The sequence below is a fragment of the Saccharothrix sp. NRRL B-16348 genome (assembly GCF_001280085.1).
Classification (GTDB): domain Bacteria; phylum Actinomycetota; class Actinomycetes; order Mycobacteriales; family Pseudonocardiaceae; genus Actinosynnema.
In genome coordinates, this window is record NZ_LGED01000220.1 from 115,343 (window position 1) to 172,052 (window position 56,710).

Consider the following 56,710-nt stretch of genomic DNA (forward strand, 5'->3'; position numbering starts at 1 on the left):
TTGCCGATGGTGCGGCGCACCGCGTCGGGCGAGCTGATGCTCACCTCGACGCACTGGCCGTGGATCGGCGAGCGCACCCGCGCGCTGGACGGCATGCACGTCGCGCTGCTGGCGAAGGTGGTCAACCCGGTGGCGTGCAAGGTCGGGCCGAAGGCGACGCCCGCGGAGGTGACCGCGCTGTGCGCGCGGCTCGACCCCGACCGCGAGCCCGGCCGGCTGACGCTGATCGCGCGGATGGGCGCGCAGGCCGTGGACGAGCGGTTGCCCGCGCTGGTGCGGGCGGTGCGCGCGGCGGGGCACCCGGTGATCTGGCTGTGCGACCCGATGCACGGCAACACCGTGCAGACGCCCTCGGGGCTCAAGACCCGGGCGGTGGACACCATCATCCGGGAAGTGCGGGCGGCGCAGCGCGCGATCACCGAGGCCGGGGGCGTCGCGGGCGGTCTGCACCTGGAGACCGCGACCGACGACGTCACCGAGTGCGCGTCCACCACGGGCGACTACGACCACGTCGGCGACAAGTACACGACTTTCTGCGACCCGCGGCTCAACCTCGGGCAGGCCGTCACGGTCGTCTCGGCGTGGGTCGGCTGAGCGATCGGGAGGCGTGATGCGCGACAAGATCGCACTGGTGACCGGCGCCGCCGGCGGTATCGGCGCGGCCGTGGTGGGCGCGCTCGCCGGACGCGGCGCGACCGTGGCGGCCGTGGACCGCGACCCCGGGCGGCTCGCCGAGTCGGTCGACGGGTTCACCGCCCGCGGGTGGTCGGTGACCGGGCACACCGCCGACGTGGCCGACCCGGCCGAGGTGGAAGCCCTGGTCGACCGGGTCGAGCGCGAGTCCGGCCCGCTGGACTTCCTGGTCAACGCGGCGGGAGTGCTGCGCCTGGGCGCCGTGCTCGACCTGTCCGAGGAGGACTGGGCCACGACGCTGGCGGTCAACTGCGGCGGCGTCTTCCACGTCTCCCGCGCGGTGGTGCGGCGGATGGTGCCGCGCCGCCGGGGCGCCGTGGTCACGGTCACCTCCAACGCCGCGGGGACCGCGCGGGCGGACATGGGCGCGTACGCCGCGTCGAAGGCGGCGGCGTCGATGCTCACCAAGTGCCTCGGCCTGGAAGTGGCCGAGCACGGCATCCGCTGCAACCTCGTGGCGCCCGGCTCGACCGACACCCCGATGCTGACCTCGATGTGGCGCGACCCCGAGGGCCGGGCCACCACCATCAAGGGCAATCCCGGCGCGTACCGGGTCGGGATACCCCTGGGCCGGATCGCGAGCCCGGACGACATCGCCGAGGCGGTCGCGTTCCTGCTGTCCGACCAGGCCCGGCACATCACCATGCACGACCTGACCGTCGACGGCGGCGCCACGCTCGGCGTCTAGGCGACACCTCTGGAGGAGCCCATGACAGGCATCCCACCCATCGAACCCTATGCGATGCCGACGCCCGACTCGTTGCCCGGCAACGAGGTCGACTGGGTGGTCGCACCCGGCCGCGCGGTGCTGCTCGTGCACGACATGCAGCGCTTCTTCCTGCGCCCGTTCGACGTGGTGCCGGAGTTCCGCGACGAGCTGGTGGACAACATCGCCGCCTTGCTGCGGTGGAGCCGGTCGCACGGCATCCCGGTGGCCTACACCGCCCAGCCGGGCGACATGACCAGCGAGCAGCGCGGTCTGCTGCGCGACTTCTGGGGCCCCGGCATGAAAGTGGACCCGGCGGACCGCACGATCGTGCCGCTGCTGGAACCGCGGCCGGGCGACTGGCAGCTCACCAAGTGGCGCTACAGCGCCTTCTTCCGCTCGGACCTGGTGCGGCGCCTGCGCGAGGCCGATCGCGACCAGCTGATCCTGTGCGGCGTGTACGCGCACGTCGGCGTGCAGGCCACCGCGGTGGACGCGTTCAGCCACGACGTGGCGCCGTTCGTGGTCGCGGACGCGGTCGGCGACTTCTCCGAGCGCGACCACCGCGATGCGCTGGAGTACATGGCGAAGCGGTGCGCCGCGGTCGTGCCGACGGGGTCGTTGTTCGGCACGCCCGTCGAGGCGCGGTTGGGCGTGCGATGAGCGCCACGCCGTTCGACGCCGTGCTCGACGCGTCACCGCCGCCGTTCGCCCTGTTGCACCGGCCGCACGTGGCCGCGGACGCGCTGGAGGTGCTGGTGGGCTCGGTGTCGGAGCCGACGCGGCTCGCCGACGTGGAGGTGCCCGACCAGGGGCGGACCCCGGCCGAGACGTTGCTGCTGCTGCCGTTCCGCCAGATCGTCGAACGCGGGTACGCCGCGGTGGACGACGGCGAGCCGCTGATCGCCCTGTCGGTGACCGGGCGCGAGTCCCTGCCGCTGGCCGACGCCCTGGACCGCATCCCCGACCTGCCGATCCGGCTGTCCGGCGAGCACTTCGACGTCGACGACGACGCGTACGCCGACCTGGTGCGCCGGATCATCGCCGACGAGATCGGCCGCGGCGAGGGCGCGAACTTCGTCATCCAGCGCTCGTTCGTGGCGGTGGTCGAGGACTACTCCCCCGCCGCCGCGCTGGCGTTCTTCCGCCGCCTGGTGCGCCGCGAGACGGGGACGTACTGGACGTTCATCGTGCACACCGGCGACCGCACGTTCGTCGGCGCGAGCCCTGAACGGCACGTCAGCCTCGCGGACGGCGTGGCGGTGATGAACCCCATCAGCGGCACCAACCGCTACCCGCCCGCGGGACCGTCGCTGCCCGAGGTGATGCGGTTCCTGGCCGACCGCAAGGAGTCCGACGAGCTGTACATGGTGGTGGACGAGGAGCTCAAGATGATGACCCGGGTGTGCGACGGCGGCGCCCGGGTCACCGGGCCGCGGCTGAAGGAGATGGCCCGGCTGGCGCACACCGAGTACTTCATCGAGGGTCGCAGTTCGCTGGACCCGCGGCGGATCCTGCGCGAGACCCTGCTGGCGCCGACGGTGACCGGCAGCCCGCTGGAGAGCGCGTGCCGGGTCATCGCCCGGCACGAGCCGGTCGGCCGCGGCTACTACAGCGGGGTGATCGCCCTGCTCGGCCACGACGAGGCGGGCGGGCACGCGCTCGACTCGGCGATCCTCATCCGGACGGCCGACATCGCCCACGACGGCCGGTTGCGCATCGGCGTCGGCGCGACCCTGGTGCGCCACTCCGACCCGCTGGGCGAGGTCGCGGAGACCAGGGCCAAGGCGGCGGGACTGCTGGCCGCGCTTGGCGCCGCGGACACGACCCGGTTCGGCGACCACCCCAGCGTGCGGGAGGCGTTGCGCGACCGCAACGCCCCGATCGCCGACTTCTGGCTCGCCGACGCACGGACGCGGGCACGGGCGGTACCCGCGCTGAGCGGTCTGCGGGTCCTGGTGGTCGACGCGGAGGACACGTTCACCTCGATGCTCGCGCACATCCTGCGATCGCTGGGCCTGGTCGTGACCGTGCGGCGGTTCGACGAGGAGTACTCGTTCGACGGGCACGACGTCGTGGTGCTCGGCCCCGGGCCCGGCGATCCGCGCGACGACGACCACCCCAAGATCGCCCACCTGGGCGCGGCGGTCGACGCGTTGCTGGAGCACCGGCGGCCGTTCGTCGCGGTGTGCCTGAGCCACCAGGTGCTCAGCCGCAGGCTGGGGTTCGAGGTCGCCCGGCGGGACGTGCCGAACCAGGGCGTGCAGAAGGCCATCGAGCTGTTCGGCCGGACGGAGCACGTCGGCTTCTACAACACGTTCTCCGCGCGCAGCGCGCAGGACAAGGCCGACTGCCCCGGTGTAGGAGTGGTCGAGGTGAGCCGGGACGGTGTGGAGGGCACGCCGGGTGAGGTGCACGCGTTGCGCGGGCCGCACTTCACCTCGGTGCAGTTCCACGCCGAGTCCGTGCTGACCAGGGACGGCGAGCGGATCATCGGCGACCTGCTGGTCGAGGCGATGAACCTGTGAGGAGTGCGTGATGACGAGGGTTCTCATCGCCGGCGGCGGCATCGGCGGGCTGGCCACGGCCTTGAGCGCGGCGGCGCGCGGGCACCGGGTGACGGTGCTGGAGCGGCGCGGCGAGTTCACCGAGCTGGGCGCGGGCATCCAACTGGCGCCCAACGCCTTCCACGCCCTGGACGTGCTGGGCGTGGGGCAGGCGGTCCGGGACCGCGCGGTGTTCGTGGACGAGCTGAGGTTCATGGACGGGACCACGGACCGGACGGTGGCCGCGATGGCGCTGACCGACGACTACCGCCACCGCTTCGGCAACCCGTACGCGGTGGTGCACCGCACGGACCTCTACCAACCGCTGTTGGCGGCGTGCCGCCGCGCGCCCGGCGTCGACCTGCGGGTGGACAGCCCGGTGGTGCGGTACGAGCAGGACGACGACGAGGTCGTCGCGGTGCTCGGCTCCGGGGCGCGGGTCGCCGGTGACGTCCTGGTCGGCGCGGACGGCATCCGCTCGACCGTGCGGGAGCGGATGCTGGGCGACGGCGAGCCGCGGGTGTCCGGGCACACCATCTACCGGTCGGTCATCCCGATGGAACGGGTCCCCGAGGACCTGAGGTGGAACGTGGTGACGCTGTGGGCGGGCCCGAAGTGGCACTTCGTGCACTACCCCATCGGCGGCGGGCGGCACCTGAACCTGGCGGCCACCCGTGACGACGGCGCGGCCCGGGTCGTGGTGGGCGCTCCCGCGGAGACCGCGCACGTCCACGGTCAGTTCGCGGACATGGGGCCCCGCGCCCGGCGGCTGCTGGAACTGGGCGAGGACTGGAAGACCTGGGTGCTGTGCGACCGCGACCCGGCCGACGAGTGGGTGGACGGACGGGTCGTGCTGCTCGGCGACGCCGCCCACCCGATGCTCCAGTACGCGGCCCAGGGCGCGTGCATGGCGTTGGAGGACGCGGTGGTGCTGGGCGAGCTGCTCGACTGCGGTCCGGCCGACGTGCCGGGCCGGTTGGCCAGGTTCCGCGACGAGCGGCGCGACCGGACCGCCGACGCGCAGCTGGTGTCCCGGTTCATGGGCGAAAAGCTGTACCACCCGGCGGGCGCCGAGGCGGTGGCGCGCAACGCCATGCTGTCGGCGATGTCGCAGGAGGAGCTGCGGGAGGCCGTCGCCTGGCTGCACGGCGCGCGGAGGTTCGAGAGCACGTCGCCGCGCGTGAGGTGACGCGTGGGACGCCGAACGCTCGGCCGGTGCGCGCCGGCCGAGCGTTCCGCCCGTGCGCGGCAGGTCTAACCACGCAGGACCGTCTTGCTGCGCATGAGGAACTCGCCCAGGAAACCGTCGTGCGGCACGCCGGGCTCCAGCCAGTACGTCGGGTGGTCGCCGTGGTAGACGTTGCTGATGGTCGGCTCGTCCAGCAGCCGGTCCACCAGCTCGTCGTCCCGCGTCATCACCGTGAGCACCAGTGACCCGCGCAGCGGTGCGACACCGTCTTCGGGCGACCACGGGGCCACCCACACGCACGGGAACGGCAGCTCCACGCCGAGGCGCCGGTCGTCGGCCGAGTCGAGCTGGTGCACGGCGGGCCGCAGCACGGTGCTGCCGTCACCCAGCTCCTCCAGGATGCCCTCGCCACCCAGCCACGCCTTGCTCTCCCGCGCCTGCGCCCGCAGGTACCGCTCGACGGTCCGGGCCGACTCGGCGCCCTGCACCGGCAGCACCGCCCGGTCGTCGTCGGGCGGCAGGCTCGGCAGCGCGGCCAAGCGCTCCGCGATCGCGGCGGCGAGCGGGCCGGGGTCGCCCTCGACCAGCACCGCCGTGGTGTTCAGGCACGCCACGCCACCGTGGAAGCTGATCGAGTCGACGATGGTGTCCAGCCGCTCGCGCCAGTCGGTGTCCGCGGTGATCAGGATCTTCGACCGGCCCGGTCCCTGCACCAGCACCCGGGCGTCGCCCGCGTACTTGCGCACCACGTCGTCACCGCCGTAGACCAGCCCGAGGTCCGCGCCGGCCAGGATCGCGTCGGCGCCGTCGTGGTCGGTCGGCAGCAGCGCCACCCGCTCCGGGCCGAACCCGGCCGCGCGCAACGCGGCGACCAACCGGTGCGGGGTGAACGGCTCGCGCCGGGACGGGCGCACCGCCACGTGGTAGCCCAGCGCCAACGCCTCCAGCCACAACGCGTGCGGTGCGGGGTGGTTGCCCGCCGCGTGCACCGCGAACACGTCGCCGCGCCGGGTCCACACGCCGCTCCCGTCCCGGGTCGCCGGGTCGCGCCAGTCGGTCACCGCGCCGCACGGCCGGGCGCCGTAGGCGCTGCGGTGCGCCTGCTCGGCCGCCTCGGCGATCTCGGCGGCGGCCCGGCGCACGATGGAGATCGGCACCCCCGACACCCGGCTGACCGACCGTTCGTAGGTCTCGAAGGACAGGCCTTCGACGGTGTCGGCGAGGAAGATGCGCGCCGCGTCGGCGAGTGCGGCGGTCCGTTCGGCCACCGGGAGCACCGGCGCACGGCGCAGCGCGGCGAGCGCGCGGTCGACGTAGAGCCGCGGCACCATGCTCAGCTCGGCCACGGCCGTCCCGCTGACGTCCGGCACGACCCGCCGGTTGCGTGCCCGGTACGGGCCCGACGGCCCGAGGGCGTCCAACGCCACCGGTTCCATCAGTACACCCCCTCGATGACCACTTCGTCGTCGAAGACCTTCACCGGCGCGATGTCGGCCACCGAGTCGCCCACCTGACCCTCCGGGCCGGCGATGCGCGTGCCGTAGTCGCGTTCGAGGTTGTTCGGCAGGAACAATCCCTTGCTGACGTGGTGCATCACGAGCCTGCCGCGCTCGCCGTGCGGGACCGGCTCGCCGGTGTCCTCGTCGACCACGTTGAGGGACATGTACGGCGAGAACGGGTCGTAGACGCACGGGTCGTCCGCGGTCAGCCCCGGCCGCTCGCAGGTGTGGCCCAGCAGCATGGTGTTGCCGAAGCCGCTCACCAGGATCGTGTCCGGGAAAACCTCGGTGCGGTAGAGGTCGCGGGTGTCGGCGTCCATCTGGGTGCCGACCCACATGATCGCCTTGACCTTCTTGCGCACCAGCGCGACCAGCTCGTCGCGGCGGGCCAGGCGTTCCAGCACCGGCGGCGTCAGCAGCAGCACGCCGATGTCCTGCGATTCCAGCGGATGCGCCAGCTGGTCCACCAGGTGCTCGGTGTACGCGCCCGCCTCGGCCGACCGCCCCTCCGCGATGAGCTTCTTCACCCACCGCGGGTCGATGTCGACGGTGAACGGCCACCCGCCGCGCGCCACGGTCTGGCGCGAGAACGTCTCGCCCACCATGTGCGGGCCGGTGGGCACGACCTGCAGCCAGTCCACGTCGCGCGGCACGCCGTGCCGGTCGAGCTGCGCGCTGCTCCACGCCAGCATCCGGTCGGTCCACTCGCGCAGCAGCACCACCCGCTTGGGCGCGCCGGTGGTGCCGCCGCTGTCGTAGACGCCCACGATCTCCGGGTCGGGCCCGTACCCGCGGGGCACGAGGTCGCGCGCCGGGACGTCACGCAGGTCGTTGGCCAGGTTGGGGAACCGGGAGAGGTCCGCGAAGCCGCGGATGTCCTCGACCGGGTCGAAGTCGAACGAGCGGGCCCGCTCGACCCAGAACGGCGCGCCCGTCTCGGGCGAGAAGTGCCAGCGCAGCGCGGCCCGGAGGAACTCCTCCGGATCGGGTCGGACGTCGAAGGGCAGGTCGAGGACCGGGTCTTCGAGGGTCGTCGCCATCAGCTCACTTCCTGTCGGGATCGGCCGGAGTCGCGGTGGAGGTCGAGGTCGCGGAGGTCCTGGTCGGTGAGCCGGATCGTCGCCGCGCGCGTGTTCTCCTCCAGGTGCCCGAGCGACGACGTGCCGGGGATGACCGCGATCGCGGGCGAGCGGGCGAGCAGCCACGCCAACGAGACCTGGTGGACGGTGGCGTCGTGCCGACGCGCCACGGCGGCCAGGGCCTCGTCGCGGACCGGGGTGGCCAGCGGCACCTTCGCGTCCGCGCCCGGCTCCCGGTCGTGCTGCAACGTGAAGGTGGCCAACGGGAAGAACGGCATGTACGCGATGCCGGCCTCGGCGCACGTGTCGACCAGCGCGTCGTCACGGCGGCGCAGCACGTTGTACTCGTTCTGCACGCAGGCGATCGGGACGATCGACCGGGCCTCCTCGAACTGCGCGGTGCTGACGTTGCTCACCCCGACGTGCCGGACCAGTCCCTGCTCGCGCAGCTCCGCCAGCGTCTGGACCTGCGGCTCGATCGAGTCGGTCGGCGTCAGACCGCCGGCCTCCTCCACGATGCGCAGGTTGACCGCGTCGAGCCGGTCGAGCCGCAGCCGGCGGAGGTTGTCGTGCACGGCCTGGCGCAGCTCGGCGGGCGAGAGCGCCGACGGCCACGCCCGGTCGGGCGTGCGGCGGGCGCCGACCTTGGTCACGATCACCAGGTCGTCCGGGTACGGGTGCAACGCCTCGACGATCAGCTCGTTGACCACGTGCGGGCCGTAGTAGTCGCTGGTGTCGATGTGGTTGACGCCCAGCTCCACGGCCCGGCGCAGCACCGAGACGGCCTCGGCCCGGTCCGCCGGCGGTCCCCAGACGCCCTCGCCCGCCAGCTGCATGGCGCCGTACCCCATCCGGCGGATGCGCAGGTCGCCGCCGAGGGTCAGTTCACCCGCCGATGCGGCGGGCAGTGCGGTGTCGGGGATATTCATGGTGCCCCTTTCCTGCGGTCGCGGGTCGGTTCAATCACCGCCTTCGAGCCAATCGCGTCCGCACCGCGCGCGCAATCCGACGGCCGCGAATGTGTCACGTGCCGCGAAACTACGCGCGGTCGACCGGAAACCACTCCCCGGACGACCTGACATATTATCCCGGACAATCCTTGGCACCTTCCGGACGCCGTGATACCACAAGGTTGACCGGAAAACGTCTCCTATCCGGAGGGCGCGCATGAGTTTTCTCGGCCAGAACGACGACCGGGTGGTCTACGTGGGGCCGGGCGAGGGCCCGGGCAGGTGGGCGTTCGGCGACCGGTACACGATCAAGTCCGGCGAGCACAACACGGGCAAGATGCTCTACGTCATGGAAGCCCTGGTGCCGCCCGGCGGTGGTCCTCCGCCGCACGTGCACCACTGGGAGGAAGAGGCGTTCTACGTCCTCGACGGCGTGGTCGAGATCCGCGACAAGGGCGGTGAGCGCGAAGTGCCGGCGGGCGGTTTCATCTACGTGCCGCGGGGCACCCTGCACAGTTTCACCAATGTCGGCGACACGCCGGCGAAAATGCTCATCCTGCTCACCCCGGGCGGCAAGGACCGGTTCTTCAACCAGGCCGGTGTGCCGGCCGTCGACGGTTCAGGTCCGCCACCGGAGAGTCAGCGGCTGGCCGACGTCGAACTCGGCCTGCGGATCGGCCCGCAGTTCGGCGACGAATACATCGTCTGAATCCGATGAGCGTTCCACCCGAGCAGAGAGGCGCGCAGCGCGAGATGACCCACGGAAGCGGCCGAATCAGCAGGCGACGATTACTGGCGAGCAGCGGCGCGATCGGGGTGACCATGGCGGCGTCCACGTCCGGTTCGGCCGGTGCGGCGCCCACCGGGGCGGCGGAGGGCTTCGACCCGGTGACCGTCGGCCCGGACGACCCCCGCTACCCCGACCTGGTGGTCGGGCTCGAACGGCGCTGGGTGGCGCACCCGGAGTCGGTGCGCGTCGTGTCGTCGCCCAGGCAGTCCTTGCAGGTGGTGCAGGAGGCGGTGACCGCGCGCAAACGCCTGACCGTGCGCGGCGGCGGGCACTGCTACGAGGACTTCGTGTTCAACCCCGACGTCGACATCGTGCTCGACCAGTCGGAGATGACGTCGGTCTACTACGACGCCGAGCACAACGCGTTCGCGGTCGAAGCCGGCGCGACGCTCCTGGACGTCTACGAGTTGCTGTACAAGACCTGGGGCGTGACCATCCCGGCCGGCCAGTGCTACTCCGTCGGGGTCGGCGGGCACGTGGCGGGCGGCGGCTGGGGCCTGTTGTGCCGCAAGGAAGGGCTGGTGGTCGACCACCTGCACGCGGTGGAGGTGGTCGTGGTCGACGCGGCGGGCGAGGCCAGGCTGGTCGTGGCCACGCGGAACCCGGACGACCCGAACCGGGACCTGTGGTGGGCGCACACCGGCGGTGGCGGCGGCACGTTCGGCGTCGTCACCCGCTACCTGTTCCGCTCGCCGTCCGCCCGGACGACCAACCCCGCCGACATCCTGCCCAAGCCGCCCGGGGAGGTGCTGCTCAGCGCGATCGCGTGGTCGTGGGACGGGCTGACCGAGCAGGCGTTCGCGACGCTGGTCCGCAACTTCGCCGACTGGCACGCGGCCAACGCCGCGCCCGGCGGCCCGTACGCGGGCCTGTGCTCCTTCCTCAACCTCAACCACCGGGCCACCGGCGAGATCAGCCTGTTCACGCACATGGACGGCAGCGACCCGGACGGCGAGCGGTTGCTGGCCCGGTTCGTCGCCGACGTCACGCGCGGGGTCGACCTGCCCCACGGCGCGGTGAACCGCCCCTCGGGCGAACACGGTCCGCTGCCCCAGTTCGTCGAGCCGAAGCGGTGGAGCTGGCTGACCGCCACCCGGTACCTGGGCACGATCCACCCGCGCCTGGTCGACCCGACGCTGCGGGGCGACCACAAGTCCGCCTACCACCGCAAGGGCTTCACCGACGCCCAGATCTCCGTCCTGTACCGCCACTTGTCGGGCGGGGACGGGTTCTCCAACCCGTTCGCGCAAGCGGTGCTGAGCTCGTACGGCGGGCAGGTGAACGCGGTCGGGCGCACCGACACCGCGCTGGTGCACCGGGACAGCGCGTTCAAGGTCCTGTACCAGTCGGGGTGGACCGAGCCGGCCGACGACGAGCCGAACGTGGCGTGGCTGCGCCGGTTCTACGAAGAGGTGTACGCGGGCACCGGCAAGGTGCCGGTGTCGAACGAGCAGACGTCCGGCTGTTTCGTGAACTACTGCGACGCCGACCTCAACGAGCCGGCGCACAACGGCTCCGGCGTCCCGTGGCACACGTTGTACTGGGGCGAGAACTACCCGCGGCTGCAACGGGTGAAGGCGCGGTACGACCCGTCGGACTTCTTCCGGCACCGCCAGTCCGTCCGCCTGCCCTGACCTGTGAACCCGGCGGGGGCGCCGGTCGGCTCCCCCGCCGGGCTCACTTCCCCGGTTCCCCGAACCACTTCCGCAACGCCACGGTCAGCGTGTGGTGGTCGGAGTCGAGCCCGCTGCCGGTCCAGGCGATGTAGCCGTCCGGCCGGATCAGCAGGGTGGGCGCGGCGAAGGTGTCGTCGCAGCTCGCCGTGACCACGTCGACCCGGTCGAGCCACGGGTCCGCGACCGCGCGCAACCGGGCGCGGTCGGCCAGGTCGAGCAGCACCGGGCGGCCCGCGTGCAGCAGCCCGGCGAGGCTGCCGACGGTGGCGCCGACCTTGAGCCGCAGGTCCGGCGCGAACAGCCCGCCCAACGGGTCGGCCGGGTGCGCGGTGCCGTACCGCACGTCCACGCCCGTGATCATGCCCGCGAGGAAGTCGTTGACCTGCGGCAGTTCCATCAGCTCCACGAACAGCTCCCGCAGCGCGTCGACCCTCGGGTCGGGCAGCATCAGCCCCACCTGCGCCCGCACGTTGTAGAGCACCCGTGCGGCCACGGGACGCCGTTCGGCGTCGTAGGTGTCGAGCAGGTCGGCCGGCGCCCAGCCGCGGACCTGCGCGGCGAGCTTCCAACCGAGGTTGACCGCGTCCTGCAGGCCGAGGTTGACGCCTTGCCCGCCGGCCGGGAAGTGCACGTGCGCGGCGTCGCCCGCCACGAACACCCGCCCGCTGCGGTAGGTCCGGGCCTGGAGCGCGGCGTCGGTGAACCTGGTCAGCCAGCGCGGCTGGTCCATCGGCACCCGGTAGCCCGCGATGCGCTCGACCTCCGCGCTCAGCTCCTCCAGCGTGACCGGCGCCGACCGGTCCGGGTGCGGCGCGCGGAAGTCGTAGGTGCACACCCTGCTGTGGCCGAACGGGTTGGTCCAGAACAACGTCCAGCCCCGGTGGTTGCGCTGCCACCCCGTCGGCGCGCCCAACGGGTCGAGCAGCCGGACGTCGCCCATCAACGCCGACACCGTGCCCGGCGTGCCGACGAACGCGATGTCGGCGAGCTTGCGCACGGTGCTGCGCGCGCCGTCGCAGCCGACCACCCACCGCGCGCTGACCTGTCGGGCGTCGCCGCGCTCCGAGCGCACGTCCAGCACCACGTGGTCGCCGCGGTCTGCCAACCCGACGACCTCGCTGTCCCGTTCGATCCGCGCGCCCAACCCGGCGGCGCGGTCGGCGAACACCTGCTCGGCGTAGGCCTGCGGGCTGCCCACGAGCGCCGGCCCCTCGTCCACCACGCGGGAGATGTCGAGGTTGAACAGGCCGGCGAAGTGGAAGGTGACCGGGCCGCCCCGCGGTGACGCCGCGGGCTTGGGCTGCACGGCCTCCAGGAGACCGCGGCGGTGCAAGGTCTCGGCGGTGCGGGCGTGCAGCGTGCCCGCCTTGGACTCGCCGGTGGGCCGGGGCAGCTTCTCCAGCACGACGGTGCGCACGCCGTGCAGCGCGAGTTCCGCCGCGAGCAGCATCCCCACCGGCCCGCCGCCCGCGATGGCCACGTCGTAGTCGGTCATGGCCGCCCGCCGGCGTCCGGTTGGGTGGTCATCGTCGTCCTCCCGAGCTCACCGCCGGCGTCGGGCGGGCGGCTGCCGCGCCCGACGCCGGCGTGTCACCGACCGCTCTCACTGCTGCCGCGAGGGCACCGCGTCCGAGGGGACGGGTGTTTCGGCTCCCGCGCGCAGCTTCGGCAACGTCATCGCGACGACGGCGCCGATCAGCGCGGCGGCGCCGGTGAGGTAGAACGCGAGCCGGATCCCGTCGGACTCGGCCAGCCGCAGGGCATCGCCGGTCAACCCGCGCGTGCCCGCGTTGGCGATCGCCACGAAGATGGCGAGGCCGACCGCGTAGCCGGTCTGCTGGGTCGTCGAGGCCATGCCGGAGGCGATGCCCTGCTCGTCCGCCGCGACACCGGACGCCGCCGCGATCCACATGGCCGTCCACGCGATGCCCTGCCCCACGCCCATCACGACCAGGCCGGGCACCAGGCCCCAGTACGAGCCGTCGGCGATCACGCCCACGGCGAGGACCGCGGTGCCCACGCCGCCCACCACGAAGCCGGTGATCAGGCTGGGTCGGGTGCCCGCACGGCTGGTCATCCGCTCGCCGAGCTGGGTGCCCGCGGCGATGGCCACCGCCTGGGTCAGGAACGCGACACCGGTCATCAGCGCCGTGTAACCGAACACGTCCTGGAAGAACACGGTCAGGAAGTACGGCACGGTCCCGAAGGTGCCCATGAACGTGAACGTGATCGCCATGGCGGTCACCAGGCTGCGGTTGCCGAACAGCCGCAACGGCATCAGCGGGTCGGCGGTCCTGGACTCGATCACCGCGAACGCCACCAGCAGCAGCACGCCGAGCACGGCGCTGACCACGATCGGCGTGGCGAACCACCCCGACTCCGGCCCCTGGACGAGGACGAACACGATCAGCGTGACGCCCGCCGTCACGGTCAGCGCGCCCGGCAGGTCGAAGGTCCGCTTCGCGGCCGGCCGCGGCTTGTCGGCCGGGATGAGCAGGAACGCCATCAGCGCGATCGCCGCCGCGAGCGGCACGTTGACGAAGAACACCGAGGCCCAGCCGAACGCGCCGGTGAGCACGCCGCCCAGCAGCGAGCCCAACGTGAGACCACTGGCGCCGGCGCCACCCCACACTGCCAGCGCGCGGTTGCGGGAGCGCCCCTCCTCGAACAGGGTGTTGACCAGGGAGAGCGTGGTGGGGAACAGCAAAGCGCCGCCGAGGCCTTGCACCGCGCGCACGATGATGATCGTCAGCGGGTCGCCGGCGAAGCCGCCGAGCAGAGAGGAGAACCCGTACAGGGCGAGCGCCAGCATGAACATCCGGCGCTTGCCGAACAGGTCGGCGGCCCGGCCGCCGAGGAGCAGGAACCCACCGAAGGCCACCGCGTACGCGCTGACCACCCATTGCAGGTTCTGCGCGGAGAACCCCAGCTCAGCGCCCATCTCCGGCATGGCGACGAAGACGATGTAGATGTCCAGCGACACGATGAGCTGCGCGAACGCCAGGGGTGCGATGGCCCAGCCGAGGCGACCCGCCGTGCCGGGCGGTGCCGATGACTGTGGGGACATGAGGATCAGGCCTTCCGTCGTCGGAATCGTACGACTGTACGTATATCCTTGTACAGTCGTACTGTCCGCACAAGCCGACCGGCCGCCATCGCCCGATCGGGCCAACCCCGACCCCGGGCCGGCGGCAGCCGGACCTACCGATAGCTGGGCTAATGTGAAGACATGGACGCGCGACACCCATCGCGAGACGAGATTCGGCTCCAGGACGTGTTCGCCGCCCTGGGCAACCCGGTGCGCCTGGAGATGGTGCACATCCTGGCCTCGGGCGGTGAGCAGCGGTGCGGTGGCGTGCTGAGCGAGATGTCGAAGTCGACGCTCACCCACCACTGGCGGGTGCTGCGCGAAGGCGGGATCATCCGGCAACGGCCGGTCGGCCGCGAACTGCTGGTGTCGTTGCGCCGCGAAGACCTGGAGGCCCGGTTCCCCGGCCTGCTCGACGCCGTGCTGAACGCCCTGATGAACGGCGCACCGGTGCACGCCGCGGCGTTCGGACCGATCCACTGAGCATTCCGCGACGGAATGCCCCACCGGACCGGTAACGACTGCCCCGAAAGCGCGACGGACAATTGCGCAAAGCCGGTCCCGACGGCCGCCGAACAGCGGTGGCGGAACGGCTTGCCAACCGTCCATTACGAACGCGACCGGCAAGTCGTCACTGGTGGAATGCTTGCTTCAGGTTGCCGACCACCGCCGTTTCGTTGACTATTCCCCTGCACGTGCCCTATGTTGGAATGGATTGTCCGGGGGTCGACAGTCGTTCCGTTCGGCTCGTCCCCGACTCCCACTCGAAATACCGGAGCACCCTACTCGGTTCGGGGGACTGGATTCGATGGTGACGCGATTAACCAACCGCAATGAAGCCGCCTTGGCCGTGCTCGAACTGCTGGCGAACGAGGCGCCGCCGTGCCAGGTGGACGGCCTCATCCACGACGCGCGGCAGGCCGGGGCATCGGACGAGGTGCTCGACGAACTGGAGAAAGCCCGAACCCTCTCCCAAGAGGTGCACGAGCTGTTCGGCCGACGCCGCAGGCGCGAGGCGGGCCTGTCGGCGCTCATCGACATCGCCCGCGAGCTGATCGCGCCGGACGACCTCGACGCGTTGCTCTCGGTCATCCCCCGCCGGGCGCGGTTGCTCCTGGGCACCGACTCGGCGTACATCACCCTCTACGACCCGTCGCTCCCGCACGGCAGGCTGCGCACCTCCGACGGCGTCACCGTCACGCTCGCCGACCCGCCCGCCCACCAGCAGCCCGGTCCTATGTGGACGTCGGACCGCACGGCCGACGGCACGCCCTGGTCGCCGCCGGAGCTGGCGCGCGTGATGGCCGCGGACGGCGTGCACGCGTTGATCGCCGTGCCGCTCCAAGCCACGGAGCACGTGTTCGGCACCCTCTACGTGGCCGACCGCGGCATCCGCTACTTCACCCCGGACGAGGTCTCGCTGATCACGTCGCTGGCCGCGCTGGTCGAGGTGGCGATCTCGCAGGCGCACCGCATCGAGCGCGACACCGCCGCGATCACCCACCTCCGGCAGCGGCTGAACGAGGTGACCGACCGGGCCGCGGCGCTGGACGCCGTGCAACGCGACCAGAGCGCGCTGACCGACCAGGTGCTCGGCGGCGCCGACCTCGCGACGCTGGCGACCGCGGCGGCCGACGCCCTGCGCGGCACCCTCGTGGTGCTCGACCCGGCCGAACGCGTGATCACGGCGACGGGGCCCGTCGACACCCTGGCCGACCTGGACGTGCGCGAGGGGTTGCTCGACGCGCACACCGACGGCGCGCCGCGCCGGCTGGACGAGCACACCTGGATCACGCCGATCACCATCAACGGCGGCGACCACGGCGGCCTGGTGCTGCGCCGCGACCTCCCGCTCGACGACACCGCGGTCCGCCTGCTGCGCGCGACCGCGCAGAGCGTCGCGGTCGTCCGGCTGGTGGAGTCCAGCACCGTCGCGGCCGAGGGCCACGTCCGCGACGAACTGCTCGACGACCTGCTCATCCCCCGGCAGCGCTCGCCGCGCACGCTCGCCGAACGCGCCCGCAGGCTCGCCATCGACCTGTCCATGCCGCACGTGGTGGTGATCGCCCGCCCCGAGGGCGGCTCGCCGGGCCGGGCGATGGTGTGGGCGTCGTCGTACGCCTTCCGGACCGGTGGCCTGGCCAAGCCGCACGAGGGTTCGGTGGTGATGCTGCTGCCCGGCGACGACGCGACCGCGGTCGGCCGGACCGTCGCCGCCGAGCTGTCGCCGCGCCTCGGGCACCCGGTGTCGGTCGGCGCGGCGGGTCCGGCCAACGACCTCGCGGAGATCCCACGCGTGCACCGGGAAGCGGCGCGGTGCCTGGACGTGCTGACCCTCCTCGACACCCCCGGCCGGGTGGCCTCGCCGCGCGAGCTGGGTTTCCTCGGTCTGCTGCTGTCCGACGACCACGACGTCGACGGGTTCGTCGACGCGACGCTCCGGCCGGTCATCGAGTACGACCGCACGCACTACACCGAGCTGACCCGCACCTTGGAGGCGTACTTCGAGTCGGGCGGCAGCCCCACCTACGCGGCGGAATCGCTCTACGTGCACCCGAACACCGTCTCCCGCCGGTTGGCCAGGATCACCGCGTTGCTCGGCCAGGACTGGCAGGCGCCGGCCAGGGCGGTGGAGATCCAGCTCGCGCTGAAGCTGCACCGCACGCGCAAGACCTTGCTGGGTGACGACTAGCTTTCACCCTTCGAGCGGCGACAGCGGCATCCGGGTAATTCTGGGCGATGGCCGGTAATTCACACTTTCCAGTGAACACGCGAATCCTCCGACCGGGCAGGCGCAGCCTCCGACATCATGGGGACTCCGGCACCGGGCACGGCGCGGACAACGGCGGAATTCCACCTGATGTCGCGTCGTCATTTCGATGGGAGAACAAACGTGAGTCATCCTCAGGCGGCGCTGAGTCGGGTCGACCTCGTCTTCAGGTTGTTCGACGCCAACGCCTCCGGTGCGATCGAGGCGAACGACTTCGAGATCATGGCACGTCGGGTGGTCGAGGCGGCGCCGCAGTCCGACGCGGCGGCGAAGGAGGCGATGACCGCGGCGTTCCACCGCTACTGGAAGACCCTGGCCGAGGAGTTGGACGACGACCGCAACGGCCGCATCAACCGGGAGGAGTTCGAGGACAGCGTGTTGTCGCCCGAGCGGTTCGAGGCCACGATCGACGAGTTCGCCCGCTCGTTGGCCCGGTTGGGCGACCCGGACGGTGACGGCCTGATCGAGCGGCACGTGTTCACCGCGCTGATGTCGGCCATCGGGTTCGAACAGCAGAACATCGACGCGCTCTTCGACGCCCTGGAGCCCGACCCGGACGACCGGATCCCCGTGTCGACCTGGGTGAGCAGCATCCAGGAGTTCTACCGACCCGACGCGGCCGGCATCCCGGGCGACCGGTTGGTGCCGAGCGTCGCCGGATGACGGCGGAGGTCGGACTCGCCGTGGGACGGGGCACGGGCCCCGAACTCGCCGACGTCTTCGAACGGGTGGTGGACCGGCTCGGACAGCTGCACGGCGTCGAAGCGGCCATCACCCGCTCACCCCGGGTCTACCACTCCTACCACTCGTTACGCGCCGAAGCCGACGGGATCGCGGACATGCGCCGGCTCACGGAGGGCGACGCCGGGCACTACGAGCGGTTCTGCCGGGAGCTGGCCCGGCGGGGCGTCACCGCGGTGTTCCGCACGGCCGTCAACGCGCAGTCGCTGTACCTGGTGAGGCAGCGGTTGCGGGCGGTGAAGGTCGACGTGATCTCGGCGCCCGGGTCGTCGCCCGACGCGGCGCTGCTGCTCGTCCGGGACGAGGCGCAGGGCTTCTACACCGGTGAGAACCGGCACTCGCCGGGTGTGCTCACCCGCACGATGCAGTTCAGCCAGGAGATCACCGACGACGTCATCGCCCACGCCCTGGCGCGAGCGCGGCAGCAGTGGCCGGACGGCGGCGCGGACCGGATCGTCATGGCCTACAAGTTCCACCTGCTCGACGGCGCCCTCGACGACTGGGTGCGCGCCGCGGCCGAGCGCCACCGCGTGCGGATCGAGCTGAGCCAACCCGACACCGTGAACAGGAACCTGATCCAGCACGGGTTGCCGAGGCGGACGGTCGTGGTGGCCGGCAACGAGTGGGGCGACATCATGCACGTCGTCCTGCTGGACCGCTACGGCGTGGACAAGCAGGAGAACCGCTGCGCCGAGAACGTCCACCTGCACCCCGACCTGGCCGGGTTGGTGGAGTACCAGACCGTGCACGGCTCCGCCGACGACCTGGCCGGTCGCGACACCGTCAACCCGGTGGCCACCGTGCGGGCCGCGGCGACCATCGTCGAACGGCACTGCGGCGGCACGGGCGTGATCGAGTCGACGGAACGCGCGCTCGCCGCCGTGACCGCCCGCGGCGTGCGCACCCCCGACCTCGGCGGGCGGCACTCGACCACCGCCGTGGTCGACGCGCTGCTCACCGAGCTGTCCCACCGGCAGGTCGGCCGGCCAGCGAGGCTGGAGGCCGGTTCGTGACGCGGACGGCGTTGGTCGTCGTGGACCTGCAGAACGACTTCTGCACCGGACCGGTCGCGACAGCCAGGTACCGCAAGGACCCCGCGCGCCTGGACGCGGTGACGACCAACGCCGCACGCGCGGTCGAGCTGGCGCGCGACCGCGGCGTCGAGGTGGTGTTCGTCCGCTTCGTCGGCGACGTCGAGCACCAAGGCCCGAGCTGGCGCCGGCGCAACGAGCGCGGCGGCCGGACGCCGTCCTGCCTCGAAGGCACGTGGGGTGCGCGGTTCCACAAGGTCACGCCGGCGCCGGGAGAGCTCGTGGTCACCAAGCACGCGTGCTTCGACGCGTTCCTGACCTCCGGCTTCGAGCAACACCTGGTGCGGCACGACATCGAGCACCTGGTGTTCGCCGGGGTGTACGCGGACGTGTGCGTCGACTCGACCGCCCGCACCGCCTTCCAGAAGGGCTGGCACATCACCCTGCTGGTCGACTGCACCACCAGCCTGCTGCAGCGCGACGAGGACACCGTGCGGTTCATGGCCGACCTCTACGGGGCCCGCACCACCACCCACGACCGCCCCGACACGTGGTGCGAATCCTCGGACGAGAGGACGATCGGTGCTCGGTGACGGCGTCGCACTGACCGCGCTCATGGTCGCGGCGGCCCGCGCGATCGAAACCCACCTCCCGGACTCGCTGGCCCGCGACGACTACGCCGAGCACTTCGTGCGGGCCGCACCGGCGTCCACGAACTGGCCCGTGCGCCCGCACGACGTCCCGGACGGCGACGCGAACCCCCTGTGGGGCAGGCTCGCCCGCTACTTCGGACTGCGCACCAGGATGCTGGACGACGTCGTGCTCGCCGCGGGCAACCGCCAAGCCGTGCTGCTCGGCGCAGGCCTGGACACCAGGGCGTTCCGCCTCGACTGGCCACCCGACTCCGTCGTCTACGAACTCGACCAGGCCCCGGTGCTGGCCTTCAAGCAACAGGTCCTGGACACCCTCGGAGCACGCCCGCGCGTCACCCGCCACCCGGTTGCCGCGGACCTCCGCGACGACTGGGCACGACTGCTGCCCGGCTTCCGCCCGGAAGAACCCACCACGTGGCTGGCCGAAGGTCTGCTCCTGTACCTGCCCGGCGACGCCGAACACCGACTGATCGACACCGTGGACCGCCTGTCCGCACCCGGCAGCACCCTGGCCTACGAGGTCAAGCTGGTCCGGGAACACCCCGCGGTACGCGACAACCCCGTCTACACCTCGACCAAGGCCCAGACCGGCATCGACCTGCTCGCCCTGTTCAGCGACGAACCGCGACCCGACTCGGCCGCCACCCTGACCGCCCGCGGCTGGACCGCACAGGTCCACACCCCGTTCGACTTCACCCACCACCACGGACGCGGACCGCTCCCCGAACCCCACGACACCCTGGCGGCCAATCGCTGGGTCACCGCCACCAAGTCCTGACCCGTAGATCGGACGTGCCCGACCAGCACCGACGGGGTCCCGTCCGCCGTGACGCCGTCCGGGCGCAGTGTCACTTCCGCTCGCTGCTCGCGTAGGCCTCGGCCTGCGTGCGGTACAGCTCGGCATAACGTCCGCCGCGGGCCATCAGCTCATCGTGACGACCGGCCTGGACCAGCTCGCCGTGGTCCAGCACGAGGATCTGGTCGGCGTCGGCCACGGTCGAGAACCGGTGCGACACCACGACGGTCACCGCACCGGTTCTGGCCGCCAGTTCGCGGGCGCGGGCCATGTAACGGGTGAAGATGGCGTGCTCGCTGGGTGCGTCCAGGGACGCGGTCGGCTCGTCGAGGACGAACAGCAGCGGCGCGGGACGCATCGAGGAACGGGCGAGAGCCGTCTTCTGCCACTGGCCTTCGGACAGCTCGACGCCGCCGAAGTCCTGGCCCAGCTGGGTGTCGAGGCCGTCCGGCAGGCGGCCGAGGAGGACGTCCGCGTCGGCGGCGCGCACCGCCTCGCCGATGCGTGCGCGGTCGGCGATGTGCGGCAGGTCGCCCAGTCCGACGGTGGTGGCGAACGTCGTCTGGAAACGCCCGAAGTCCTGGAAGGCCGCGCTGGTGCGCTTCCGCCACTCGTCGGCGGGCAGGTCGTCCAGGTTCGTGTCATCGACCCCGATCGTGCCCGAGCCGGGCGAGTAGAACTTGCACAGCAGCTTGACCAGGGTCGTCTTGCCCGAGCCGTACTCACCCACGATCGCCACCACCGAGCCCGCCGCCAGGTGGCAGCTCACGTCGGTGAGCGTCGGGCGATCGGCGCCGGGGTAGGTGAAGCCGACCCGGTCGAACGTGATCCCGCGCCGCAGTGCCGCCGGAACGGGCCGGGTGCCGCGCTGCGCCCGCGTGGCGGCCACGTGGTCCCGCAGCCACAGGTAGGGCTCGATCACGCGGCCGCTCGCCGTCGAGTTGTTCACGTCGCGCAGGGTGTCCTGCATGGACTGCCGCAGGGTGAACGCGACCGTGACGGCCAGGACGATGTCCCCGACGGTGCCCGTGCCCGTGGTGGCCTGCCGGATCACCAGGGCGAGGCCCGCCACGAAACCCGCCGTGAACAGCGTCCAGCCGGCCAGCTTCCAGCCGGCGGCCCGCACCCTGGCCCGCAGCCGCACCCGGAAGACCTCGTTCCACGCCGCCACCTGCCGGTCCACGACCTCGTCGCCCGCGCCCGCGATCCGGAGCTCCTTGCTCGTGGCGGGTCTGGTCGCGAGGCGGAACAGGTGGCGCTGCAACCGGAAGTCCTCCGCGGTCCCGGTCTCGGCGGTGTTGACCGCGCGCTGCCCGCGGCGGTCGCACCACAACGGCGCGGCGGCGCACGGCAGCAAGGCGATCAGCCACGGGTTCGTCGTGGCGAGCAGCGCGACCAGCACCGCCAGCTTGACCACGTTGAAGCACGCCGCCACCGCGCCCCACATGCCGAACATCAGCTCCCACGAGGCGCCGCGCAGCGTGGTGACCCGGTCCAGGACGTCGGGCCGGTCCAGGTGGTCCATGCCCGGCAGGCCGACCAGGTCCGCGTGCAGCCGGTGCTGCACGTGCACGAGACCGACCCGTTCGATGAGCACGATCCACAGTCCTCCGTGGAGATCGCGCAGGTAGGCGCCTACCGCGAACACGGCCGCGGCCGTCACGGCGCCGATGACCGCGGCGGTGGTGTCGGCCGCGATCACACCGTTCACCGCCATTCGCAGGGCCAGCGCGGTCGCCGCGACCACGACGACCTGTCCGGCGTAGATCGCCAGCAGGCCGGAGGTCATCACGGGGTACAGCCGCCAGGAGAGCGCGAGCAGCTCCGCCCACAGCCGGACGTACCGCCTCACCGCGATCGGCTTCTCCGTGCTCACAGCAGTTCGTCCTCCTCGACGCGGTCGTCGAATCCGCGCTTGAAGCGGTCCGCCTGGATCTCGAAGAGCTCGGCGTAGCCACCGCCGAGCGCCATCAGCTCGTCGTGGGTGCCCGACTCACCGATGCGGCCGTCGCGCAGCAGCACGATGCGATCGGCTTGGCGCACCGTGGAAAGCCGGTGCGAGATCAGCACCACCGTCGCGTCCCCGCGGCGCGCGGCGAGCCGGTGGAAGACGTCGAACTCCGTGCCGACGTCCAGGTGTGCGGTGGGTTCGTCGAGCACCAGCACGTTCGCCCCGGTCCGCATCGCGTACAGGGCCCTGGTGAGGACGAGCTGCTGCCACTGGCCCCCGGACAGGTCCGCCCCGCCGGCGCGTTCCCGGCTCAGCGGTGTCGCCCAGCCCTCCGGCAGCCGGTCGACGACGTCGGTGAACCCCGAATCGCGGGCCGCCGCTTCGACGGTGGCCTGATCACGTGGCGCCGCGGCGTTGCCCAGCGCCACGTTGTCGGCGGCGGACAGGTGGTAGCGCACGAAGTCCTGGAACACCACCGAGACGCGCTCGCGCCAGCCGGCGGGATCGAGGTCGACGAGGTCGGTCCCGTCCGCGGTGATCCGGCCGGAGGTCGGCGGGTAGAGCCCGGCCAGCAGCTTGATCAACGTCGACTTGCCGGCCCCGTTGAGCCCCACCACGGCGAGCAGCTCACCGGGCCGGATCTCCAGGTCCAGCCCGTCCAGCACCTTCCGCTCGCTGCCGGGATAGCTGAAGCCGACGCCCTCGAACCGCACGTGCGGAAGCGCACTGATCTCGGCCGGGGACGTGAGCGCCGCGGCGGGCGCCGGCAGCTCTTCGCGCAACCGCTCCAGTGCCTTCAGGACGACGAGAGCACCCCTCACCTCACGGCTGTCGGCGCCCGCGTACCCGAACATCGCCGAGCCCGCGGCGAAGACCGCGGTCGCGACGGCCGCCGACACGGCACCTCTGGCGCCGGCCAGGGCGACCGTCACGTAGACGGTCGTCAGCGGCAGGAGCACCAAGAGGAGCCTCCGCCACTGCCCGCGCATGTTCTCCACGCCGACGGCCCACACCGGTTCGAACATCGACCGCACGTGGGCGGTGACCCGTTCGACCGCCCATCCGCCGAAACCGAAGACCCGCAGTTCCTTGCCCTCCGCCGGCGCGAAGATCGCGTCCGCCCACACCTCCGCACGCCGGCCCTGGTCCGTGCCGCCCAGCCACTTGTCGTACCACCGCATCGCGTTGCGCCGACCGATCATCGTGTGCGCCACGACAGCCGCGAGCAGCAACGGCAACACCCACCACGAGAACGCGACCAGCACCACGCCCAAGCTCACCAGGCCGACACCGTGTGCCAGCAACTTCAGCTGGGTCAACGCGCCGTCCGCCGGTGTCTTCTCCGTCCAGTTGCCGGGATCGGCTCTGGCCTCCCACACCAGGTTCCGCACATCCTCACGTTCCAGCGTCGCGAACGCGGGGCTCGTCACCGCGAGTCGGGCGACCTCCGCCCGGTGCGCCCCGTCGATCCGCGCGGCGGCGAGGAAGAACAACGGCTCCTGCGCCACCTCCAACACGTGCCCGAGCAGCAGCACCGCGCCGAACACGACCAGCGGAACCACCGCGCCGGCCAGGAAACCCGCGCCGGCCCCGTCCGCGACCCGCCCCACCAACATCGCCATCGCGACCGCGGAGACAGCGGGAACAAGGCTCGCGACGACGGTCACCACGACGATCACCAGCAGCAGCCCGGGCCCCGCCCCGGCCAGGACGCGCAGCAACAGGGCACGCTCTCGGAGCGCGTTGTACATCTCGGCCCTCACCTGTTGATTCGATTGACATCGACGACTGCCATGAAGGTGCGCGGTATCGCCGTGACGGTTTTCGGAAATTACAGGCGACCCCATCGTCGCGTTCGACTCGAATCCACGATGCCTACGACTTCGCCAAAGGGTGGACTTATGGCACCGGCACTGCCTTCTTCGTCCCAGAAACCAATTCTTCCCCACGATCCATGTCGAATCGAAGCGCTTCACCTGCTTGGAGGCTAGCCCTGCCCTTTCACGCCCGTCAACTCGTTTACCGCTGGCGCAGCAGTACCGGCCTCGCACGAACCCGGACTGCCAGAACTATGAGGATCGGCAGTCGATTTTGAAGTCCTGCGGATCTGCGTGCGCCTCACGGCGATGACACGATGATCAGTCGCGGTTCCCGCGAAGGCGTTGCGGCGATCGGCGCACGACGCGGGCGGGTCGGGCACGCGGGGTGCGCGTGCCCGACCCGTCACGACAGGAGACGTCGGGAGATCAGCCCTCGATCAGCACCGAGAGCACCGAGTCGTAGGCCAACTTCTTGTTGTAGTAGCGGTCGAACAGCAGCGGGGTCTGGCTGACCCGCCACGAGAACTTGTCCGTCACGCCGCTCAACGTGATCACCGTGCAGCGCGACACCTCGACGCACGCGCGGACGGCCTGGGCGTACGAGTCGGCCTGTGCGGCGCCCGAGCCGGCGATGTCCAGTTCGGTGAGGTGCACGTCGACGTCGAGGTCGGCGAAGCGCTGGAGGTTGGCCCGCATGTCGGCCGGCACGGCGCCGCTGGTCAGGTGCGCCTGGAAGCCGACGCAGTCGATCGGCACGCCGCGCGACTTGAAGTCCTTCACCATGGCGTAGACGGCGTCGGACTTCGGGTTCACCCCCTCGATGAAGTAGTCGCTGTAGCAGAGCTTCGCGGTGGGATCGGCCGCCCTGGTGGCCCGGAAGGCTTCCTCGACCCAGGCGTCGCCGAGCAGCCGCTGGAACACCGAGTTGCGTCGTGCGGCCCTACTGGTGTCGTCGAACGCCTCGTTGGCCACGTTCCAGTAGGCGACGCGGCCGCTGAAGTGGCCCGCGACGTTGGAGATGTGGTTGCGCACCGCGGTCAGCAGTTGGCTGGGCGAGTTCATGTTCTGCACCCACGCCGGCAGTTGGCTGTGCCAGACCAGCGCGTGGCCGCGCACCGTCATGCCCTGGCTCTCGGCGTGGCTGACGAGTCGGTCCGCGGCGGCGTAGTTGAACAACCCGCGGTTCGGCTCGACGAAGTCCCACTTCATCTCGTTGTCCGGCGTGAGCTGGCTGAACTCCCGGTTCAACGTGGTGACGTAGTCCGGATCGCCGAGCAGGTTCGCCCCGACCGCGGCGCCGAACAAGCGTCCGCTGATCGATGCGGCGTCCTTCAGAGTGCCGGCCGTGGTGCTCGCCGTCGTGCTCGCGGCGGCGTTCGGCGCCACCACCAGGGCGGCCACCACAGGCACGATGGCCAGCACGGTCCCGAGCGACTTCCTCATGCTTCCTCCGTTGATCATCGTCGACCCGGCGGCGGAGTGGAAAGTTTTGCCATCATGACAGAAACTTTCGATACCCGGCTGTTCGAGAACTTTGGCGTTCACGGGCGGTCAGGCCCGTACCAGGAGCAGCACGGCGGGAGCATCTGCCGCCAACGAGAACTCGCACGCTGACCGCTGTTTGGCGCGTGACGCACGGTCGGGTGGAGTTCGCGTCCGGCGCCGGCGGTCGGGCCCCGGTCCCGCCTACGTTCGTCCGCAGGTCGCCGGATCGGCGACGGCGCTGAACGGACCCGGCGAGGTGGGATCGCAGTGGTGACGACGGCGAGCCGAGGACGCGGCCTGCTCGTGGCGGCGGTAGCCGTGATGGTCTGCGCGGGGGCTCCTATGCCCGCCGCCGCGCAGGAGCCCGTGCCGACGGTGTTCTTCGGCGACTCCCACACCGCCAACTTCGGCATCGCCCCCGTCTTCGAGGCCTGGGACCCGCAGGAGTACTACTGCTTCCGGTCCGAGGAGAACTACCCGGCGGTGGTGGCCAAGGAACTCGCCGCGCAGGGCATCACGCTCGACGTCGCCTCCGACCGCTCCTGCAGCGCCGCGCTCATCGAGCACTTCTGGACCAGTCAGCCCTTGCCGGGCGGCGAGAGCAAGCCACCCCAGCAGGAGGCCCTGGGCCACGGGACCAGGCTCGTGGTCGGCAGCCTCGGCGACAACACCCTCGGCTTCGTCCAGATCCTCCAGCAGTGCTCCCGACGCCTCCGCGAGCTGGGCGAGACGCTGCCCGGCGACCCGGTCGACCCCGACGACCCGGCCGAGCGGTGCGCCGCCTTCTTCACCGTCGGCGACGGCAGGCGATGGCTCGACTCCCGGTTCGCGACGGTCGCGGAGGAGCTGGAGCGGTTGTTCGACACGATCGGCGCCTACTCCCCGGACGCCGAGACGGTGCTGGTCGGCTACCCGCGAATCGTGCCCGCCGACATCGTCAAGTGCCAGACCCCCGCACCCGGGCAGACCGACAAGCCGCTGGCCGACATCCCGACCGAAGCCCTGCCCGTGTTCGACAACATCCTGGAACGCCTCAACGACCTGATGCGCGCCAAGACCGACGACGCCGGAGCCGTGTTCGTCGACCTCTACACCGTCACCGGCGCCAACACCGCCTGCGACGGCGACCACCGCGGCATCGGCGGCCTGTTCGAGAACTCCCAGCTCAACTTCGGCACCACGCCGCTGCCCTGGGTCCTGCACCCCAACACCCGCGGACGGGACCTCCAGGCCCACCACGTCGCCACCGCCATCCGGCAAGCCCTCGACAGCTGACCTCCACCTGTGCCGACGCTCGTCGGCGAGGCGTTCGCGGCCTTGAGCGCAGGGCGCCAGGCGGCGTTCACGGCGCCGCGCCTCGTGCTGATGACCGAGGTGCAGCGACGCGTCGTGGACGAAGCCCTGCCGGCGGGCGCCGACACGCGGGACGGCCTGCGCCGGTTCCTGCGCGCCACACTCCACGAGCTGACCACCAGTCCACTGTGGAGCAGGCTGATGAGCCACCCAGACGAGATGCGCGCGGTCGCCGGAAAACTCGACCCCGTACGGGTCACCGCGACCAGCTGCTCGACCTCGACCACGTCGTCGGCGTGTTCATGATGGACCGGCGCCCCCACGCCTTGGCCGAAGAAGCCGCCGCCAGTCTGACGTCCAAGGGCCGCACCCTCGCCGTCATCAGCCTGGGCGACGACCGGTGGAGCAGCGGCCGTGCGTCGGGTCGACGGGTGTCACTTCTCGGCGGTGCCGGGTTTCACGCTGATGGACTCCTGGTAGACGTCCGCGTAGGTGCGCGAGTCCTTGATCAGGTCGTCGCAGAAGGCGGCGACGTCGTCACCGATGAGTTCCAGGACTCCCTTGCCGGCCGTGGCGCCCTCCTCGAAGAAGTCGACGAGCCCGGAGAGCAGGGTCCCGTCGGTCAGGTCGACCGGTCCGACCTTGATGAAGTACCGCTGGACCTCCTGGTAGACGATCCGGTAGTCCGGCGGCAGCGCCTTGACCCGCGCCAGGTGCGCCCGCCACTGCTTCTTGCCCTCGATGATGTCCTGAATGCCCACGTCAGCCTCCCAGCCGGGCCAGTTTCCGCGCGACGTTCCTGTTCAACTGCTCGCGCCACCGGTCGCGATAGGTCCGAGCCCCTGCCCCGCCGGCCAACGCCGCGCAGAAGCCCTTGATGTCGTCGCCCAGCACCTCGTGGATGCCCTGACCGTCGGCCGCGGTCTCTTCGAGCAGCCCCAGGGCGCCGTCGAGGATCGGCATCAGGTTCCGACCGGTGAAACTCCCGTAGGGGAAGAGATGGCCCACGACCTCTCCCCACGCCGCCCGGTAGTCGGCGGGCAACGCCTCTGCCCGGACTTGGAACGCCTTCCACTCCCTGGTGAGATCGCTGCCCGTGATGGTCTCCCAGAAGTTCATCTCCCGCCCTCCCTCAGCTTGTCGAGCCGTGACGCGATGTACTCCCACTTCGCCCAGAACGTCGCGAGTCGGTCGCGCCCCGCGTCGTTGAGCGTGTAGAACTTGCGCGGCGGGCCCACTTCGGACGGTCGTTTCCGCACCTCGACGAGCCCGTTCTTCTCCAGTCGCAGCAGGATGGTGTAGACCGTCCCCTCGACGACGTCGGCGAAGCCGAGCTCGTTCAGCCGCCGCGTGATGGCGTACCCGTAGGTCTCCTCGCTGCCGATGATCTCGAGCACGCAGCCCTCCAGCGTGCCCTTCAACATCTCCGTCAGGTCGTCCACCGCGCGCCCTCTTCGATCCGTCCGGTACTCGGTGCCACCCAGTACCACTACACGGTACCACCGAGTAGTGGGCGCCTCCCACCGATCAGGCGAACCTGCACCACCGGCTCTACTCAGCTTGACTAGGTACCGGTAGTCAGCAACACTGAGTAGGAGCGGAAGGAGGTGTCGCCATGGGCAAGCAGATAACGGAGATGCTCAAGGGAACGTTGGAGGGCATCGTCCTCGCGATCCTGGCCGGCCGGTCCGCGTACGGCTACGAGATCACGGCGTGGCTGCGGGACCAGGGCTTCTCCGACATCGCCGAGGGCACCGTCTACGCCTTGCTCATCAGGATCGAGCGGCGCGGCCTCGTCGACGTGGAGAAGGTCCCGTCCGAGAAGGGGCCGCCGCGCAAGGTCTACTCCCTGAACGCCCAGGGACAGGAGTACCTCGAAGAGTTCTGGAGGACGTGGAGCTTCCTCGCGGAACGACTGGACAAGCTCCGTGAAGGAGGCAACCGACCATGAACCTCTCGGATCTCGCCACGAAGGTGATCGGCGACAAACGGCGCTGGCGGGCGTACAAGGCGCGCGTGCGGGCGCTGCCGCCGAACTACCGCACGGCGGTCGACGCGCTCGAGCGGTACCTGATGTTCTTCGGGGCGTCCGACGGCGACGGCGCGGCGTCGATGTTCGAGGACATGGCCGACCTGTTCGAACGAGCCGCGGCGGACGGCACCCCGATCCGCGAGATCGTCGGCGAGGACCCCGTGGAGTTCGTCGAGGCGTTCCTGGCGAACTACACCAAGGGCGGCTGGGTCACCAAGGAACGGGAACGGCTCAGCAACCGCATCAAGAAGGCCGAAGAAGCATCCGGGGAGACCTCGTCATGACGGACGGAACGACCACCGAGCCCGTGATCCGCGTGCGGGGCCTCAAGAAGTCCTACAAGGCGGTGGAGGTGCTGCGCGGCGTGGACTTCGACGTGGCGCGCGGCAGCATCTTCGCACTGCTCGGTTCCAACGGCGCGGGCAAGACGACGGCCGTGAAGATCCTGTCCACGCTGCTCAGAGCCGACGCGGGCGAGGTGAGCGTCAACGGCTTCGACGTCGCCGCGCGAGCCGCGGACGTGCGGGAGTCCATCAGCCTCACCGGGCAGTTCGCCGCCGTCGACGAAATCCTCAGCGGGCGCGAGAACCTCGTGCTCGTCGCCCGGCTCCGTCACCTCGACGACCCGCGCGGGATCGCCGACGACCTGCTGAGGCGCTTCTCGTTGACCGACGCCGGCGCGCGGAAGGTGTCGACGTACTCCGGTGGCATGCGCCGCCGGCTCGACATCGCGATGAGCCTCGTCGGCAACCCACCGGTCATCTTCCTCGACGAGCCGACGACCGGGCTCGACCCCCAGGGGCGCATCGAGGTGTGGCAGGCCGTCAAGGAACTCGCCGCCCAGGGCACGACCGTGCTGCTCACGACCCAGTACCTGGACGAGGCCGAACAACTCGCCGACCGGATCGCGATCCTCCACGAGGGCCGGATCATCGTGAACGACGCCCTCGCCGAGCTGAAGAAGCTGCTCCCACCCGCCGAGGTCGAGTACGTCGAGAAGCAGCCGAAGCTGGAAGACGTCTTCCTCGCGCTCGTCGGCGACAAGAAGTAGGGAAACGATGATGGCCAAGCACTTCCTCGGCGACACGAACGTCCTGCTGGGACGATCCCTGCGCCACATCACCCGCAGCCCCGACACGATCATCACCACCGCGATCATGCCGATCGCCATGATGCTGATGTTCGTCTACGTGTTCGGCGGTGCGATCGACACCGGTTCGGACTCCTACGTGCAGTACATGCTGCCCGGCATCCTGCTCATCACCGTCGCCTCGGGCATCTCCTACACCGCGTTCCGGCTCTTCCTGGACATGAAAGGAGGCATCTTCGAGCGGTTCCAGTCCATGCCCATCGCGCGGTCGTCCGTGCTGTGGGCGCACGTCCTCACCTCGCTGGTCGCCAACCTGATCTCGCTGGTGGTCGTCCTGCTCGTGGCGCTGCTGATGGGCTTCCGGACGAGCGCGGGCGTGGCCGAGTGGCTCGCGGTCGCGGGCATCCTGTTCCTGTTCACCCTGGCGTTGACGTGGCTCGCCGTCATCCCCGGCCTCACCGCGAAATCCGTCGACGGCGCGAGCGCGTTCTCCTACCCGCTCATCTTCCTGCCGTTCCTCAGCTCCGCCTTCGTGCCGACCGACACCATGCCCGGCCCCGTGCGCGCGTTCGCCGAGCACCAGCCGGTCACCTCCATCGTCAACACCATCCGCGGCCTGTTCACCCAGCAGCCCATCGGCGGCGACATCTGGCTCGCCCTCGCCTGGTGCGTCGGCATCCTCGTCGTCGCCTACGTCTTCGCCGCGGTCACGTACCGCCGCAAGATTTCCTAGCTGCCGCGATCCGGAGCGGTCAACGACTCCGGCGGCAAGCGACCAGCCTCACCCCACAACGCCCTCGCCCCTTGCGGGCCTGTTCGGCGTGCCCGCACGCGGTGACTGCCCGGTGTCAGCACGGTGACTGCCCCGTGTCAGGGCGGCGAGCGATCGTGTCTCCAGTAACCCCAGATCAGACTTATCGGAAGGAAAGCGCCATGCCAGGCACGAGGATCTCAGGCGTCGAGGACGGCTGGGGCAAGGTCGCCGACGTGTTCCGGGCGAACTTCGAGGGCGACCCCGGCGAAGTGGGCGCGGCGTGCAGCGTCTACGTCGACGGCCGCCCCGTGGTCGACCTGTGGGACGGCCTCGCCGACCGCAAGAACAACCGACCGTGGACCGGGGACACCGTCGCCCAGGTCGCGTCGACCACGAAGGGCGCGACCGCGATCTGCGCGCACCTGCTGGTCCAGCGCGGACTGCTGGACCTCGACGCCCCGGTCGTCCGGTACTGGCCGGAGTTCGGCGCGCACGGCAAGGACCGGATCACCGTGCGTTGGCTGCTGTCGCACCAGGCCGGTCTGCCGATCGTCGACGGACCGCTGACGTTCGAGCAGGCGTGCGACTGGGACCCGGTCATCCGCGCCCTCGAAACGCAGCAGCCGCTGTGGGAGCCGGGCACCGAGCACGTCTACCACGCCGTCACCTACGGCTTCCTGGTCGGCGAGGTCGTGCGCCGGATCACCGGCAAGTCCCTCGGCACGTTCTTCGCCGAGGAAGTCGCCGCCCCGCTCGGGCTGAGCGCCTGGATCGGCCTGCCCGCGGAGCACGAGCCGCGGGTGGCCGACTTCGAGGACGCCGCGCCGTTCACCCTGGAAGAACTGCTCGCCGGCATGATCGCGACGACCGGCCTCGACGCCGACACTGTCACCACGTGGGTCCAGTCGATGTGGAGCCCCGACGCGGTCCAGATGCACGCCGGCGTGCTCGGCGGCGCCATGGACCCCGCGACCGGCTACTTCCGGACCCGCGAGTGGCGGGCGGCGGAGTTCCCGGCCGCGAACATGGTCGCCGACGCACACTCCCTGGCCCGCATGTACGCCGCCACGGTCAGCGACGTCGACGGCGTGCGACTGCTCGACCCGACGACGGTCGAGACGATGACCGCCATCCAGACCGACAAGACCCGCATGTACGGGCTGCCGCCCGGCCTGGACATCCCCGCCGAGCGCTCCTTCAACATGTCACTCGGCTTCTGGCGCGCCTGCCCTCCGCTGCCCATGGTCGGCCCCGGCTCGTTCGGCCACCCCGGTTCGGGCGGGTCGATCGCGTTCGGCGACCCCGACGCCCGCGTCGGCTTCGGCTACGTCACCAACCTCTGGAACTACCGCCCCGACGACCCGCGGGCGACGGCGCTGGCCGCGGCCGTCCGGTCCTGCCTGGGGTGACGGGCGCACCGGAGCTGAGCCGTGCCCCCGCCTCTCGCTGGAGGCGGGGGCACGGTGGCGGCAGCGCGTGGACTTGTCGGAGCACCCGCTGCCGGTTCATGAGGGCTACTTCGACGGTGCGATCAGCCCGGAGCCGCCTGCCCGCGCGGCGTCGAAGCGGCGGGTCACGTCGGCCCAGTTCACCAGCGACCACAGCTTCTGCACGTAATCCGGCCGCACGTTGCGGTACTGCAGGTAGTAGGCGTGCTCCCACGCGTCGAACACCAACACCGGGGTGGTGTTCATGCCGACGTTGCCGTGGTGGTCGTAGACCTGCTCCACGACCAGGCGCTGCGACAACGGCTCCCACGCGAGCACACCCCAGCCCGAGCCCTGCACCAGCGTGGTGGTGGCCGAGAGCTGCTTGGCGAACGCGTCGAACGAGCCGAAGTGCTCGTCGATCGCCGCCGACAGCTCGCCCTCGGGCCGGTCACCGCCGTCCGGGCTCAGGTTGTCCCAGAACATCGTGTGCAGCACGTGCCCGGACAGGTTGAACGCGAACGTCTTCTCCAACCCGACGATCCCGGAGAAGTCGTCCTTCTCCCGCGTCTCCGCCAGCCGCTCCAGCATGTCGTTGGCGCCCTTGACATACGCGGCGTGGTGCTTGCTGTGGTGCAGTTCCAGGATCTCCCCGGTGATCGCGGGCTCCAGCGCCGCGTAGTCGTAGGGCAGGTCCGGCAGCACGTACTGACTCATCAGTCTCCCCAGGCAACCTCGTGATCTATTGCCAGTCTTCCGCAATAGCAAGTTTCTGGCAACTAGGCACCGTGGCGACTTCGTCCGTCTGAGCGAGGGTTCGGGTTTGTGGTTGACATGGGGCCGGCGTGGTCCCCATCGTCTGTAGCCATGGTCACGCGCCGGGCAGTGCTCCTGCGGTCGACGTTGCCGGTCCTCGTCGCCGCCGTGGTGGCGGTCTTGGGTGGCCTCCCAGCGGGGCACGCCCGCGCCGAGTCGCCCTCGGTGGTCGTGGACCACGGCGGCACGGACTACGCGGTCATGCCCGGCTCGGGAAGCGCGGTGGTCCGGGTGTCGCTGTCCGGCCCGCCGGCCACCACGACGACCTTGACCGTCGCGTGGGTCGAGGCGGGCACGACGGCGCCGGTGTTCGTCAGCTCACGCCGCAAGCTGACCTTCACCGCGGCCGACTGGAACGTGCCGCGGCCGGTCAGGATCATTTCGCTGCGCGACTTCGGCCCGGGTGCGTTCAGCGTGACGGGACCGGGCGTGACGGGCGGGGTGATCCGGGTCTACTCCAGCACGATGCCGTTGCCGCCCAACGTGAACCGGAGCTGCGCGGTCACCGGCACCACCACCAACTCGTGGCCGGGCGGCTACACCACCACGGCCACCGTGACCAACGTGGGCACGGGCCCCTTGACGGACTGGACCGTGACCGCGCTGTTCGACGGTGACGAGCAGGTCGTCGCCGCCGGGTCCGGCGAGTGGGGCCAGTACGGCCGGGGCGCGGCCATCGCCGCACCGATGGGCCAGCGACCGCTGGCACCCGGCGCGTCGGCGACCATCGGCTTCCAGGTCCGGTTCGCCCACCGGGCCGGCGGTCCGTGGCTGCGCTGCACACCCGAGCCGTACCTGTTGCCGGCCCCTCCCACCACGACCACCAGTTCGCGCTGAGGCCAGCCGGACCTGTTCACACAGCGAGCCTGACTGCGGGCCGCTGGGCTCGACCATCCCGCTGGCGAGCGGCTCCCACCGGAGTCGACGGCACGGTCCGTGTTCGGCCGCGACGCCGTCACCTCCCGTTCGTGGACGTCTCACTCGCACGGTCGGTTTCGCCCGCTGTCCACAGCAGGGTGCGGCATCAGCTGCCTACCGTCCAACGGTGTCGGTGTCGCCAACATGAGCACGGAGGCGGGGATGGACGTCGGGTGGTCTGGCAAAGCGGCGGCGGTCGCGGCGGCGGGACTGTTGCTGACCGGTGTGGTCAGCGCCGGAAGTGCCGGGGCGGTACCGCAGACGCGGGTGATGTTCTCGCTCGAGTTCGCCAACGCCGGTGAGTCCGGCGACCCCGAGCCGTACGGGGCGGTGGTCCTGCGGCTGTCCGACCGGGACAGGTTGCTGTGGCGTCAAGGGCCCGCCGAGGACATCCCGTCCCAGTGGCGGTACCCGGCGACCGGTTTCGCCGTGGAGGAGGTGGAGTTCCCCGAGGACGCCGTCAACGAGGTGTGCGCCTACGTCCGCGAGCGCGACGAGGACTCCGACGACGACCAGCTCGCCGCCGGCTGCCTGCCCTACCGCGGCCACTACGAGCCCTACGTGATCGAGGGCCAGGACGGCCAGGTGACCGTCAACATCTATGGCATCGGCTGAGCGAATCCGCATCCCCGAACAGTGCGCCGGGACACCGCCGGATCGGGGAAACCATTACGACCAGGGAGACGGCAATGATCCTTACCGCATCGAAGGTGTTGTCGACGGGGCTGCTCCTCGCGGCCGCCGGAGTCCTGGCGCCGGGGACGGCGACGGCCGCACCCGCGCCCAGGGACTTCGGCGACTGCATGGACATCGCCGTGGGCGAGCACGACGCCGACCCGTGGATCGCCCACGACGCCTGCGACTCCCCCGAGTTGACCACCTGCTACCGCATCCTCCGCGACGCCTACGGCCGCCAGCCCTGGATCCTCGACGCCTGCAAAGCCCGAACCGAATGACTCCTGCACCCTGGCGGGCCACGAACGGCGAGAGGCCCTTCGGTTCCGCACGGCCCGCCGGCAAGCGATCGCGAAATCCCTAGACGCGCAACGGCCTGCGCGCGGCGAGCAGCAGGACCACCACCAGCATGACCACGCCCGCCATGGCAACGGCGCCCGGCGGCAGCCCCAGCACCGTCCCGTCGTGGCCCCGGAGCATGCCCATGAAGTCCAGCATGGGCAGACCGCTGAAACCGCCGTACCACAGCGGAACGTAGACGGCCTGGAACACGCGGTGGGTGCGGCTGAGCGATCCGAGCAGCAGCGCCAGGGACGGGATGAACAGGGCGGCGGCACCCCAGGAGGTCAGCCCCGCCAGGTCGCCCGCCCAGGCCATCCGGACTGCGGCGGCGCCACCGATACCCGCTGTCAACAGGACGCCCGCGATCCACTCGGCGACCACCCGCGGCCGGACGGCGGGGTACGGGCCCAGCAGCGCCTGCACGCCGGACTCGTGGCGCTGGGTGCCCAGGCGTGACCACACCAGGACCGGCCAGATCCACGCGAGGGGCAGCATCAGCCTGCTGATGCCCGGGGTCGTCGCGGCGAACGTGAGCATGATCCCGAAGCCCGCACCGGCCCACCACCACTTCGACACGCCCTGAACCAGGATGCGCAGCTCACCCGACACCAAGCGGGGGAACACCACCAGCCGGCCGCCGCGCACCACCTCGGTCCGCGGACCACCGCGGGCGCTGAACGCCCCGCTCTCCATGGCCGCGATGCCCGGCACGCCGGGAGCGCGGTGCTCGTCCTGCTCCCACGTGGCCGGCGCGACCGGTCGGCGAGGGAGGAACCGGTTCACCCGCGCCGGGTCGAACCGGCCGAACCACAGCACCGGCAGCAGCGCGACCGCCACCCCTACGCCGATCAACGCCAGCCGGGTGAGCAGGAACTCCGCGCTCGGGGTGAAGCCGAGCCACTCGAACGGCACCAGCGGCTCGTCCAGGTAGGTCAGGCCGAGGCTGAACTCGCCGCCGGTGACGTCCAGACCGCGCCACAGCATCTCGGCGCCGATCGACTCCACCACCGCGGGCACGCCCAGACCGCCGAGTGGCGCCGCGGGGCTCTGCCCGGCCAGCGCCGCGACCATCCAGCAGAAGAACCAGAGGACGTTGCCCATGCCCGTTCTGAGCAACGGCGTCAGCTCGAAGAACAGCGCCGCGCTCGCGGTGAGCACCACCGCCGGGAACGCCATGACCGCGAACGGCGTCAGCAGCGCCACCGGGTCCACCGACGTCGACTCACCGCGGGCCAGCTGCATCACCAGCGCCGTCACGGCCAGCACGACCAGCATCGACGACAGCACCAGCACGTTGCTGAGGAACTTGGCCGCCAGGTAGGCGGTGGTGCGCAACGGCGTGGCGGCCAGCAACTGCCCCACGTTGGTGCTCTCGTCGCGGGCGATGGTGTTGCGGACGACGTAGAAGCCGCCCAAGAGCAGCCAGAGGGTGCTCGCCAACGCCGTGGCCATGCCGACGTACGCGCTGTTGTAGAGCCCTCGGTAGGGCCCCAGCTGCATGATGGCCCAGTGCGAGTCCGCGGCAGGCACCGCGACGTACCCCAGCAGGATCGCCGCCAGCAGGGTCACTGCGTAGGCGGGTCTGCGCACGCGGTCGCGGAAGTCACCGACCGACAGCGTGATCAGCAGCGCCGGGTTCACCGCCCCGCCACGTTCCGGTGGGCGGTCGGGCCGCTGATCACGCCCAGGTAGGCGTCCTCGAGGTCCGGGGGGACCGGCGTGGCGCCCATGGCCGGGTTGACCGAGGACAGCAGCCGCACCCGGACGCCTTCCGTGGTGCGGACCATCCGGCTCACGGTGTACCGCGCCTGCACGGCGTTGACCGCCGTGGCGGGCACGGTCGTCTCCCAGACGTGGCCGTCGATGTCCCGCAGCAGCTGTTCGGGCGTGCCGCGGCGCAGCAGCCGACCGCGGGCGACGATCGCGATGTCGGCGGCCACCGAGTCGACGTCGGAGACGATGTGCGTGGACAGCAGCACCACGCGGTTCACGGACAGGTCGCTGAGCAGGTTGCGGAAGCGCACCCGCTCCTCGGGGTCGAGGCCCGCGGTCGGCTCGTCTACGATGATCACCCGCGGGTCGCCCAGCAGGGTCTGCGCGATGCCGACCCGGCGCATCATGCCCCCGGAGTACTTGCCCAGCGGGCGCTTGAGCGCTTCGGTGAGGTTGACCAGTACCAGCAGCTCGTCGATGCGCGCCTTGGCCGACCGCGCCGAGATGCCCTTCGCCGCGGCGAGGTAGGTCAGGAACTCGCGCGCGGTCAGGTTCGCGTACACGCCGAAGTCCTGCGGCAGGTAGCCGAGCGCGTTGCGCAGGGCGTTGGGGTGCGCCACCGCGTCGACGCCCTCGAACACCACCCGCCCCGAGGTGGGTCGGGTGACCGTGGCCGCGATGCGCATCAGCGAGGACTTGCCCGCGCCGTTGGGGCCGAGCAGGCCGAGCAGGCCGGGCTCCAACCGCATGGTCAGGCTGTCCACCGCGCGCTTGCCGCCGCGGTAGACCTTGCTCACGTCGATGAGGTCCAGCACGGCGCTACCCCGCCTTCGCGACGGTCGCCCGGCCCACGCCGGCCTGCACCACCACGGTGCGGGAGCCGGGGAAGTCGGTCATGCTCTCGTTGTCGTTGCAGGCGGTCAACGCCGCCGGCGCGCCCGCGGTCGTCCTGTGTGATGGCACCTTGTCTCCCGGATCCCGTGATTGGTGTCCTCAGCTTCCGGCGCACCGGCGGAACCGGGATCTGCCGTTCGGGAGAGATCGCCGCACGGGTTCGTCACGTGAGGCGGCGGGCCCGTCCTCCGGTCAGGTCGGGTACGGGGAGGCTCGCGGCCACCCGCCAGCCGGAGCCGCGCGGACCAGCCTCCAGCGTGCCGCCCATGGCCTCGATCCGCTCGCGCAGCGCCACCAGGCCACTGCCCCCACCGGTACGGGGCGCGGCGGAGGTCGCACCCCGCCCGCCGTCGTCGGCGATCGAGACCTGCACGGCCGTTCCCCCGACGAGGGCCACGACGACGGTCACCGCGCCCACGTCGGACACGTGCCTGCGGACGTTGGTGAGTGCCTCGAGCACCACGGCGTAGCCGACGGCCTCGCCCTCCCGGTCGAGCTTGCCCAGGGCGGTGTCCTTGACGTCGCAGCGAACTTTGGCACCGGGCGCGGCACGGGCGAACCGGTCCACCAGGTCCGGCAGGTCGGCCAGGCCGTAGAGCCGGGCGGTCTCGCCCGCGCTCGCGTCGTCGGGCCGGCGCAGTGCCGCCACGGTGCGGTCCATGGACGCCAACGCCCGCAGTCCGGCATCCTCGACGTGCGCGAACACCGCGCGGGCCTCGTCCTCGTCGTACCGGGCGAACTGGGCGGCCTGCACCTCGACGACGATCCCGGTCACCTCGTGGGCGACGAAGTCGTGCAGCACCCTGGCGACCTCCAGCCGCTGCTTGCCGCGGGCCTCGGCCACGGCCGTCACGCGCCGGGTGTCCAAGCTGCGGAGGTAGACCCCGATGCCGATCGCGAAGGGCAGCAGGAGCAGCACGCACCCCAGCCCGAACACCGAGGCGTCCCACTTCGGCGGATCCGGGTGCAACGTGAAGCGCAGCGGCAGCGCCAGCGCCGCGACGGCCGCCACCGTGGCGACCGGCACGACGCGGTCGGCCCGCAGCAGCCGCACGGACCGCCCGAGCAGCACCAGCAGCGCGAGCAGTTCGAACGGCAGCCAGAGCAGCGCCATCCCCGGCGGACCGAAGTAGGCCACGTCCAGCACCAACGACAGCGCGGACACCACCGTCACCACCGAGGCGAGCCCGAACCTGCCCTCGGACGGGCGCCACATCGCCGCCGACATGACCACCGCGGCGGACAGGGCCACCACAACGGCGCCGGAGGGCAGACCGGGCGTGCCAGAGGGCACGGCGAAGGCGGGTAGCAGCAGGAAGACCGCGCTCAGGACGTGGCGCAGCACCGGGCGAGCGGGTTTGCGCGCCTCCGTGGCCGGACCGCGGGACACCGGTCAGAACCCTTGTCTGGTCGCGTAACCCATCTCGTGCGCCCACACGGCGATCCCCACCCGGTTGCGCACGCCGAGCTTGCGCTGGATGGCGGCGACGTGCGTCTTGACCGTGCCCGCGGAGATGAACAGCAGCGTCCCGATGTCGGCGTTGGTCTGCCCCTCGGCCACCTTGCCCGCGATCTCGATCTCGCGTTCCGTCAACGGCTCGACCGGGGCCCGCCGGTCGGGCTTGGCGTCCACGACGTGGCGCAGCAGCCGCACGGTGATCGACGGGCTGATCAAGCTGTCGCCGTTGACCGCGGCCCGCACCGCTTCGACCAGCAGCACCGGGCCCGAGCGCTTGAGCAGGAAGCCGGAGGCGCCGTGGCGCAACGCCGGGTATACGTACTCGTCCAGGTCGAAGGTGGTCACCACGACCACCCGCACCGGCACGGTGGCGTCCGGGCCGGCGAGCCGCCGGGTGACCTCCAAGCCGTCCATCCTCGGCATCCGGACGTCCAGCAGCGCCACGTCGGGCCGCAGTCGTTGGGCCTGCTCCAGCGCGCTGAGCCCGTCAGCCGCCTCGCCGACGACCTCCATGTCCGGCTGGCTGTCCAGGACCCGACGCATCCCGCGCCGGACCATGTCCTGGTCGTCGGCTATCAGCAGACGGATCGTCACAGTCAGTAATTGTGTCACACCGCCTTCGACCGAGGGGCACTGCCGGAGTCGGCAGTGCCCCACGCTCGGGTGTCAGCAGTTCGGCGCGCTCCACGTGCGGACGGTGTCGTTCGCGACGTGCGTGTGGTCGTTGTGGCCCGGGTAGCCCGGGCCGAGGATTTCCTCGAAGCCGGACGTCTTGGCCGCGTGGTACATCTGGCACAGCGTCGGGCCGCTGCGGGTGCTGAAGTCGGTGGCCTGGCCGTACATGTGCCGGCTGTTCGACGCACCGCCGACCGAGCGGTTGCAGGCGACGCTGCGGAACGAGATGCTGACGACCATCGGTCGGTCGCCCAGCTTGTGCCGCATCGCTTCCAGCTGCCACATCATCCGCAGCGTGTTCCGCTTCGCGGTCGTGGCGTCGACCATGCCGCCGTTGAAGTTGTTCGCGCCGCAGTTGTCGTCCATCTCGCCGTACGAGAAGTGGATCGGCGTGCAGTCGGCGTCCTGCAGGGCGTAGATCTTGTTGAACACCCCCTGGCCGGCGATGCTGTCGACGGGGAGGCCGTACGCGTCCTTGAACCGGCTGACCGCGCGGGCCGTGGCGGGCCCGAAGTCGCCGTCGATGGCCAGGTTCTCGCCGGACGCGACCCAGCCCGCGAGCCGGACCTGCAGTTCGGCGACGTCGTTGCCGCTCGAGCCCTCGGTGAGCGTGCGGTTCCAGGTGTAGCAACCGTCGGCGGAGGCAGGGTTCGGCGCCACCACGTCCGCCGTCACCGTGCCCGCGACGGCGATCCCCAAGGCGGACAATAAGTACAACAGCCTTCTGCGCATACGTGTGCCTCCACGTTAACTGATCGTTCACCGAACGGAGACCTTGTCGAAATGTGATCCAAGGTCATGATCCGTATAGTTCGCGCTCGCGACAAAGATCTCCATGCGAGCAACCGTCGGTTCACCGTCAACTTGTCCGCAGGTGACTGGATGCATGACGACGAGGCGCCGCCACCGGCGGCGGAACCCGTGGAGCTGTCGAGCCTGCTCCGCTCGTTTCGCACCCGCGCCCTGCTCACCCAAGAGGAACTGGCCGAACGCGCGGGGCTGGGTGTGTCCAGCATCCGCGGCGCGGAGTCCGGCCGGATCCGCCGCCCGCGTGCCGCCTCCGTCCGCCAACTCGCGGACGCCCTGAACCTTCCCGCGCCGGATCGGGACCGCCTGATCCAGGCCGCCCTCGGCGCGCCGGGCGAACCCACGACGGCGGGGCGCTCGGATCGGGTGGACACCGCGCCGGCGCAGTTACCCCCGGCCGCACCGGGCTTCGTCGGACGCGCGACCGCGCTCGGCGCCCTGGACGCGTTGCTGCCCGCCTGTGACGAACCGGGCGGCACGATCGCGGCGATCTCCGGCATGGCCGGTGTCGGCAAGACCGCGTTGGCCCTGCATTGGGCACACCGGATCGCCGACCGCTTCCCGGACGGGCAGCTCTACGTCAACCTGCGCGCCTTCGACCCGACCGGGGAGCCGGTTCCTCCCGCCGAAGCCCTCCGCGACCTGCTCGACGCACTCAACGTGCCGCCGCACCGCGTCCCGTCCACCCTGAACGCCCAGACCGGGCTCTACCGCAGCCTGCTCGGCAACCGCCGGATGCTCATCCTGCTCGACAACGCCCGCGACACCGAGCAGGTCCGCCGGCTGCTGCCCGGAGCCGACGGTTGCCTCGTGATCGTGACCAGCCGGGACCGTCTCACGAGCCTGGTCGCCATCGAGGGCGCTCAACCCCTGCCCTTGGACGTGCTCACCGTCGGCGAAGCCCGTGAGCTCTTGGCGCTGCGCATCGGGACCGCCCGCGCCGCGGCCGACCCGGAGGCCGTCGACGAGATCATCGACCGGTGCGGCCGGCTGCCACTGGCCCTCGCCGTCGTCGCCGCTCGCGCCGGCACCCAGCCCGGTGTGCCACTCCCCCTCCTCGCCAAGGACATGAGGCAGGCGGGCGACGTCCTCGATTCGCTGGACGAGCCCGGTGACCCGGCCGACCTGCGGACGCTGTTCTCCTGGTCCTACCAGGACCTGGACGAGGACGCCGCTCGGATGTTCCGGCTGTTGGGCCTGCACCCCGGCCCCGAGGTGTCGACGGCCGCCGCGGCCTGCCTCGCGGACGTCACCCGCGCACGAGGCCAGACCCTGCTGTCGCGACTGACCCGCGTGCACCTGATCTTCGAACTCACACCGGGACGGTACGGCCTGCACAACCTGTTGCACGCCTACGCGGCCGAGCTGGCCCTGGCCGAGGAGAGCGCCGATCGCCGTCGTACGGCCACCCACCGACTGCTCGACCACTACGTCCACACCGCGTACGCGGCGGCCCGGCGGCTCAGCCCTCATCGCCCGACGAGCGTTCCCGATCCGCCTCCACGACCCGACGGAGAGGACGTCGACGACCCGGCAGCCGCGCTGGCGTGGTTCCGCGCCGAGTTCCCGGTCCTGCGCGGCCTGGCCGACCAGACCGCGGCCGCCGGGCTACCCCTGCACACCTGGCAGCTCGCCTGGGGCCTGCGGGACTTCCTGCACCGGCAGGGGCACTGGCACCACATGGTGTCGATCCACCGGTCGGCCCTGAACGCCGCCCGTGAGCTGCAAGACCGGGCACTGGCGGCCTATGCCCTCCGCAACCTCGGCACGGCGTCGACCAGGCTGGGCCGGTTCGAGGAAGCCGAGGACCACCACGCGGAAGCGCTCAGCCTGTCGACCGCGCTCGCGGACCACGTCGGGATGGCCAACGCCGAACTCTGCCTGATCGAACTGGCCGAAGCACGGCGGCAGTACGACATCGCGCTGGTGCACGCCCGCCGCGCCTTGCGCCACTACCGGGCCGCGGGTGACAAACCCGGCGAGGCTCACGCGCTCAACGGGCTCGCCTGGGCCTCCCTGCACCTCGGTCATTACGACGCCGCGATCCGCTACGGCCGCCAAGCGCTGACGGTCTGGGAAACGACCCGGAACCCGCTCGGCGCCGCCCACGTCATCGCCAACCTCGGTCACGCCCACCGCGGGCTCGGCAAGCTCCCGGAAGCCATCACCTTCCTCCAACGCGCCCTCCCGCTGTCGGTGGAGGTGGGCGATCGCTACCTGGAAGCCGAAGTCCTCACCGCGATCGGGGACGTCCACCACGCCGCGGACGACCCCGACCAGGCGCGGCAGGCGTGGGATCGGGCCCGGGAGATCCTCCGGATGCTCGGGCACGCCAAGGTGGAGGAGCTGCGGGCCAGGTTGGGCGACGACCGTTAGGGCCGATACCGGTTACCTGGACTGCGTTGTCACCAACCGGCATGCAGGTAGCCGGTCTGCCGGAGATCGTGATCTACCGGGTCGGCTTCTGCCACACGACGATGTCCAGCGTCGCCTGCCCGTTTTCCATGGCGACGATGACGATCCGCGCATGGGCGCCGGTGTTGGTCTTCACGCAGAACGCGGCGTCCTTGACGAAGCCGCTCGCTCCGACGTTGCCCTCATACCCGGCGCGTTGACAGTCTTCGAAGGTCGCCTCGGCGGTCACGGGAGCGATGTCGGAGGGCGCCCACAGGTAGCTCGCGTCGTAATAGAGGTCCTGCCCGGACTCACCGTCCCTCGGGTGGGCGATCCAGACCGGGTCCCGGGAATCCAGGTCCACCCCGTAGTCCTCGGTCAGCCGGATCGGCTTGTCGCCGGTGGCTCGGCTGATCTCGGGCGTCGCGGGGGCGGACTTCGACCGCGAGGTCGGCTGCACGCCGTCAGTGGTCGGTTCCGTCGCGGCGCTCGTGGTCGTCGTGCCGGACGTCGCGCCGCTCGCCGGGGCGGGCGGGTCCACCAGTGCGCGGTCGACCACGAGGGTGACCGCCACCGCACCCGCGACGATTCCCGCGACCGCCAGCAGCACCCACCGGTCCACCGGTTTGCCGACGCTGGTCACGAGCTGCACCGTGCCCAGCAGCAACGCCACCACGCCGACGACCACGGCGATGGTCCGCGCGGAACCCGCGAGCACCGCCACCACGGCCGCGACGTCGGCGACGATTCCGATCAACCACAACCGCTGCGACACGGGTTTGCGCTCCGGCCCGCGTTGTTCGAGGAGGTCCGATCGTGGCCGCGTCGACGAGTCCGTCACCTGTTCCCCTTCGTGGAGCCGACAGGCGTGCAACCTACCGCCCGTCACGGATGACCAACCGCCAGGCATTCCGACATGAGAGTTCCTCGTGCCACGACAATCTCCGGACCGCGCGACGACACATTTGTCCGGGTGTTCACCGGCGTGTTCGCCGGTCCCGGTCGGCAGCTTCGACGATCCCGGTCCGGTAGGCCAGCACGATCAGTTGGACGCGGTCGCGGAGGTCGAGCTTCTGGAGGATGTGCGTGATGTGCGTCTTGACGGTGGTGTCGCCGATGTGGAGTTCCCGGCCGATCTCCGAGTTGGAGAGCCCGCGCGCGATGAAGTGAAGGACTTCGTGTTCGCGTGCCGTGAGGTCATCGAGTTCTTTCGGCGGTGGTGTGGGGCGCGGGATGCGGGTGAACTGCTCGATCACGCGTTTCGTGACCGTGGGCGAGAGCAGGGCGTCGCCGGCGGCCACCGTGCGGATCGCGGCGATCAGCTGCTCGGGTGGGTCGTCCTTGAGCACGAAGCCGCTGGCGCCTGCTTTCAGCGCCTCGTAGATGTACTCGTCCAGGTCGAACGTCGTGAGGACGAGGACCCGGGCTGCGGCGTCCGTCGCGAGGATGCGCCGGGTGGCCTCGATCCCGTCCAGCTCGGGCATGCGGATGTCCATGAGGACGACCGTGGGATGAACGCGGGCCGCCTGCCGGACCGCCTCCAGCCCGTTGCCCGCCTCGGCCACGACCTCGATGTCCTGTTCGCGGGCGAGCAGCATGCGGAAGCCGGCGCGGACCATCGACTGGTCGTCGGCGACGAGGACGCGGATGGTCGGGTTCGACTCACTCATCGACCCTCGCCGGTGAGTGGCAGGCGCGTGCTGAGGACGAACCCGCGGTCGGGCAGGGCACCGACGGTCATGTCGCCACCGTAGATCTTGACACGCTCGCGGATCCCGGCGAGCCCGTGCCCGAGACCGTTGTCCGGCACCGCGCCCACGCCGTCGTCGCGCACCTCCAGCCGCACTTCGCCGGGCAGGTAGTGGACGATCACGTCCGCGTGCGTGGCGCGTGCGTGCTTGAGGACGTTGGTGAGACCTTCCTGGACGATCCGATAGGCGGAGCGGTCGATCGCCTCCGGCAGCGGTGACGACTCGCCGTCGACGTGCAGCCGGACGGGCAGCCCGGCGCGTTCCACCTCGGCCAGCAGCACGTCCAGGTTGCCGAGCCCGGGATGGGGCGTCAGTTCGGCGTCCTCACCGTCCCGCGTCGCGCCGACGAGGCGGCGCATTTCGGCGAGCGCGGTGCGGCCGGCCCGCTCGACGTCGCGCAGCGCGGCCGCCTCCTCGACGAACGGGTCGGGCAGCTTGTGCCGGATGGCGCCGACCTGGAGCACCATGACGCTGACGGCGTGGGCCACGATGTCGTGCAGTTCGCGGGCGACGCGGGCGCGTTCCTCCGCGACGGCGATCCGGGCGGCCGCCTCGCGTTCCCGTTCGGCGGTGGTCGCGCGTTCCTCCGCCGCCTCGGCCTGCGTCGCGTGCTCACGGAGGGCGTAGCCGGCGAGCCAGCAGACCGCGAACAGGATCGGGCTGAACACGAGCTGGCCGGTGGTGTGGTCGGGATTGTGGTTCACGACGACCGCGCCCCCGCCGAGCACGACCGCCAGCCCGAGCCGCGCCCGGACGGCATCACCGACGTTGCCGAGCAGGAACGAGGCGACCATGCCCGCGCCGAACACGCTGATCGTGAACACCACCACCCGCCCGTCGACGAACGACAGCGCGATCCCCGCCAGCCAGACCGCCACCGGCGCGGCGAAGGGGAACCGGCGGCGCGCGAGCAGGGGCAGCACGACGAGCGCGACCGCCGGCGCGGTGAACCACAGGGTCGTGTCCGGCGCTTTCGGTGAGCCGTGCCGGAGGGAAACCTCGAGCGCGCTCCCGACCGCCGCGATCACGATCAGGGCGTCGAAACCGTGCCTGCGCACGAGAAAGTTCACGCGTCGACGGTACTGAAGGCGCTCGCACCCCACCTCCGACTCAGGTAGGACACGGACTCGTCGGCAGGTCCGAGGCCGACTCCAGCCTCGCGACGACGTGCCGACCCGCGGTAGCGCCCTAGCGTCGGGCTCCTCGACACCCGACCACGAAAGGGACGATCCGTGGCGATCACCCGCACCGTCGCCCTCGCACTCATCGCCGTCCTGGCCGGAGGGCTGGCGTACTTACGGATCGACCTGCACTCGGACGGGACGATCTCCGTGCCACAGGGGGCGAAGGCGGGCGAGGTGAGCCTCGAACCCTGCGACTACGCCACCGAGGACGGCGAACACCCGGCCGAGTGCGGAACGCTCGTGGTGCAGGAGAACCGCGCCGATCCGCGATCGCGGCTGATCGCGTTGCCGATCGTGCGCGTGCACGCGAAGACCGATCGTCCCGCCGAGCCGATCTTCCACCTCGAAGGCGGACCCGGGCTGTCGAACATGGACTTCCCGACCGCGAACCGGTTCCTCGCCGACCATGACGTCGTCCTCGTCGGCTACCGGGGCGTGGACGGCTCGTCGCGGCTCGACTGCCCGGAGGTCACCTCGGCGCTCCAGCACTCGACCGACCTGGTCGTCGAGGAGACCCACCACGCCTACGCCGACGCGTTCCGCGCCTGCGCGAAACGGCTGTCCGACGCCGGCGCCGGTCTCGACGGCTACAGCCTCGCGCAGCGGGTCGACGACATGGAGGCGGCACGTGTGGCGCTCGGCTACGAGCGCATCAACCTGCTGAGCGAGAGCGCCGGCACCCGCACCGCGATGATCTACTCCTGGCGGCACCCCGCCCGCCTCCACCGGTCGGTGATGATCGGGGTCAACCCACCCGGCCACTTCCTCTGGGACCCGGCGACGACGGACGCCCAACTCCGGCGCTACGCCGAGCTGTGCGCCGAGGACGACACCTGCCGCGCCCGCACCGACGACCTCGCCGAGTCGATGCGCCGCACCTCGGCACAGCCGCCCGACCGGTGGCTGTTCCTGCCGATCAAGCCGGGCAACGCGCGGGTGGCCGCGTTCTTCGGGCTCTTCGACTCGACGTCGGCCGCGTCGATTCCGGCCCCGACGACGCTGGACTCGTGGCTCGCCGCGGCCGAGGGCGACCCGAGCGGCCTCTGGTTCGCCTCCTTCGCCGCCGACCTGCTGTTCCCGACGTCGTTCGTCTGGGGCGAGTGGGCCGCCACCGGCACCATCGACCACTGGGCGGCGGCGGACCACTACTCCGCCGGCGCTCGGCCAGGCGACTCGATCCTCCACGACGCCGGCACGGAGTTCGTCTGGGGCGGCGGCACGCTCGGCGACGCGTGGCCGACCTCGCCCGACGACGAGGAGTACCGCCGAGTGCGGACCACCGAGGTGGAGACGCTCCTCATCGGCGGCACGCTCGACTTCTCGACCCCGCCTCGGAACGCGACCGAGGAGCTGCTCCCGTTCCTGCCGAACGGTCACCAGGTCGTGCTGGCCGACCTCGGGCACACCACCGACTTCTGGACCTCCCAACCGGACGCCGGCACGCGCCTGATCACCACCTACCTCGACAACGGCGAGGTGGACGACTCGCTCTACCAGCCCGCCCGGGTCGACTTCACACCCTCGGTCACGCACCCGACGCTCGCGCGGATCACCGTCGGCACGATGGTCGGCATCGCCCTGCTCACGGTGTTCTCGCTGCTGTGGATGACCCGATGGGTGCGCAAGAGGGGCGCCTTCGGCCGCACGGCCGGCGCGACGCTGCGGTCGGTGTGCCCGCTCGTCCTCGGTCTGGGCGGGTGGTTCCTCGGCGCGCTGGTCATCCTGACCGCGGCGCCCGGTGTCCCGCTCGACGACGACCTGGTCACGGCTGTCTCCGTGGGCGTGCCGATCGGGTTGGGCGTCCACCTCGCCCGGGTGCGCCGCGACTGGTCCGCGCACGTCAAGATCACCGGACTCGCGGCGGCAGCGGCCGGCGCCCTCGTCGGCGCGTGGCTGGGTTTCCATGCGACCGTGGGATTCTTCGCCCTCATCACCACGATCGTCGGAGCGACCCTCGGCGCGAACCTGATCCTGCTCACCCTCGACATCGTCGGCGACCGTTCGACCCGCCGTGGCCGCATCGGCGCGAGCGGTGCCGACGTGGACCCCACTGACCAGTAAGGTTGTCCACGTGGATCTGCACGACACCGCCGCCCGGCTCGGAGTGCCCGTCGAGGACGTCGAGCGCGTGCACCGGCTCGCCGGCGACCGACCGTCGGCGCCGCTGCCCGCCAAGGCCGACGCGCCCGCCATCCTCGCCCGGCTCGCGGTGCGTCCCGACGACGCCGCCGAGATCATGGAGGGCTGGCCCGACGCCGATTCTCCGCTGTGGACGCCCGAGCTGCGCTGGCTGCTCGACCGCTCGATCGCCCTGGTCCGCGCCGACCTCGGCGGCCACGGCTGGCTGCCGCCCGGCCCGGAGCTGCCGCGCGACCGGGGTCCGGCCTGGCGGCACCTCTACGTGTACGCGTACCTGGCCCTGGTCGACGTCGTCCTGGCGTACCACCGCGACCACGACATCGCCGACGCCGTGTCGTGGGCGACCCTCGCCGACCTGGGCCGCAACCTCGCGGTCGACCGGCGGATGAACCGTGAGGGCTGGCCGGTCATGCAGAGCTGGCTGACCCTGCACGCGCGCGGCAGCCTCTACGAGCTGGGCCGGCTCCAGCACCAGCGCGGCGACACGACCATCGGCCTGCACATTCCCGAGTCCGGGCCGATGACCCCGGAGGCGATCGCGGCGTCCCTCGACGAGGCCCGCGCGTTCTTCCCGCGCCACTTCCCCGACGAGCACTACACGGCGTTCTCCTGCGGCTCGTGGCTGCTCGACCCGCAACTGCAGGAGTACCTGCCCGCGGACTCCAACATCGTCCGGTTCCAGCAGAGGTTCGAGCTGGACCCCTACGAGGAGCCGGAAGGGCTGGACGCCGACGTCGAGGTGCGGCGATTCGTGTTCCGCACCCTGAGCACGCCGCTCGACCAGCTGCCACGCGGCACCGTGCTCCAGCGCGCGGTCATCGACCACCTCAAGGCCGGCCGCCACTGGTACTGGCGTCGCGGCACCTTCCCGATCTGACCGCCTCAGCAACGATCGACCGGCACCGGGCGGTCACCGGGCCGCCTCCACCATCCAGGCGATGTGCTCGGACCAGCCGACGCCGGTGATCCGCTGCACGGCCCTGGCCACCAGGCTCGCGGCCAGGTACCGCTCGACCGGAGTCACGTCGCACACCGCGAGCAACTGGTAGAGCATGTTGGTGCCGAACCGGTAGACGGTGACCGGGCGCCGGTAGCGCGGGTGCTCCAGGTCCACCGCCTGCAACCTCCGGTGGTACTCGCTGTGGTCGACGCGGTGGTCGCGGTGCCAGCGCCGGATGGCCTCCTGCTCCCCCAGCTCCACCGCGCGTTCACCATGACCGGGGTTGTAGCCGCTGGGCAGGTCACCGTTGTCGTAGGCAGCCTCCACCAGCTCACGGGCGGCGGTCGTCCACGCCGTCCACGGCGTGGCCAGGCGGCCCTCGGCGACGGCCAGGACGGTCTCGGTGACACCCTCGGCATTGCCCTCCCACACCCGCTCGAACCGGGACCGCAGGCGGCCGTCCGGGTCGCTGTGCAGCAGGAAGTCCTCCAGGTGGGACTGGAACGAGTGGTAACCGTTGGCCAGGCCCTCCGGGTAGCGGCTCGCGTGCGCGGTCATCGCGACCAGCGCCGTCCGCACTCGCGTGGTGGACGTGGCGTCGTCGACGGCCACCACCTCACGCACCGCGGGCACACCCAGGCGCAGCACGCGGGCCCGCAGGTCCACCAAGACGTCCGAGCCGAGCAGCCCTCGGATGCCGCTGTAATCGGTCGGCTCGACCACCACGGTGTTGTCCGGGTGGATCGGCTCGTACGGCGGTGGCACCAGTTCGGCCACGCCGTAGCGGTGCGACCGAGCCAGCAGCTCGTCGTGCGGTGTGCCCGCCGTGGACGGATACGCGGCCAAGTACTCCCGCAGCCGTTCCGCGATCAGGCCGGCCTCCCCGTCCACGCGCACCCGCAAGTGCGGCCCGTGCAACCAGTGCCGCTCCACGTGACCCCGCGCACCGGCGGCCTCGGCCTCGGCCAGCGCCGGCAGGACGGCATCGCGGAGCAGGGGCGCCTTCACCGGGTCGTGGTAGTAGCAGACGACATCGGTCACGAGACCCTCCACCAGGTTTCCGCGATCAGTTCGACCTGTAGTGGTTCCAGGCCGGGAACGCCCTCGCGGACGTCCCCGGCACTGCAGACCTCGGCTGTCAGAAGCTCGGGTCGGGCACCGGCGGCGACACGCAGCAGCACGAACTGCCGCAACTGCCAGACCCCTGCGACGCGCCGCTCTCAGGCAGCCCGACGGCGTCACGCATCACGGTGACCGCCAGGTCGTCCAGGGCCAGGTCCTCGACGTCGAAGGTCAAGTTGAAGTCGTTCACCATCCACCTCCTTTCCGGGAAGAACGACGCTAAGACCGGCGTTAGCGGCGGACAAGGCTTCGGAAATGGTCGCTGCGGTGCCCCCTTCGGACCGCGAACGCAATCAGCGCAACGTTCACCCATTCAGGGGGCAGACCCGCTTACGGCACCGTCATAGACGGCCGTTATTCCCGAATGTGAGGGAACGACCACATTGCCACTGTCGGCCTAATTCGCGAATACCACCGAGTCCACCGGCCCCGCGCCGTCGACCGTCGTCACGCCGGCGCGCCGAAAGTCGACCCTCCACCCCGATCCGGGCGCAGAAGGCCGATTACCGCACCGAGGTGAGCCTGTCCGTCACCCGGAGCAAAGGTCGGGCCGAACGGTCGGTGAAGGCGTAGCGGCGGTAAATCCCGGGTGGGAACGGGCGAGCCCGGCCGATCACGGGCGGATCGGCCGGGCTCGTCGGTGTGGCGGCTCAGGCGATGTCGAACCGGTCCAGTTCCATGACCTTCGTCCAGGCCGCGACGAAGTCCACCACGAACTTCTCACGGGCGTCGTCGCTGGCGTAGACCTCCGCGAGGGCGCGCAGCTGCGAGTTCGAGCCGAAGACGAGGTCGACCGCGGTGGCCGTCCACTTCAGCTCGTCCGTGTCGACGTCACGGATCTCGTACACGTGCTCCTGGGACTCCGACGCCTTCCACCGGGTGCCCGGCGAGAGCAGGTTGGCGAAGAAGTCGTTGGTGAGCACGCCCGGCCGGTCGGTGAGCACACCGTGCCGGGTGCCGCCGTGGTTGGCACCGAGGGAACGCAGGCCGCCGACGAGGACGGTCATCTCGGGCGCGGTCAGGTTCAGCATGTACGCGCGGTCGACCAGCAGCACCTCGGGCTGGAGCTTCTCGCCGGGGCGCACGTAGTTGCGGAACCCGTCGGCGCGCGGCTCCAGGACCTTGAACGACTCGACGTCGGTCTGCTCCTGCGCGGCGTCGGTGCGACCCGGCCGGAACGGCACGGTCACCTCGACGCCTGCTTCACGCGCCGCCTCCTCGACGGCCGCGGAACCGGCCAGCACGATGAGGTCGGCCAGCGAGACCTTCGCGCCGCCGGCCTCGTTGAACTCGCGCTGGACGCCCTCCAGGATCTCCAGCACCTTCGCCAGCTGCTCCGGCTGGTTGACCTCCCAGTTGCGCTGCGGCTCCAGGCGGATCCGCGCGCCGTTGGCGCCGCCGCGCTTGTCGGTGGCCCGGAAGCTCGCGGCCGAGGCCCACGCGGTGGTGACCAGCTCGGCGGTCGTGAGGCCCGAGTCGAGCACCTTCGCCTTGAGGGCGGCGATGTCCGCCTCGCCCACGAGGTCGTGGTCGACCGCGGGCACCGGGTCCTGCCACAGCTGCGGCTCGGCGACCCACGGCCCCAGGAACCGGCTGACCGGGCCCATGTCGCGGTGCAGCAGCTTGTACCAGGCCTTCGCGAACGCCAGGGCGAACTCGTCCGGGTTCTCCAGGAAGCGGCGGGAGATCTTCTCGTACGCCGGGTCGACGCGCAGCGACAGGTCGGTCGTGAGCATCGTCGGCTTGTGCTTCTTGGCCGGGTCGTGCGCGTCCGGGATGATCGCCTCGGCGTCCTTGGCGACCCACTGCTTGGCGCCGCCGGGACTGGTGGTCAGCTCCCACTCGTAGCCGAAGAGGATCTCGAAGAAGCGGTTGCTCCACTGCGTCGGCTTGTCGGTCCACGTCACCTCGAGACCACTGGTGATCGTGTCCGCGCCGTGGCCGCTGCCGTGGGTGCTCAGCCAGCCGAGGCCCTGCGCCTCCAGCGGGGCGCCCTCGGGCTCCGGGCCGACGTGGGCGTCCGCGACACCGGCGCCGTGCGTCTTGCCGAACGTGTGGCCACCGGCGATGAGGGCGACGGTCTCCTCGTCGTTCATCGCCATCCGGCCGAAGGTCTCCCGGATGAAGTGCGCCGCCGCCAACGGGTCCGCGTTGCCGCGGGGCCCTTCGGGGTTGACGTAGATCAGGCCCATCTCGGTGGCGCCGACCTCGGGCGCCATCTCCGACTCGCTGACGTAGCGCTCGTCACCCAGCCAGGTGTCCTCGGGGCCCCAGAAGATCTCCTCCGGCTCCCAGACGTCCTCGCGGCCGAAGCCGAAGCCGAAGGTCTTGAAGCCCATCGACTCCAGGGCGACGTTGCCGGCGAGCACGAGCAGGTCGGCCCAGGAGACCTTCTGGCCGTACTTCTGCTTGACCGGCCACAGCAGACGGCGGGCCTTGTCCAGGTTGGCGTTGTCGGGCCAGCTGTTGAGCGGCGCGAACCGCTGACCGCCGTCACCCGCGCCACCGCGTCCGTCGTGGATGCGGTAGGTGCCGGCGGCGTGCCAGCTCAGCCGGATCATCAGGCCGCCGTAGTGGCCGAAGTCGGCGGGCCACCAGCTCTGCGAGGTGGTCAGCACCTCGACGATGTCGCGCTTGAGCGCCTCGACGTCGAGCTTGGCGAACTCCTTGGCGTAGGCGAAGTCCGCGCCCAGCGGGTTGCCCTTCGACGAGTGGGCGTGCAACACCGAGAGGTCGAGCTGGTTGGGCCACCAGTCCCGGTTGGTGCGGGGACGGCCGCCGGTCTTGGCAGTCGGCGAGTCGATCGCCGGGTTCTCGCTCTCGCTGCCGTGCGCGGTCACGGAGTCGTGCGCGACCGGGCATCCGACTGCGGCCTTCTGGTCCACGCCCTGGGAGCTTGAGGGGGGCGTTGCCTTGGGGTCGCTCATCTACTTCCTTCCAACTGGCGGTTCATCGGCGGAATCCTCGGCCGAGCAGTCGGGACAGGTGCCCCAAAAGACGACCTCCGCCTCGTCGACCCTGAAACCGGCGTCGTCCGAGGCGGTGAGACAAGGGCTGTGACCGACGGTGCAGTCGACGTCGGCGATGGCGCCGCACGAGCGGCACACGACGTGGTGGTGGTTGTCACCCACGCGGGCCTCGTAGCGGGCGGTCGCGCCGGCGGGCTGGATGCGCCGCACCAGACCGGCGTCGGTCAACGCCCGCAGCACGTCGTACACGGCTTGGTGGGACACCGACGGGAGTTCCTCCCGCACCAACGTGATGACCGTCTCGGTGTCGACGTGCCGGTGGTCGCGCAGCGCCGCGAGCACCGCCAGCCGAGGGCGGGTCACCCGCAACGAGACCGCACGCAACTGCGCCTCGAAGTCCGATGTCACGGGTCGACCTTAAAGGACGTATCTGGAGTCAATCAAATCTAGCTCCGTCACACCCCCGCGACTGCGACCGACGCCACTGTCCGGTCCGGACGCTCGGGCGGCCCCGTCCCGGCGCACCCGACCGTCCGCTGATCGCCCCTCGGCCGAGTCGTCAGCGATCTGCACCGACCGGCAGGCGTGCGAGCGGAACGTGGTGCTGGCCCGCGTGCATGTCGCGGTCGCGGAGGGAGCCCTGGCTGACCGGGCGCGGGAAGGAGATCTTCACGACGTTGAGCGACGGGATGCGGAAGATCTGGACGGTGTTCTCCTCGACCCGGTAGAGCTGCGCGACCACGCGTTCGTTCAGGAACGACTCGTCCGCGGCGATCCGGTAGCCGTCGGCGTCGCGCAGGAAGACCTCCATGGTGACCCAGAAGGGGCCCGCGTTCTTGGAGCGGACCTCGTGGGCGAGGTCTGCGAGGGTGGTCTCACGCACGGGTGGTCTCCTCCGTCTCGATGCGGAACAGGCTGGTGGGGTCGTCGCAGTCGACGACGTGGTTCAGCACGAACTCGTACGCCGCGCCGCGCTCCACCTCGGCGGGCGAGGACGCGAACGCGAGGCTCGGCAGGTAGTCCATCCGCGGTGTCGGCAGGTGCAGCATCAGCGGGTTGGCGACCTTGGCGACGGCCGTGGCGGTGGCCTGGTCGGGCGCGTTGACGAGCAGCATCACGCCCACCTCGCGCGGCGGCCCGCTTTCCGGCTCCAGGTCGCCCAGCACCGCGTTGTGGCCGTACAGGCGCAGGTCGAAGTCGTACTCGTGGTCGGCGAGCCCCAGGGTCTGGCCGACCCGTTGCCTGATCACCGTGCGCATGAGGTCGGCCCAGGCGTCGATGTGCGCGAGGATGAGCGGATCGCGGATCGCCGAGAACGACATGGTCTCGTAGCCGGTGATCCGGGCGCCTTCCAGCTTGATCGTGTACTGGTCGGCGACGTGGAACCGCGATCCCTCGACCCGCACCACCCGGTCGTCCAGGGCGGTGTACCGCGCGTCGCGGACGTCCAGGGTGCCGTCCGGCTCCCGCATCTCGTACGGGTTCACGGTCTCGTAGAGCATGTGGGCGGCCACCGTGGTCGGCGTGCACGCCACCGCCGGGTCGAGCGGCTCGATGGTGAAGCCGTCGGCGTCGATGGTGGCCAGGACACCGCCCGCGCGCGGGTTGGTGGTGCACTGGCCGCCGCACTCCACGATCTTGGCGGCGTGCCACGTCGGCCCGGCGGGCATCCCCTTCATCAGCGGGTAGGCGGCGGCCAGCGCCGTGTCGGTGGCCCGGCCGGCGAGCACCACCTGCGCGCCGGCGCGGAGCGCCGCGACGATCGGCTCGTGCCCCATCGCGCCGACGATGTGGGTGCAGCTCTCGAGCGTCTCGGCCCGCAGCTCCCCCAACGGCGGCAGCGCGTGGATCCGGCCCGCGTCCAGGTGCTCCTTCAGGTCGACCGCCCGCTGTTCGCTGTAGATCCTCGCGACTTTGAGGTCCAGGCCCTCCTCCGCCATGACCTCGGCGGCGATGCCCGCGACCCAGTCGACGCCCCGGTCGGTGCCGCTCGTGCCGCACGAGCCAACGATCACGGGTATGCCCGCACCGGCGGCCGCCGTCAGCAGGCTGCGCAGGTCGCGCGCCACGGCCTTCGCCGTCGTCTTGGGCGTCGCCGACCCGAGGTAGTGCGGACCGGAGTCCGTCGACCCGCCGTCGACGCTGATCACGTCGGCGCCCAGGGCGATGCCGCGCTCGACCGTCGCGTGGTCCCAGCCCGCGCCGAGCATGCCGCTCGGCGTCAGGACGCGGACGGACCCCACCGGTTCGTTGTCCATGTTCCTCATTTCTTCCCCTCGTGAGATCGGGCGTTGACCGCGAACCGCGGCCTGCCCGCGAGTGCCGCCAGCAGTTCCTCCGCACCTCGGCGACCTGCGGCGGCCCGTGCCTCGGCGGTCTGCCCGGCCAGGTGGGAGTAGACGACGATGCCGTGCACCCCGCGGAGCGGGCTGTCGGGCGGCAACGGCTCCTCGCGCACGACGTCGAGCGCGGCGCCCGCGATCTGCCCGGACCGCACGGCGACGACGAGTGCGTTCTCGTCGACGATGGCGCCACGCGCGGTGTTGACCAGCAGCGCGGTCGGCTTCATCCGCCGGAACGCCGCTTCGCCCAGCAGCCCGCGGGTCCGTTCGGTGAGCGATGTGTGCACCGAGACGTAGTCGGAAGCCGCCAACAGCTCGGGCAGGTCCACGAACCGCACCGCGGGGTCGCTGCGCAGCCGCGGCGGCACGTTCGTGGTGCAGAGCACGTCCATGCCGAAGGCGTGCGCCAAGGGCACCACCGCTCTCGCCGCGGCGCCGTACCCGATGAGCCCGAGCGTCGACCCGCGCAGTTCGCGCCCGTCCTCGCGCGGCCACGCGCCACGCGTCACGCCGTGCGCGGACTCCACCAGACGTCGTGCGCCGGCGAGCAGGAGGCCGATCGTGTACTCGGCCACCGCGTTGGCGTTGACGCCCGGCAGGTTGCTGACGCTGATCCCCAACCGAGCCGCGGCGACGGTGTCGATGGAGTCGTACCCCACGCCGGTCCGCACGATGACCCGCAGGCGTGGCGCACGGCCGAGGACATCGGCGGTCAGGGGTTCGTTGGCCGCCACCAGGGCGGCGTCCACGCCGGCGAGCCCGGCCACGAGCCGGTCGGGATCGCGCGGACCGGCCGGCGGCAGGTGGACGGTCTCCAGCCCGGCCTCCCGCAACAGGACGTCGACTTCGTCACCGGGCCGGAGGTAGTCCGTGGTGATGAGAACGCGGTGCACGTCTTCCTCTCTTCGAGTCGTCACAGCGCGCGCTTGGTGGACGACCGGCGCTGCAACGCGCTGACCCGGGCCACGCCCAGCACGGCGACGAGGGCCACGACCGCGACGTCGAGCAGCATCAACGGCCAGCCCGTCACGTCGACCATCCCGCCGACCAGGGCCGGCCCGAGGAAGCCGCCGCCCGCCCAGCCGACGGTGTAGAGCCCGGTGTAGGTGCCCACCACGCGGTCGGACGGGGCGAGGTTCCACAGCACGACGACCGCGTTGACCAGGAACGAGGAGGCGGCCGCCGCGGCCAGGCACAGGGCGATCACGACACCGGTGGGCGTGCGGACCGCGGTGCCGAGCACCATGGCGGCCGCGAACACCGCCATCCCGACCGTCATCACCCGGAGCCGGCCGAACCGCTCGGCGAGCAGCGCCACGGGGTAGGCGGCCACGATGAAGGCGATCCCGCTGGGCAGGGTCAGCCCGCCCGCGTCGCCCGCGGACAGGCCGAGCGCCTCCATGCCGTAGGGCGTGATGAGCGAGCGCGAGGCGGCCCAGGCGCCGCCGAACAGCAGGATCGACCCGATCAGCAGCAACCTGCTGCGGTCGGCGTCCTTCAGGATGTCGGGC

At 71.2% G+C, this 56,710-nt stretch carries 55 protein-coding genes (2 of these 55 cut by a window edge); 26 read left to right on the top strand and 29 right to left on the bottom strand.

What is annotated here, in order from left to right; genetic code table 11:
• The 5 genes in view from ADK67_RS31345 to ADK67_RS31365 are tightly spaced (at most 21 nt apart) and all read left to right on the top strand, a layout consistent with a single transcriptional unit that may run on beyond the window.
• A protein-coding gene (locus tag ADK67_RS31345) for a 3-deoxy-7-phosphoheptulonate synthase (RefSeq protein ID WP_053720155.1) crosses the window boundary here: on the top strand, nucleotides 1-594 show its 3' portion. 576 nt of this gene lie to the left of the window's left edge; the window shows 594 of its 1,170 coding nt (coding positions 577-1,170); its start codon lies beyond the left edge, outside the window; the stop codon is at nucleotides 592-594.
• A 16-nt stretch (nucleotides 595-610) separates the two neighbouring features.
• A complete protein-coding gene (locus tag ADK67_RS31350) occupies nucleotides 611-1,381 on the top strand; it encodes a 2,3-dihydro-2,3-dihydroxybenzoate dehydrogenase (protein ID WP_053720156.1) in 771 nt (256 codons plus the stop codon).
• A gap of 21 nt (nucleotides 1,382-1,402) precedes the next feature.
• Entirely contained in the window at nucleotides 1,403-2,062 is a 660-nt protein-coding gene (locus ADK67_RS31355) for an isochorismatase family protein (protein WP_053720157.1), read from the top strand.
• A complete protein-coding gene (locus ADK67_RS31360; protein WP_053720158.1) occupies nucleotides 2,059-3,927 on the top strand; it encodes an anthranilate synthase family protein in 1,869 nt (622 codons plus the stop codon). The genes ADK67_RS31355 and ADK67_RS31360 overlap by 4 nt, the downstream gene beginning before the upstream one ends.
• 10 nt (nucleotides 3,928-3,937) lie before the next feature.
• The gene (locus ADK67_RS31365) at nucleotides 3,938-5,134 is read left to right on the top strand and encodes a 3-hydroxybenzoate 6-monooxygenase (RefSeq protein WP_053720159.1); all 1,197 of its coding nucleotides are present in this window, start codon (nucleotides 3,938-3,940) and stop codon (nucleotides 5,132-5,134) included.
• A 65-nt stretch (nucleotides 5,135-5,199) separates the two neighbouring features.
• On the opposite strand, the gene ADK67_RS31370 is transcribed toward ADK67_RS31365, so the two are convergent.
• From ADK67_RS31370 to ADK67_RS31380, 3 genes are read right to left on the bottom strand one after another with little or no spacing between them, the layout of a single operon-like run.
• Nucleotides 5,200-6,570: an aldehyde dehydrogenase family protein gene (locus ADK67_RS31370; RefSeq protein WP_053720160.1), complete on the bottom strand. Its 1,371-nt coding sequence runs from the start codon at nucleotides 6,568-6,570 to the stop codon at nucleotides 5,200-5,202.
• Nucleotides 6,570-7,673, bottom strand: a complete 1,104-nt coding sequence (locus tag ADK67_RS31375) for an AMP-binding protein (protein WP_053720161.1) — start codon at nucleotides 7,671-7,673, stop codon at nucleotides 6,570-6,572. The genes ADK67_RS31370 and ADK67_RS31375 overlap by 1 nt, the downstream gene beginning before the upstream one ends.
• Nucleotides 7,673-8,641, bottom strand: coding sequence for an oxidoreductase (locus ADK67_RS31380; RefSeq protein WP_053720162.1), 969 nt, complete (start codon nucleotides 8,639-8,641; stop codon nucleotides 7,673-7,675). Before ADK67_RS31380 ends, ADK67_RS31375 begins: the two co-directional genes overlap by 1 nt.
• A gap of 238 nt (nucleotides 8,642-8,879) precedes the next feature.
• Here ADK67_RS31380 and ADK67_RS31385 point away from each other — a divergent pair, with 238 nt between their 5' ends.
• Together ADK67_RS31385 and ADK67_RS31390 are read left to right on the top strand one after the other, a co-directional pair.
• Nucleotides 8,880-9,371: a cupin domain-containing protein gene (locus tag ADK67_RS31385; protein ID WP_053720163.1), complete on the top strand. Its 492-nt coding sequence runs from the start codon at nucleotides 8,880-8,882 to the stop codon at nucleotides 9,369-9,371.
• Between the two features lie 5 nt (nucleotides 9,372-9,376).
• Nucleotides 9,377-11,086: a BBE domain-containing protein gene (locus ADK67_RS31390; RefSeq protein ID WP_231648428.1), complete on the top strand. Its 1,710-nt coding sequence runs from the start codon at nucleotides 9,377-9,379 to the stop codon at nucleotides 11,084-11,086.
• A gap of 43 nt (nucleotides 11,087-11,129) precedes the next feature.
• On the opposite strand, the gene ADK67_RS31395 is transcribed toward ADK67_RS31390, so the two are convergent.
• Nucleotides 11,130-12,623, bottom strand: coding sequence for an FAD-dependent monooxygenase (locus ADK67_RS31395; protein WP_053720164.1), 1,494 nt, complete (start codon nucleotides 12,621-12,623; stop codon nucleotides 11,130-11,132).
• A 108-nt stretch (nucleotides 12,624-12,731) separates the two neighbouring features.
• Nucleotides 12,732-14,195, bottom strand: a complete 1,464-nt coding sequence (locus ADK67_RS31400; protein ID WP_082404088.1) for an MFS transporter — start codon at nucleotides 14,193-14,195, stop codon at nucleotides 12,732-12,734.
• 162 nt (nucleotides 14,196-14,357) lie between these two features.
• Here ADK67_RS31400 and ADK67_RS31405 point away from each other — a divergent pair, with 162 nt between their 5' ends.
• From ADK67_RS31405 to ADK67_RS31430, 6 genes are all read left to right on the top strand, one after another.
• The gene (locus ADK67_RS31405; protein ID WP_053720165.1) at nucleotides 14,358-14,699 is read left to right on the top strand and encodes an ArsR/SmtB family transcription factor; all 342 of its coding nucleotides are present in this window, start codon (nucleotides 14,358-14,360) and stop codon (nucleotides 14,697-14,699) included.
• A gap of 328 nt (nucleotides 14,700-15,027) precedes the next feature.
• Nucleotides 15,028-16,908 carry a helix-turn-helix domain-containing protein gene (locus tag ADK67_RS31410; protein WP_197289702.1) on the top strand — a complete coding sequence of 627 codons (1,881 nt, stop codon included), beginning with the start codon at nucleotides 15,028-15,030 and terminating at the stop codon, nucleotides 16,906-16,908.
• Between the two features lie 201 nt (nucleotides 16,909-17,109).
• Entirely contained in the window at nucleotides 17,110-17,649 is a 540-nt protein-coding gene (locus ADK67_RS31415) for an EF-hand domain-containing protein (protein WP_231648429.1), read from the top strand.
• Nucleotides 17,646-18,740: an isocitrate/isopropylmalate family dehydrogenase gene (locus ADK67_RS31420; protein WP_053720168.1), complete on the top strand. Its 1,095-nt coding sequence runs from the start codon at nucleotides 17,646-17,648 to the stop codon at nucleotides 18,738-18,740. Before ADK67_RS31415 ends, ADK67_RS31420 begins: the two co-directional genes overlap by 4 nt.
• Nucleotides 18,737-19,351: a cysteine hydrolase family protein gene (locus ADK67_RS31425; protein ID WP_053720169.1), complete on the top strand. Its 615-nt coding sequence runs from the start codon at nucleotides 18,737-18,739 to the stop codon at nucleotides 19,349-19,351. The genes ADK67_RS31420 and ADK67_RS31425 overlap by 4 nt, the downstream gene beginning before the upstream one ends.
• Complete coding sequence (locus ADK67_RS31430; RefSeq protein ID WP_053720170.1) at nucleotides 19,341-20,189, top strand: SAM-dependent methyltransferase; 849 nt, start codon at nucleotides 19,341-19,343, stop codon at nucleotides 20,187-20,189. Before ADK67_RS31425 ends, ADK67_RS31430 begins: the two co-directional genes overlap by 11 nt.
• Nucleotides 20,190-20,259: 70 nt before the next feature.
• On the opposite strand, the gene ADK67_RS31435 is transcribed toward ADK67_RS31430, so the two are convergent.
• The 3 genes from ADK67_RS31435 to ADK67_RS31445 form a co-directional block, all read right to left on the bottom strand.
• On the bottom strand, nucleotides 20,260-22,083 hold the full coding sequence (locus tag ADK67_RS31435; protein ID WP_197289703.1) for an ABC transporter ATP-binding protein: 1,824 nt from the start codon (nucleotides 22,081-22,083) through the stop codon (nucleotides 20,260-20,262).
• Complete coding sequence (locus ADK67_RS31440; RefSeq protein WP_442974213.1) at nucleotides 22,080-24,005, bottom strand: ABC transporter ATP-binding protein; 1,926 nt, start codon at nucleotides 24,003-24,005, stop codon at nucleotides 22,080-22,082. The genes ADK67_RS31435 and ADK67_RS31440 overlap by 4 nt, the downstream gene beginning before the upstream one ends.
• A gap of 399 nt (nucleotides 24,006-24,404) precedes the next feature.
• Entirely contained in the window at nucleotides 24,405-25,421 is a 1,017-nt protein-coding gene (locus tag ADK67_RS31445) for an endo-1,4-beta-xylanase (protein ID WP_053720172.1), read from the bottom strand.
• Nucleotides 25,422-25,733: 312 nt separating this feature from the next.
• On the opposite strand from ADK67_RS31445, the gene ADK67_RS31450 reads away from it, so the two are divergent.
• Nucleotides 25,734-26,738, top strand: a complete 1,005-nt coding sequence (locus tag ADK67_RS31450) for an SGNH/GDSL hydrolase family protein (protein ID WP_157620955.1) — start codon at nucleotides 25,734-25,736, stop codon at nucleotides 26,736-26,738.
• A gap of 9 nt (nucleotides 26,739-26,747) precedes the next feature.
• Nucleotides 26,748-27,062, top strand: coding sequence for a hypothetical protein (locus ADK67_RS31455; protein ID WP_053720174.1), 315 nt, complete (start codon nucleotides 26,748-26,750; stop codon nucleotides 27,060-27,062).
• Between the two features lie 128 nt (nucleotides 27,063-27,190).
• On the opposite strand, the gene ADK67_RS31460 is transcribed toward ADK67_RS31455, so the two are convergent.
• The 3 genes from ADK67_RS31460 to ADK67_RS31470 are packed head-to-tail and all read right to left on the bottom strand — an operon-like array spanning nucleotide 27,191 to nucleotide 28,198.
• A complete protein-coding gene (locus ADK67_RS31460; protein WP_053720175.1) occupies nucleotides 27,191-27,517 on the bottom strand; it encodes a DUF1048 domain-containing protein in 327 nt (108 codons plus the stop codon).
• Between the two features lies 1 nt (nucleotide 27,518).
• Nucleotides 27,519-27,875 carry a DUF1048 domain-containing protein gene (locus ADK67_RS31465; RefSeq protein ID WP_053720176.1) on the bottom strand — a complete coding sequence of 119 codons (357 nt, stop codon included), beginning with the start codon at nucleotides 27,873-27,875 and terminating at the stop codon, nucleotides 27,519-27,521.
• Nucleotides 27,872-28,198 (bottom strand): PadR family transcriptional regulator, encoded by a 327-nt coding sequence (locus ADK67_RS31470; protein ID WP_053720177.1) that lies wholly within the window; start codon nucleotides 28,196-28,198, stop codon nucleotides 27,872-27,874. Before ADK67_RS31470 ends, ADK67_RS31465 begins: the two co-directional genes overlap by 4 nt.
• A 173-nt stretch (nucleotides 28,199-28,371) precedes the next feature.
• Here ADK67_RS31470 and ADK67_RS31475 point away from each other — a divergent pair, with 173 nt between their 5' ends.
• The 5 genes from ADK67_RS31475 to ADK67_RS31495 all read left to right on the top strand — a co-directional run bounded on the left by ADK67_RS31475 (nucleotide 28,372) and on the right by ADK67_RS31495 (nucleotide 32,041).
• A complete protein-coding gene (locus ADK67_RS31475) occupies nucleotides 28,372-28,707 on the top strand; it encodes a PadR family transcriptional regulator (protein ID WP_053720178.1) in 336 nt (111 codons plus the stop codon).
• Complete coding sequence (locus tag ADK67_RS31480; protein ID WP_053720179.1) at nucleotides 28,704-29,072, top strand: DUF1048 domain-containing protein; 369 nt, start codon at nucleotides 28,704-28,706, stop codon at nucleotides 29,070-29,072. The genes ADK67_RS31475 and ADK67_RS31480 overlap by 4 nt, the downstream gene beginning before the upstream one ends.
• Entirely contained in the window at nucleotides 29,069-29,839 is a 771-nt protein-coding gene (locus ADK67_RS31485) for an ABC transporter ATP-binding protein (protein WP_053720180.1), read from the top strand. The genes ADK67_RS31480 and ADK67_RS31485 overlap by 4 nt, the downstream gene beginning before the upstream one ends.
• A 10-nt stretch (nucleotides 29,840-29,849) precedes the next feature.
• Nucleotides 29,850-30,611 carry an ABC transporter permease gene (locus ADK67_RS31490; RefSeq protein WP_053720181.1) on the top strand — a complete coding sequence of 254 codons (762 nt, stop codon included), beginning with the start codon at nucleotides 29,850-29,852 and terminating at the stop codon, nucleotides 30,609-30,611.
• A gap of 200 nt (nucleotides 30,612-30,811) precedes the next feature.
• Nucleotides 30,812-32,041 carry a serine hydrolase domain-containing protein gene (locus ADK67_RS31495; protein ID WP_053720182.1) on the top strand — a complete coding sequence of 410 codons (1,230 nt, stop codon included), beginning with the start codon at nucleotides 30,812-30,814 and terminating at the stop codon, nucleotides 32,039-32,041.
• A gap of 105 nt (nucleotides 32,042-32,146) precedes the next feature.
• Here ADK67_RS31495 and ADK67_RS31500 read toward each other — a convergent pair whose 3' ends face one another.
• Nucleotides 32,147-32,776 carry a superoxide dismutase gene (locus tag ADK67_RS31500; protein ID WP_053720183.1) on the bottom strand — a complete coding sequence of 210 codons (630 nt, stop codon included), beginning with the start codon at nucleotides 32,774-32,776 and terminating at the stop codon, nucleotides 32,147-32,149.
• Nucleotides 32,777-32,926: 150 nt separating this feature from the next.
• Here ADK67_RS31500 and ADK67_RS31505 point away from each other — a divergent pair, with 150 nt between their 5' ends.
• The 3 genes from ADK67_RS31505 to ADK67_RS31515 all read left to right on the top strand — a co-directional run bounded on the left by ADK67_RS31505 (nucleotide 32,927) and on the right by ADK67_RS31515 (nucleotide 34,749).
• A complete protein-coding gene (locus ADK67_RS31505; protein WP_053720184.1) occupies nucleotides 32,927-33,712 on the top strand; it encodes a cellulose binding domain-containing protein in 786 nt (261 codons plus the stop codon).
• A gap of 225 nt (nucleotides 33,713-33,937) precedes the next feature.
• Nucleotides 33,938-34,408, top strand: a complete 471-nt coding sequence (locus ADK67_RS31510) for a hypothetical protein (protein WP_157620957.1) — start codon at nucleotides 33,938-33,940, stop codon at nucleotides 34,406-34,408.
• Nucleotides 34,409-34,482: 74 nt separating this feature from the next.
• Nucleotides 34,483-34,749 carry a hypothetical protein gene (locus tag ADK67_RS31515; RefSeq protein ID WP_053720186.1) on the top strand — a complete coding sequence of 89 codons (267 nt, stop codon included), beginning with the start codon at nucleotides 34,483-34,485 and terminating at the stop codon, nucleotides 34,747-34,749.
• Nucleotides 34,750-34,828: 79 nt separating this feature from the next.
• On the opposite strand, the gene ADK67_RS31520 is transcribed toward ADK67_RS31515, so the two are convergent.
• The 6 genes from ADK67_RS31520 to ADK67_RS31540 form a co-directional block, all read right to left on the bottom strand.
• Nucleotides 34,829-36,451, bottom strand: a complete 1,623-nt coding sequence (locus ADK67_RS31520) for an ABC transporter permease (protein ID WP_053720187.1) — start codon at nucleotides 36,449-36,451, stop codon at nucleotides 34,829-34,831.
• On the bottom strand, nucleotides 36,448-37,338 hold the full coding sequence (locus ADK67_RS31525) for an ATP-binding cassette domain-containing protein (RefSeq protein ID WP_053720188.1): 891 nt from the start codon (nucleotides 37,336-37,338) through the stop codon (nucleotides 36,448-36,450). Before ADK67_RS31525 ends, ADK67_RS31520 begins: the two co-directional genes overlap by 4 nt.
• Nucleotides 37,339-37,342: 4 nt before the next feature.
• Nucleotides 37,343-37,486, bottom strand: a complete 144-nt coding sequence (locus ADK67_RS51395) for a hypothetical protein (RefSeq protein WP_157620958.1) — start codon at nucleotides 37,484-37,486, stop codon at nucleotides 37,343-37,345.
• A gap of 94 nt (nucleotides 37,487-37,580) precedes the next feature.
• Nucleotides 37,581-38,807, bottom strand: a complete 1,227-nt coding sequence (locus ADK67_RS31530; protein WP_197289705.1) for a sensor histidine kinase — start codon at nucleotides 38,805-38,807, stop codon at nucleotides 37,581-37,583.
• 3 nt (nucleotides 38,808-38,810) lie between these two features.
• Complete coding sequence (locus tag ADK67_RS31535) at nucleotides 38,811-39,470, bottom strand: response regulator (RefSeq protein ID WP_053720189.1); 660 nt, start codon at nucleotides 39,468-39,470, stop codon at nucleotides 38,811-38,813.
• Between the two features lie 72 nt (nucleotides 39,471-39,542).
• Nucleotides 39,543-40,283: a M15 family metallopeptidase gene (locus ADK67_RS31540; RefSeq protein WP_053720190.1), complete on the bottom strand. Its 741-nt coding sequence runs from the start codon at nucleotides 40,281-40,283 to the stop codon at nucleotides 39,543-39,545.
• Between the two features lie 150 nt (nucleotides 40,284-40,433).
• Here ADK67_RS31540 and ADK67_RS31545 point away from each other — a divergent pair, with 150 nt between their 5' ends.
• The gene (locus tag ADK67_RS31545; RefSeq protein ID WP_053720191.1) at nucleotides 40,434-42,734 is read left to right on the top strand and encodes an ATP-binding protein; all 2,301 of its coding nucleotides are present in this window, start codon (nucleotides 40,434-40,436) and stop codon (nucleotides 42,732-42,734) included.
• 73 nt (nucleotides 42,735-42,807) lie between these two features.
• Here the strand turns inward: ADK67_RS31545 and ADK67_RS31550 are convergent, their stop codons facing one another.
• From ADK67_RS31550 to ADK67_RS31560, 3 genes are all read right to left on the bottom strand, one after another.
• Nucleotides 42,808-43,593 carry a hypothetical protein gene (locus ADK67_RS31550; protein ID WP_053720192.1) on the bottom strand — a complete coding sequence of 262 codons (786 nt, stop codon included), beginning with the start codon at nucleotides 43,591-43,593 and terminating at the stop codon, nucleotides 42,808-42,810.
• A 136-nt stretch (nucleotides 43,594-43,729) separates the two neighbouring features.
• On the bottom strand, nucleotides 43,730-44,422 hold the full coding sequence (locus ADK67_RS31555; RefSeq protein WP_053720193.1) for a response regulator: 693 nt from the start codon (nucleotides 44,420-44,422) through the stop codon (nucleotides 43,730-43,732).
• On the bottom strand, nucleotides 44,419-45,573 hold the full coding sequence (locus tag ADK67_RS31560; protein ID WP_157620959.1) for a sensor histidine kinase: 1,155 nt from the start codon (nucleotides 45,571-45,573) through the stop codon (nucleotides 44,419-44,421). Before ADK67_RS31560 ends, ADK67_RS31555 begins: the two co-directional genes overlap by 4 nt.
• A 162-nt stretch (nucleotides 45,574-45,735) precedes the next feature.
• Between ADK67_RS31560 and ADK67_RS31565 the strand changes: the two genes are divergently transcribed.
• Both ADK67_RS31565 and ADK67_RS31570 read left to right on the top strand, forming a co-directional pair.
• A complete protein-coding gene (locus ADK67_RS31565) occupies nucleotides 45,736-47,748 on the top strand; it encodes an alpha/beta fold hydrolase (protein WP_053720195.1) in 2,013 nt (670 codons plus the stop codon).
• 10 nt (nucleotides 47,749-47,758) lie between these two features.
• Complete coding sequence (locus ADK67_RS31570; RefSeq protein WP_053720196.1) at nucleotides 47,759-48,703, top strand: acyltransferase domain-containing protein; 945 nt, start codon at nucleotides 47,759-47,761, stop codon at nucleotides 48,701-48,703.
• 33 nt (nucleotides 48,704-48,736) lie between these two features.
• Here the strand turns inward: ADK67_RS31570 and ADK67_RS31575 are convergent, their stop codons facing one another.
• The 8 genes from ADK67_RS31575 to ADK67_RS31605 all read right to left on the bottom strand — a co-directional run.
• Entirely contained in the window at nucleotides 48,737-49,807 is a 1,071-nt protein-coding gene (locus ADK67_RS31575) for a lantibiotic dehydratase C-terminal domain-containing protein (protein WP_053720197.1), read from the bottom strand.
• Nucleotides 49,808-49,904: 97 nt separating this feature from the next.
• A complete protein-coding gene (locus ADK67_RS51400; RefSeq protein ID WP_231648430.1) occupies nucleotides 49,905-50,078 on the bottom strand; it encodes a thiazolylpeptide-type bacteriocin in 174 nt (57 codons plus the stop codon).
• Between the two features lie 460 nt (nucleotides 50,079-50,538).
• Nucleotides 50,539-52,815, bottom strand: a complete 2,277-nt coding sequence (katG, locus tag ADK67_RS31580; protein WP_053720198.1) for a catalase/peroxidase HPI — start codon at nucleotides 52,813-52,815, stop codon at nucleotides 50,539-50,541.
• Complete coding sequence (locus tag ADK67_RS31585; RefSeq protein WP_053720199.1) at nucleotides 52,816-53,265, bottom strand: Fur family transcriptional regulator; 450 nt, start codon at nucleotides 53,263-53,265, stop codon at nucleotides 52,816-52,818.
• 151 nt (nucleotides 53,266-53,416) lie between these two features.
• A complete protein-coding gene (locus tag ADK67_RS31590) occupies nucleotides 53,417-53,740 on the bottom strand; it encodes a DUF4387 domain-containing protein (protein ID WP_053720200.1) in 324 nt (107 codons plus the stop codon).
• Entirely contained in the window at nucleotides 53,733-55,115 is a 1,383-nt protein-coding gene (locus ADK67_RS31595; protein WP_231648431.1) for an acyclic terpene utilization AtuA family protein, read from the bottom strand. The genes ADK67_RS31590 and ADK67_RS31595 overlap by 8 nt, the downstream gene beginning before the upstream one ends.
• Before the next feature lie 5 nt (nucleotides 55,116-55,120).
• Entirely contained in the window at nucleotides 55,121-56,092 is a 972-nt protein-coding gene (locus ADK67_RS31600; protein ID WP_053720201.1) for an NAD(P)-dependent oxidoreductase, read from the bottom strand.
• Nucleotides 56,093-56,112: 20 nt separating this feature from the next.
• Nucleotides 56,113-56,710, bottom strand: the final stretch of a protein-coding gene (locus ADK67_RS31605; RefSeq protein WP_053720202.1) for an MFS transporter. 674 nt of this gene lie beyond the right edge of the window; the window shows 598 of its 1,272 coding nt (coding positions 675-1,272); the start codon falls outside the window, past its right edge; its stop codon occupies nucleotides 56,113-56,115.

What these genes read in the sequence shown, in the direction of transcription:
- ADK67_RS31350 (WP_053720156.1), top strand. Translation starts at nt 611, where the DNA reads ATGCGCGACAAGATCGCACTGGTGACCGGCGCCGCCGGCGGTATCGGC.
- ADK67_RS31355 (WP_053720157.1), top strand. Translation starts at nt 1,403, where the DNA reads ATGACAGGCATCCCACCCATCGAACCCTATGCGATGCCGACGCCCGAC.
- ADK67_RS31360 (WP_053720158.1), top strand. Translation starts at nt 2,059, where the DNA reads ATGAGCGCCACGCCGTTCGACGCCGTGCTCGACGCGTCACCGCCGCCG.
- ADK67_RS31365 (WP_053720159.1), top strand. Translation starts at nt 3,938, where the DNA reads ATGACGAGGGTTCTCATCGCCGGCGGCGGCATCGGCGGGCTGGCCACG.
- ADK67_RS31370 (WP_053720160.1), bottom strand. Translation starts at nt 6,570, where the DNA reads ATGGAACCGGTGGCGTTGGACGCCCTCGGGCCGTCGGGCCCGTACCGG.
- ADK67_RS31375 (WP_053720161.1), bottom strand. Translation starts at nt 7,673, where the DNA reads ATGGCGACGACCCTCGAAGACCCGGTCCTCGACCTGCCCTTCGACGTC.
- ADK67_RS31380 (WP_053720162.1), bottom strand. Translation starts at nt 8,641, where the DNA reads ATGAATATCCCCGACACCGCACTGCCCGCCGCATCGGCGGGTGAACTG.
- ADK67_RS31385 (WP_053720163.1), top strand. Translation starts at nt 8,880, where the DNA reads ATGAGTTTTCTCGGCCAGAACGACGACCGGGTGGTCTACGTGGGGCCG.
- ADK67_RS31390 (WP_231648428.1), top strand. Translation starts at nt 9,377, where the DNA reads ATGAGCGTTCCACCCGAGCAGAGAGGCGCGCAGCGCGAGATGACCCAC.
- ADK67_RS31395 (WP_053720164.1), bottom strand. Translation starts at nt 12,623, where the DNA reads ATGACCGACTACGACGTGGCCATCGCGGGCGGCGGGCCGGTGGGGATG.
- ADK67_RS31400 (WP_082404088.1), bottom strand. Translation starts at nt 14,195, where the DNA reads ATGTCCCCACAGTCATCGGCACCGCCCGGCACGGCGGGTCGCCTCGGC.
- ADK67_RS31405 (WP_053720165.1), top strand. Translation starts at nt 14,358, where the DNA reads ATGGACGCGCGACACCCATCGCGAGACGAGATTCGGCTCCAGGACGTG.
- ADK67_RS31420 (WP_053720168.1), top strand. Translation starts at nt 17,646, where the DNA reads ATGACGGCGGAGGTCGGACTCGCCGTGGGACGGGGCACGGGCCCCGAA.
- ADK67_RS31440 (WP_442974213.1), bottom strand. Translation starts at nt 24,005, where the DNA reads ATGGGGTCGCCTGTAATTTCCGAAAACCGTCACGGCGATACCGCGCAC.
- ADK67_RS31445 (WP_053720172.1), bottom strand. Translation starts at nt 25,421, where the DNA reads ATGAGGAAGTCGCTCGGGACCGTGCTGGCCATCGTGCCTGTGGTGGCC.
- ADK67_RS31465 (WP_053720176.1), bottom strand. Translation starts at nt 27,875, where the DNA reads ATGAACTTCTGGGAGACCATCACGGGCAGCGATCTCACCAGGGAGTGG.
- ADK67_RS31475 (WP_053720178.1), top strand. Translation starts at nt 28,372, where the DNA reads ATGGGCAAGCAGATAACGGAGATGCTCAAGGGAACGTTGGAGGGCATC.
- ADK67_RS31480 (WP_053720179.1), top strand. Translation starts at nt 28,704, where the DNA reads ATGAACCTCTCGGATCTCGCCACGAAGGTGATCGGCGACAAACGGCGC.
- ADK67_RS31485 (WP_053720180.1), top strand. Translation starts at nt 29,069, where the DNA reads ATGACGGACGGAACGACCACCGAGCCCGTGATCCGCGTGCGGGGCCTC.
- ADK67_RS31490 (WP_053720181.1), top strand. Translation starts at nt 29,850, where the DNA reads ATGGCCAAGCACTTCCTCGGCGACACGAACGTCCTGCTGGGACGATCC.
- ADK67_RS31495 (WP_053720182.1), top strand. Translation starts at nt 30,812, where the DNA reads ATGCCAGGCACGAGGATCTCAGGCGTCGAGGACGGCTGGGGCAAGGTC.
- ADK67_RS31500 (WP_053720183.1), bottom strand. Translation starts at nt 32,776, where the DNA reads ATGAGTCAGTACGTGCTGCCGGACCTGCCCTACGACTACGCGGCGCTG.
- ADK67_RS31505 (WP_053720184.1), top strand. Translation starts at nt 32,927, where the DNA reads ATGGTCACGCGCCGGGCAGTGCTCCTGCGGTCGACGTTGCCGGTCCTC.
- ADK67_RS31510 (WP_157620957.1), top strand. Translation starts at nt 33,938, where the DNA reads ATGAGCACGGAGGCGGGGATGGACGTCGGGTGGTCTGGCAAAGCGGCG.
- ADK67_RS31515 (WP_053720186.1), top strand. Translation starts at nt 34,483, where the DNA reads ATGATCCTTACCGCATCGAAGGTGTTGTCGACGGGGCTGCTCCTCGCG.
- ADK67_RS31540 (WP_053720190.1), bottom strand. Translation starts at nt 40,283, where the DNA reads ATGCGCAGAAGGCTGTTGTACTTATTGTCCGCCTTGGGGATCGCCGTC.
- ADK67_RS31545 (WP_053720191.1), top strand. Translation starts at nt 40,434, where the DNA reads ATGCATGACGACGAGGCGCCGCCACCGGCGGCGGAACCCGTGGAGCTG.
- ADK67_RS31555 (WP_053720193.1), bottom strand. Translation starts at nt 44,422, where the DNA reads ATGAGTGAGTCGAACCCGACCATCCGCGTCCTCGTCGCCGACGACCAG.
- katG (WP_053720198.1), bottom strand. Translation starts at nt 52,815, where the DNA reads ATGAGCGACCCCAAGGCAACGCCCCCCTCAAGCTCCCAGGGCGTGGAC.
- ADK67_RS31595 (WP_231648431.1), bottom strand. Translation starts at nt 55,115, where the DNA reads ATGGACAACGAACCGGTGGGGTCCGTCCGCGTCCTGACGCCGAGCGGC.